The sequence below is a fragment of the Parafrankia sp. BMG5.11 genome (assembly GCF_004337455.1).
In genome coordinates this window covers 1-57,671 of the sequence record NZ_SJXI01000060.1, presented here as the reverse complement: position 1 = coordinate 57,671, position 57,671 = coordinate 1, and the positions used below count along the sequence as shown (strand labels likewise).

Sequence of the window (57,671 nt, the reverse complement as noted above, 5' to 3'; positions counted from 1 at the left end):
CCGTGCAGCGCCGGAGCCAGGCCGGTGTTCGGGCTCGCGCAGGAGATCACGGCGACCCGGTCGAGCCCGGGGATGGGCACCGTCGTCCGCATCACGAGGCGGATGGCCGCCGGCCCGCCGTCCATCGGTCGCTGCTGCTCGAACGCGCAGGTCCGCACAGCGCGGCCGGCGGCGGGAAGGTCGACGAATCCGACCCGCCGCCACCAGCGCCGGGACGGCAGGTAGGGCACCACGCGCCCATGCCGCAGCAGGTCACGCGCCGGACGGCCGAGGTCGCGTCCGTGCCGTGACGATCGCCGGAGGTCAGGATCGTCCTGGGCGGAGTGCAGGCACACCGTGAGACACGCGGAGAGGCCGGCCCCCCGGACTTCCTCGATCATGACCGCGCAGTAGACGGCGCCACGCCTGTCCGCGTACGCGGCGGCCTCGCGAAGGATGCGGGCGACAGACGAGCCCTGCCCCGCGAGCCGCGGATGATCTCGTACCCGTGCGGCGGCCATCCGGGAGATCGCCACCGAACTGCGCGCGGCCTGTGTGTCCAACGCGAACCAGTTGTCCGGCACCGTGATGGTGAAGCGATCGGGTTTCCACCGCTGCGCCTTCGTATGCCCCTGCACCCAGGTCGTCCTCTGCTCGGATGTGACCTCAGAACACTGCCATCTGTGTTGGAACTCCAACACGTCACGCTCACGCCCGTGCTTCAAACTCCCCAATTGGCAAAGGTATGCACGATCACCCCGAACCATGACAAGTCGGACGTCCCAGGCAAGACAAGGGAGTGCGGGACGTGAGGCGCGGGAGGGCGCCCGGGCGCGGAGGCAGCCGGCATCGCCCATGGGCGCAGGGACGCGCGGAGGCGATGGCACCTCCGACGACTCGTTACAGTCAGCAAGCCACGTGTCCTTTGTGTGAACGCTACGGCCGCTCGGCCGGAATATGACCTGTAGTGAGCCCAGACGTGGTGAACTGTCACATTGTGATCCAGGCGGGCAATTCACGACCGACCGCAGGCAACGGGGAGCGCCGGCGCGGCGGCTCCGGCGCCGCGCTCCTGCTGGGGCTCGGCGTGGGTGTTCCCGTTCTCCTGCTCGTCCTCACCGGCACACCGGTCGCCGCGGCGGTCGGCGACGAGGGCGCGTTCACCGGCGAGTTCGGCGCGGGCAAGGTGCTGCGTCTGATGGTCCTGGCCGCCTGGCTGGTCTGGATCCACTTCATGGTGTGCGTCATCGCCGAATGGCGCGCCGAGCGGCGGCAGACGGGGCTCGCCCCGCGGATCCCGTTCGGCGGTGGCAGCCAGGCGCTGGCACGGCGCCTCGTCGACGACACACTGCGGCTCACCTCGCCCCGGAACAGCTCGACGGGCCGCTCGGGCGCGCGGCACCCCGCCCATGCCCCGGCTCGCGGTGGGTCCGGCGGCCCGGCACGCGGTGGCTACCGGGCCGGCGGCACCAGCCGGACGAACACCGGCGGGCGCACGAACCCCGGCGGGCGGACGAGCACAGGTGCGCAGGCGAGCGCGGCTGGGCGGGCAGGCACCGGTGGACGGGCGACCGCCGGCAGCCGCGCGGGCGCCGGCAGCCGAGGCGGTCGACCGTCCACACGGCCGGCGAACGGCCCGGCGGACACCGGCGCCGCCGGGAGTGATGAAGCCACACCACACGGTGGTTCCGAGCCGGCTACCCGTGCCGGGAGCGCTGGGGCCCGGGCCGAACGCGGGTCCCGCACCGACCGGGCGACCCGCACCGAGCGGGCCGCCCCGACGGGGCCGCTACGCCGGTCGGATCCGGCCGCGATCTCACGGCTGGCCCGCGGGCTCACCGGGCAGCAGCCGATCCCCGCCGGGCCGGGCGGGGCCGCGCCGCCGGTGCCCGGTACCAGCCCTGGAACCCGCTCGGCAGCCGGCGGCCTTCTGCCGGCCGGCACCGGCGGTGGCGGGGCCGAGGCGCGTGGCGGGGCGGGCCGGGGCGTCCCGGCCGGTGCCCCGTCAGGCGTTCCGGGCCGAACCGCCGGCGCCAACACCGTTCCGGCCACCCGCGGCACCGCAGGTCAGGCCACCGGCACCAATGCTGGTCCGGCCGCCGGCGACAGGTCGGACCAGGGCGGCGCCTCGGGAGGCTCCGGTCCCGCGACCGACCGCTCCGGGGGCTACCGGTGGGATGAACGGGAAGCCGCGCCACGGGCGCTGACCGCCGGCGAGGAGGCCCCGGCGGACCTCTTCCCGGACGGCATGGACGTCAAGTTCTGCGAGGTCCGCCCGCCTGACGGGCGCCAGTACGACACGCTGTGGGCGATCGCCCGGCGGCTCCTCGGCAACAGCCTGCGTTACCACGAGATCTTCGCGCTCAACGAGGGCCGCGCGCAGCCCGACGGCCAGACCCTCACCAAGCCCTCCCTCATCGCCCCGGGATGGGTGCTCATGCTTCCCCCGGACGCCGAGGGCGAGGAGGTACGGACCCTGCGGGTCCCGCACCGCGAAGCCTCCTGGGTCGAGGAGGTCCACGCCCGCTTCGCCGCCCAGGGCTCCGCGGACGGTCGCGGCGGCACCGACGGTGCCCCGGGAGGCGACGACATCGGTGGCGGGCCGGCATCCACCGGGCCGCTGCGCAGCGGTGCGGGCGGCTGGTCCGACGGGCCGGAGGCGGGCCAGGAGCCGTCGCCCTACGGGCCGGGTATCGGGAACTCCGGCGAGCGTTCCGCGTGGGGCGGCGAGACGGGCACGCCCGGCGGGATGGGGCCCGGGCGGCTGGGAAGCGGGCGCGGCATCACCGGCGCGGCCCTGCTCGCGGCGGGCGTGCTCACCGCGCTGACCCGGCGCCGGCCGGGCGGCGCCGGCGCGGACCCGTTCTCCGCCGAGGTCGAACACGCCCTGCGGCTCGCCGCCGACCTGCCCTCGGCCCGTTTCGTCGACCGGTCCCTGCGGCTGATGTCCGCCGGGCTGACCTCGCGGGGCCGTCCCCTGCCGCCGGTGTACGCCGCGATCCTCACCGACGCCGCGCTCGTCCTGCACATGGCGCCGGCTGTGCCGGAACCGCCCCCCGCCCCCTGGCAGCAGGGCAACAACCCAGGCTCCTGGCGGATCGAACGCAACCCCGAGGCACCCGACGGGCTGCCCTTCGACGCGAGCGCCAGCCTGTCGGCGGACGTCCCGGCGCCCTACCCGGCGCTGGTCACCCTCGGCCGGGATGCCACCGGCTGCCGCATCCTCGTCGACCTCGAGGGCGCACCCGGGATGATCAGCCTCGTCGGCGACCCGGCCGTCGCCAGCGAGGTGGCCATCTCCGTCGCGGTGGAACTCGCCACCAACATGTGGTCCGACGACCTGCGGGTCTGTCTTGTGGGCTTCGCGGACGACCCCAGCCCGATCGCGCCAGGGCGGCTTCGGACGTCCTCGAGCCTCTCCGACGTCCTCGACGAGCTCGAGGCGCGCGGGCCGCGGGACACCGGATGGGGCAACGAACCGGGCGCCGCGCTGCGCGGGCGGCAGGCCGCCCACATCCAGTCGCTGTGGGCGCCGGATCTCCTGGTGCTGGCCGGGCCACCCGCCCCGCAGCACGCCGAACGGCTGGCCCGACTCTCCGGTGGGCGCGACGAGACGGTGGGCGTGCTCATGGTCGGCGACAGCCCCGCCGCCCGCTGGCGGTTCGCGGTCGGTCCCGACGCGCGGATGTCCCTCGGGGTGCTCGGCGTCGAGGTCAACGCCCAGACCCTCGCCGCGGCGGAGTACTCCGCCGTTCTGGCGATGTTCCGCATCGCGACCGGCGCGCGCCCGGCGGAGGCTCCGCGCCCGTCCTGGGCCAGCCGGCGCCTGCTGACCACGGGTGCGGACGCTCCCGTCCCCACCAGCCGGCCCTCCGAGCGAAGCGACGCCTGGGACGACAGCGAGGACCGGTACGGCGGCGGACACCAGGACGACGGCGAGGACCAGCACGGCAGCGAGAGCTGGCCCGACGGCACGGACCGGTACGACAGCGAGGAGTGGGACGGCAGCCCGGGCGGCCAGGCCACGGGCGGCTACCCGCCAGCCGGGGCTGCGGACGATGACCCTTACCGAACCGGGCCCTACCCGATCGCGGGCGGTTCCCTCCACCCGGCGGACCGTCCAGCCGGCCGTCCGGCGGACTACGCGGACGACTACTCGGCGGAGTACGCGGCGGAGTACGCGGCGGACGGGCCCGACGGACACGCACCGGAGCCGACCGCGCCGGCGGGCCACTACCCGCCGCCCTACCCCGAGGAGCACCGTCCTCCGGCCCCGGACGGCCCGGAGGGTACCCGTCCGCCCCGGGGCTCGGGTTCGATCCCCGGAGTCGTGCCCTGGCTGCCCGTCCCGCAGGCCGGGCCCTCCGTCATCCGGATGCCGGTCGACGGGCCGTCCGGGCTACCCCCGAGCAGCCTGCCTCAGCTCCCCCCGCCGACGGTCACTCCGCCGCCAGTCCCACCAGTCGCTCCGCCACCAGTCGCTCCGCCACCAGTCGCTCCGCCACCAGTCGCCCCGCCGCCAGTCGACGCGCCGCCGGGCTCCCGGCCGCAGGCCGCCACGCCGGACGTGCCGGGCCGCGCGGGGCAGCACCAGCCGTCCGACGCTCCCCCGCCCTACCTGATCGAATCCGATCGACCGGCCATACAGCCGACGGACGTGCCGCGAGTCCCCCGCACGCTGCTGGTCCGGCCGGCGCACGGGCACGACGAGGCACAGCAGCACAGCCCCGACCAGCCGCAGCCCGCGCACCGGGACGAACCCGCCACGCAGCAACGGCAAGAGCACCCAGGCGTCCCGGCAGCCGCCACCGGCGCCACCAGCGCCGACGTCGGCGACGTCGGCGACGTCGGATGGGACCGGCCCTACCCGCCACCCCCGCCCAACGAGCGCGAACCGTATCAAGCCCAGCCGCCGGCGCACCCGGCGCAGCCGTATCCGCAGGAGCCGCACCAGGCGCAGCTCCACCCCCCGGTGCCGCCCCCGGGATACCTGGCCCCGCCGGGGTCGTATCCGGCGGAGTCCTATCCGGCGCCGTCCCGTCCACAGGATCCGAACTCACCGTCGCCGCACTCGCAGGCACCGAGATCACCGCAGCCGCACTCGTACGAGCCGTACCCGCAGGCGCCGAACTCGCCGCAGCCGCATCCGTACGAGCCGTACCCGCAGGCGCCGAACTCGCCGCAGCCGCATCCGTACGAGCCGTACCCGCAGGCGCCGTCCTCGCAGGAGTCGTATCCGCCCGGCTCTCACCCGTCGTATCCGGAACCCCACTCGTCAGAGCAGGGCTATCCGGCGGCTTCGCACCAGGCGGCCGACGCCCTGCCGGCGCCCCTCCACGGGAACGACCCGCTCGAGACCCTGCCCCGCCTGGACCCGGACCCGGCCGGCGCCACCGAAGCCGAGGTGCACGTGCTCGGAACCCCGTCGGTCGACGCCCCCGGCAGACCCGACCGGAACCAGATCGACCTGCTCACCGAGATCGTCGTCTTCCTCGCGCTGCACCGCGACGGCGCGTACCCCGAGGACGTCAGCGACCTGCTCGACCTCCCCCTCGGCTCGGTCCCCGATCCGCGGTCGCCGGGGGGGTCAGGCACCGGCGTGCTCGCCGGGCTCATCGCGGCCCGCACCTGGCTGGGCGTCGACGCCGGCGGGCGGCCCCGGTTGCAGCCCACCTCGGACGGGCGCTGGGTCCTCAGCACGGACGTCCGCTGCGACTGGGAGCTCTTCGTCGCCTACACCCATCGTGCGGCGCGGCCCGACGACGCGAGCGATCCCGAATCCGACCTGCGGGCGGCGCTGAACCTGGTCAGCGGGCCGCTGTGGTCCGGCCTGCCCGAAGGCAGGTACGGGTGGGCCCGGTCGACGCCCGTCGAGAGCACGATGCGCTCCGCCGTCATCGACGCCGCGCACCGCCTCGCCATGCTGACCCTGGAAGCCGGCGACACCGCCACCGCGATGGCGGCGTGCCGGACCGGCCTGCGCGCCGCGCCGACCGCGGAAACGCTGTGGCGTGACCTGCTGCGCACCGTGGCCGCCCGGGGTGACCGCCGGACCCTCGAAGCCGTCGCCGGCGAGCTGTACCGGACCGTGTCGGCGCAGTCGACCCGGCGCGGCGGCGCGGCGGAACCGGAGACGGACGCGCTCGTCCAGCAACTCCTGCCGGGCTTTCGCCGCCGCCACCACTGACCGGAATCCCCCGCCGCCGCCAATCGGCCTCGGCACATACCGCCGGACGGGCAGGACCGACCGGACGAGCAGCGCCTGCCGGATGACCCGCGGTCACGACATGTCCGCCGAGCCCTGTGGTCTCGGTGGAACAGACCGCCTCGACGGGGCTGACGTTCCTCGTTCCCCGGAGGTCCACGACGGCCGCGCGGGACCGGCCAGCGTCCCGGCGAACAGCGCGATCGCGCAGGTGAACGCGACCACGCTCCACAGGGCCCCGCGCAGTCCGACGAGTTCGGCCAGGCCTCCGATCAACGGCGGCCCCGTCAGCCATCCCGCGTAGCCGACCGAGCTGACCACGGCGATCACCGCCCCGGCCGGCAGCCCCACCAGGTTCGCGGCGCGGGCCGCGGCGGAGAAGGCCGCCGGGATGACACACGCCAGCCCGGCGCCGAGCACCGCGAACCCGACGATCCCCAGCGCGGTTCCCGTCCGCGTCGCTCCGGACGCGAGTGCGACGGCGAACATCACCGCGGCGGTAAGAGCCAGCGGACGGACCACACGCCGGATCCCGAAGGTCTCCACCGCACGATCGCCGACCAGGCGCACCACCAGCATGCAGGCCATGAAGGCCACGTACCCGATCCCGGCGACGCCGGCCGACGCCCCGGTGACATCCGTCAGATAGACGGCGCTCCAGTCCGCCGCCGCGCCCTCCCCGAGGAAACTGGCAAACGCGATCACGCTGAGCGGGACGAAGGGCAGCAGCGCCCGCGGAGTCACAGCAGTCACCGGCCTCGCCGCGGGCGCTGGAGGCGGCGCAGGCACCGCAGACGCTGGGGACAGCCCAGTTGCCGGGGGCGGTGGAAGCATCGACGTGGCCGGCCGCGCGTGGGTCTCGGCGCCGGCCCCGACCACACCATCCCTGGCTCCGACCGCGCTGTCGCCGGTCTCGACCTCCCCGTCGGCGCCATCGAGCTCATCGGCGGCGGCGTCGGATACGACGAAGCCGGTGGACGCGGACTCCCGACTACCGTCCCCGCGAAGCATCCATCCGGTGGGAGGTAACGCTCCGGCCACGGTAAGCGCGCCGAGCACCGAGAACTGGATGCTCAGCGGCAGCTCGATCGCCGCGGCGGCGGCGCCCAGGCCCGCGCCCACGAGCGCACCGGCCGTCCAGGCGGCATGGACCATCATCATGATCCGACGTCCGAAGCGGTGTTCGACGGCCGCGGCCTGGGCATTGGCGGAAAGGTCCAGGGCACAGCTCGCACCGCTCAGCAGCGCGAGCGCGGCGAACAGCGACAGCGGGCCGGTCGCGGTAATGATCACCAGCCCGAGGGTCGCGTACGCGACCAGCGAGAACCGGATCACCGGCACGCTGCCCAGCCGGCTCACCAGAACACCGGCGCCCCACAGCGTCACGATCGCACCGACCGGCGCGCCGAGCAGCGCGAGCCCGAGCTCACCGTCGCCGAGCGCGAGCGCATCCTTGACCTGTGGGATCCGCGGAGCCCACGCGGCGAGTAACAGCGCCAGGAAGAAAAAGACCACCATGGTGGCCACACGAGCCCGTCGCAGTCGCCGCCACTGCGCGGCGGTCCATGCCATGTCGACCGCCGCCCATCCGCTCCCGTCGGCCACCGGCTCGGCCCCCATCCGCCGAGTCGACATCCGCCTACCGGCTCGGCATCGGCCCATCAGCTCGCGACCACCCCGGCCGCCCCGCTCGCCCCGACGCCGCCCGGCCAGGCGGCCGGCCGCTGCACGCTACCCCCGGGCGCACGCTCAGAACACCGAAAATCACGGACACTGGACCAATGCGCCTCGTCGTCCTGGCCGACACTCACGTCCCGGTGCGGGCCCGCGATCTGCCGTCGCGGGTGTGGGCCGCGGTCGACGAAGCCGACGCCGTCCTCCACGCGGGCGACTGGGTCGGCCCCGAGCTGCTGCGCCAGCTCACGGAACGATCACGGCGCCTCATCGCGTGCTTCGGCAACAACGACGGACCCGAGATCCGCGCCATCCTGCCCGAGATCGCCCGCGTGACGCTGGAAGGCCTGCGCTTCGTGATCGTCCACGAGACCGGGGCCGCCGCCGCCCGGGATCGCCGCCTGGCCGCCACCTACCCGGAAGCCGACGTCATCGTCTTCGGCCACTCCCACATCCCGTGGGACACGACGACGATCCGACCGCAGGACGGCCGCCCGCTGCGGCTGCTGAACCCCGGCTCACCCACGGACCGCCGGCGCCAGCCCCATCCGACCTATCTGACAGCGACGATCGAGGACCAGACACTGCTCGATGTCGAGCTGCACCGCCTACCGCAGCCGACCCCCGTCCGAGCGCGCTGACGGGCCATCCCGGGCGAAACGCGCCCCCGCGCGGAGCGTGCCCTGGGCGCCCCGGCCCGGGGCGCGGTTGGAGGGGAGGGGGTTCGAAGGCTGCCCTCCGGGTGCTGTAAGCTGGCGAAGCCGGCCGCGAGAGTGACCGGCAGGCGCTCGTAGCTCAACGGATAGAGCACTTGACTACGGATCAAGAGGTTGGGGGTTCGAGTCCCTCCGAGCGCACGCTGGTTGAGGCAGGTCAGAGCCCCGCAGCCGATAACACGGCGCGGGGCTCTGTTCTTTCCGGGGCTCAAGTACTGCAGTTCGTACTGCAGTTGGAAACGATCACGTTTTTCTCGTCCGCACCCCCTCACCCACTTTCGTTACTCTCCGTAGCCGATCGACTGAAGCGCCTACTGGCGCCGGGTACTCGCGGAGACTGATGGACACACCTCAGACGGCCCTCCGGTCCACCGACCATGCTTCGGTTCCGCACTGCCTGGCCACAGATCCTGACCGGTGTAATCTTGAAGTGACGTCACGACTGCGCGATGCCGAACGCCGAACCTTGCCTGCGGCACCAGCGCTCCTACTACAAGTCGACCAGGCAAGGACGGGGGACCCACCTTCATTGGCCGACGCCGATCCACGGCGTGGGTCTCGGGGTGAAGTTCTTCGCGTGACCGTCACGCGAAGGACCGGGCCAGCCCAGGCCCGAACCCGACGCTCACCTCGTAGGCGCACAGAAAGCAGAACGTTGTGGCAAGTCTGCTGGTTGTGCCCGCGATTACAGCAGCTGTCTGGTTGTTGTATCGTCTCGCGATCATGATCCTTGCATGGAGAATCTTCGCGAGGACGGGAGACGTCAAATCGTTGCGGGAAGTCGCCGAACTCGCCCAAGTCCTGAGCGTGGCGCCTCGGCTCCGCGGAGGGAGACGGCAAGTTAGATGACAATGTTGGTCTCGGAGTGGCCGTAAGCCGCTCCGAGACCAACATTCCCTGACCTGCCTGGAGCGAGCGTGCCGGAGCACGGAGAAGGCTTCAGAGGTCATCTGCCACAACCGGACCGGCCAAGCTATCTTCCATCCGTAGCTGACGGCCGGTGCAGCCTGGTGAGGATGTCGTCCATGCTCCGGGCGGTCGAGCGCCGGACTTCGTCGAGGATGTCCACGTAGATGTCCGCCGTGGTGGCGAGCCTCGTGTGCCGTAGCAGGGCGCGAATCTCGTTCAGATCGACGCCGGCCGAGAACAGCAGCGACGCCGCGGTGTGCCGCAGGTCGTGAACGCGGGTGTGCGGGATTTCCGCCCGCTCGCACACCTTGTCCCACCACCGGTTGACGTTGCGCGGATCGATCCGACTGCCGGTCGCGGTGGTGAACACGAGTCCGGGGTCGGCCCACTCGTAGGCTTCCGCTCTGGCCTTGTCCTGACGCCGCCGGTGCTCCCGAAGCACGGTCACGACCATCGTCGGCAGCGCCAGCCGCGCCTTCGAGCCCGCGGTCTTCAGTTCCTCGTCCTCGACGAGTTCCCACCGCTGCACGCCGGTCTCCGGGTCGACGTCCGCACGCCGCCGCCGTTGCTTGCGGACGATCGCGACCGTGCCCGCGTCAAGGTCGACGACGTCCCAGCGCAACGCGAGCGCCTCCCCCTTGCGCAGGCCGAGCGCCAGGATCACCAGCCACAGCGCCGCCAGCCGGTCGACGAGCGCCACCGCGACCACCTTCCGGGCCTCTTCGTCCGACAGCGACCGCGCCGGAGCCTTCGAGGACTTCGGCGGCTGTACCAGCTCCGCCACGTTCCGGGAGAGCAGTTCCTCGCGCATCGCGTCCGCGAGCGCCGTCCGCAGGATCGCGTGCAGGTAGCGGACGGACCGAGCCGACAGAGGGTTGATCGGCTTCGGTTCGACCGTGGGAGCCGGCTTGCTCGCCGAGGTCTTCCGACGACGCACCGGCTGACCGTCCGCCGCACGCTTCGCCGCCTCTTCGGCTTTCTGGCGTTCCTTCGCCGCGCGGGCGTCTTCCCGGGCCTTGCGCGCCGCGAGGCCGGCCGCGGACGGTTCGGTGAGCTTCGCCGTCATCCACTTCCGCACGTGCGCCGTGGACAGGTCTCGCAGCTTGTGACGCCCGAGCACCGGGACGATGTGCAGGCGGGCGAGCAGCGCGTAGGACTCCATCGTGGATTCCGCGAGCGTCCCCGCGACGACCCTGGCCGGGAGCACCACCGTGACCCACTGTTCGAGGTACTCGCCGACGGTGACCTGAGTCGTGATGACCGGCGTACCGTCCTGCGCGGCCCGCAGCGCGTCGGACATCTTCTCCCGGACCTGCTCACGGGTCGGGCCGTAGAAGATCGGACGCCGCCCGTCCGGAAGGCTGACCTGGCCTGCCCAGCCGTTGCGGTACCGGTAGATCGACCCTTCGTTGTTGCCGCGCCGGCCCTTCCGCGACTTGTCCCCCGCGGGCATCAGGCGACGTCCAGCGGGTTGCCGTCGGGCCATTCGATGTTGTCGCACCAGGCGCAGCCGTAACGGCTGTCGCCCATGTCGCAGGCGAACTTGGTCTCTCCCGCAGGCTGTGGGTAGAGGCGGCCCTCGCCGGCGCGGGCACGGCCGAGATGCTCGCGCAGCGCCTGCTGCAAGCTCATGGTCGGGTGCTTGTCGTTATCCGTGGGCATGGCGAACACGGCTCCTTGCCGAAGAACGGGTCAGGTACACGCGGGCCGCGGAGGCGTCGCCCGGTGCAGTTGGGTTTCCGTTCTCTGGCGCTGGGATGGTCTGCCGGGGTGTCGGCCGCGTCCAGGGCGCTGCGCGTCGCTGACGCGATCGGCCTTCGGCCGACCCTGGACCCGTCCGACACCCCGACAGCTTCAAGCGCCACCAGAGAACGGAAGAAAAATGGGGGTAGAGCAGGCAGAACAGCCGCTACGGGCGGATGGCCCTTGCCGCCGTCGGACCCGCCGAAGGCTCCTGACCAGCCGGGACCGCGACCGGGTCGCCGGGCACCTGGTGGAACACCAACGCCACGTCGACATCGCCGAAGTGCTCGGTGAAGAAGGCGTCCGGCGGAAGCGTCGCGAGGATCGCCAGCAGGTCGCCGATGTCCGCGCCGGGACGGATGGTCAGTTCGTGCTCGCCGGTGTCGAGGACGCGCGTACCGACGAGCGGCGAGTCCTCACCGGGGGTGCGCCAGGCGCCGGAATGGCCAGACGGGAAGATGGGCATGGGTCTCAACTCCTGTGCATGCAGGATTGGGATCAAGGTCCCGGCCGGGTGTTCACAGCACCCACCGGGACCGCCATCACTTAGCAATCGCTAAGTCGTGTCCGATGATGCGGTTCGGGCTTAGCACGTGTCAAGTACTCTTCCGCCGTGGGACGGACGCAGCTCATGGGCACGGCCGAGATCGCCGAGCGTCTCGGCGTGAGCAGGGTCCGCGTGCACCAGATCGCCACCACCGACCCGTCCTTCCCCGAGCCACTCGGCGAGATCAAGGCCGGGAAGGTCTGGCTCGCCACGGACATCGAGCGGTGGATCACGGAACACCGCCCGAGCAAACCCTGACGGGGTGGCGCACGACGACGGAGCCATCCGGTGATCACGCGGCCTCCACGCTGCCGCCCCGCAGGCGATCGACGTAGGCGCTCAGCTCATCGGCCGGAATCCGCCGGAGCCGGCCGATCGACACCGAGGCGATCGCCCCCGTCTTCATGAGTTGGTAGAGCTTCGCCCTACTCAGGCCGAGCAGTTGCGCGGCTTCGTCGACGGTCAGGAGGAGCTTGGTCACGGGTCCCTCTCCCGAAGGCCAGTTCCGGACTCAGGCAGCGCGAGCCGTCACCGGCGGGCCGGTCGCCGGGAGTCCGGTGCCGGTCGCGCGACGGGCCGCGTCGAGCTGAGCCCGCCAGGCGTGCCGTTGCGCAACCGCCTGCAACAGCAGGTGCTCGCGGCGCGGTGCGGCCGGGTCACCAGGCCGGAGCAGCGTCCACGCGATCCGGGCCGGGTCCGTCCCCGTCATGGCCGGGCCGGTGCCGGTCTGACCGAGGGCTTCGAGCTGCTCCCGGATGAACGCCACCCGATCGGCTTTGTGATCGGTCAGGGTCTTGCCGGACCAGCGGCGCGAGACGAGCACCCGCCGGCCGCCGAACCCGAGCGTCTCCCGCCGGTGCGCCTTCCCCCGGCACCTCCCCGGGACCAGGCCCGGCTTCGGGTTTCTCGGCTGGACGCCGTAACGCAGCCAGTTCGCGCAGATAGGCGAGCACGGCTCGTACCGCAACGCTTCCGCGAGCCGATCCACGTGCCGACGCTGCGCGTCCGTTCCGATGTCGTGGCAGGCGTCGAGGCTCTTCGTCAGGTACTTCGTCAGATAGCCGATCATCCGGCCGGTGTTCGCCGAGTTCGCCGTGACCCCGTCCGCGCGCAGTTGCGGGCCGAAGCGGACGACGTGCGCCGGTTCCTCATCGTCGCCGATCGCGTCCAACGCCTCGTCCCATGTGGGCAGCGGACGCCCGCTCTCCGGATCAAGGTAGGCCGCCGCATCCGCGTTCCAGGCCGGGAGCACCATGTCCGAGTAGACCGGTCGGTTGCACGACGGCCACCACACCTGGTGATACGTCGCCGCCGCCACCTGGCGGAGCAGCATCCGGGACACCGTGCCACGGATGGCCGCGTGCAGGTGGGGAGCGAGCCGCCGTTGCGGTTCGAGCGCCGCGAAGTACTGCACATCCCAGCCCACCGCGCGGCGCAGGTTCTGCCAGAACCTGTCGATCAGCTTCGGGAAGTGGATCGCGTCCCGCGCCGCCCGCCGATAGTCGTACGAGCCCGGATCCACCGGGGTGCCGTCCGAGGTCACCCGGCCGTAGGTGTCGCAGGTCAGCGTCAGGAACATCGACGGCCGCCAGGTCGTCCCGTCCGCGGCTTCGTAGGTACGGCCGACCGTGCGCTTCTCCACGGGAAGCCGAGGCAGGTCGGGAGCGTCCTGACGCCGGCGGGTCGACCGGGCCCGACGAGGCCGATCCCGACTGTCCGGCGCCGCGTTCCCCCGCACGCCCAGGGCGTTGAGTTCCTCGTCCACCTGGCCGATGAGTTCGTCGATCTCAGCGACGCCCGCCGGGTCACTGTCCCGTTCCGCGTCCCGCCGAGCGACCTCCAGATCCGCCCGGAAGCCGGCGAGAACCTTCGCATCCTCCGAAGGCGGGTCCGGGTCAGGAACCGGTTCGTCCTCCAGATGCCAGCCCGTCTTGCACTGCGCCATCCGCAGCCGCCGGGCCCGCTCCGCACACGGCGGACACTTGCTCGCCAGAGTGGCCCCACACGGCACGGGGATGATCTCGGTCTCGCCCGTGTCGAGGTTCGTCCGCCGCATCGCCATCGGGCGAACGCAGACCCCGTTCTCCATGGCGACCGCTTCGACCACCTGGCGAGCGAGCGGCATCCGCATCCGGGCCGCCCGGGACCCCGGCCGATCGTCACGGCCAGGGGAAGGAGCCGGGACACTCGGAACGGCTTCGGTCGGGGCAGCGCCGAGCGTGGTCGGGTCGATCAAGCAACCTCACCCCAGCCAGCCGAGCCGTCGAGGTCTTCGTGATCAGTGGAGTCGTCGAGGTACGGGCCGAGGTCCGGCGTCCAGCCGCCGCCCACCGCACGGACCGGCCGGTACGTCCACACGGTCCGGCCGATCTCGGCGTCGTCGACGAACGACGCCCGGACCCGCACCGGTTCGGGCTGTCCCTCATGCAGCACGTAACCCACCCCCGGCAAGGACACCGGGATCTCGTCCGCGCGGGCACCGCGATCCCGAGCGCCGGAGCCGAGCACGAGATCCGCCTGTTCCGTCTCGGTCATCCGCAGCGCGACCCGGACCGGGAACAGGTCCCGGAACGGAAGCACCTCCTTGCGCGGGTCCTGCACCGCCGCCAGGACCACGACCCCGGGCGCACGGCCCTGCGAGAGCAACAGCGGCAGCGCCGCCCCGATCCGCTTCTTCACATCGCGATCCGTGACGTACGCGGTCAAGGAGGCGATCTCATCGACGACCAGCACAATCAGCGGCTCGTCCGTGGTCGGAGTGTGCAGCCGGGTTCGGCCCCGCAGCCGGGCCGTGCGCTCCCGCATGACCGACACCGCGTCGTCGAGGAGATCCGCGATCGACTCCGTGTCGGTGGCGAACCGGGCGAACAGCGGCTCACCGAAGGCGAGTTCCATCCCGCCTTTAGGGTCGCTCACCCACAGCTCGACGAGGCCGGCGCGCACGGCCGGGCCGAGACCACGGATGATCGACCACAGCACCGAGCCCTTACCGGCGCCGGTGGCACCCGCGACGAGCAGATGCGTCCCGCGCACGGGCAGCGTCCATGGCTCGCCGTCTTCCTGCCGGCCGACCGGCACCGACGAGAGCCCCGCGACGAGCAGATCGGGCGCACCACCCGCCGCGGGGTCTCCGTCCGGATTGTCATCGATCACGTCGACGTCGTCGTGATCGACGACGGGGCCGGGTGCGTCGAGGCCCGTGGGCCGCACCGGTCGGGTCAGGGTGTCCCGGTGGTGGAAGTGCAGCCGGACGAACCGGTGCTCCTCCACCTGCACCTGGCAGCGCCGGGCCCGGAACACGTGCCGCAGTGCTTCGGCCTGCTCCGCCCACTGCTCCGGGGTCTGTCCGGGAAGCAGCTCCACCCGCAGCACGTCCACCGCCCGCGTCGAACGAATCGAGCGGATCCGCGGGAAGTACTCGTCGAACGTCACCTGATCGCCGTTCGACGCCGGCATGCGGATCGCCAGCCCGGTGTGCACCATCGCCGACCGCCACCGCCGCCGGTAGACGAACGTCAGCCGCGCCCTGCCCCACACCCACCGGGCCAGCCAGCCGAACGACCGGGAGTGCAGCCGCCGCCAGACCATGGCGACCAGGACCAGGCCGACGAGCAGCGCCACCAGGCCCAGCGCGCCGAACCGGTGCACGAACAGCACCAGGCCGCCCGCGACCGGGACGGCGACCCGGTGCCGCCAGCACCAGCGGACACCCAACACCAGCCCCTTACCGGCGACCGCCAGCAGCAGCATCCACAGCGGCACCCGCATGTGATCCGGCCGGGATGGAATACGCGGCATCCGCCGGTCGCCGTTGATTCCGAACATGACAAATACCACCTGTTTCAGAGCGCACGGAACCAGGAGTAGGAAGAACGGAAGAAGATGCGCGAGCCCGGAACCGCGATCCCGCGGAAGCACGGTTCCGGGCCGCCTATCTGAAGCCAGGAAGGGCTACTACTACGCGGCGAGATACCCCGACTTTTCGGCCGCGTCCTGCGCGGTGAAGCGCAGCCGCTCGCATTCGATGAGGTAATCGTTCACCGCGGCAAGCAGCGTGTACGCGAAGTCCACCTGATCGGAGGTCGCCGCGTTACCGGCCGCCGATAGCGACAGCGTCGTCCGACCCGTGGTGACCGCCAGGATCGGCGGCTTGTCCGGGTAGGTGTGGCACCTGGCCGACCAGTCCGCGCCCACGTGCAACCCCAGGTGGGTCGAGGAACGCAGCCCGTCCATCCCCGCCCCGCTCACGCCGCCACCGCCGGGTTGCTCCGCCGGGCCGGGCCGAGCGGACGCATGGCCACCGCCCGGAACGCGAAACCCTGCCGAGGCCGGGAACCGTTGGTGTCCACGTACGGCAGGACCGACAGGCCCTCGAACAGCACCGGCCGGAACGGGGTCCCCGGCATCGCATCCGGCGGAACCGGCGCCACCTCCCCGAGGATCTTCACCTTCAGTTCGGCCTGTCGCGCCACCGGGTCCGGGTCGAGGACCCGCACCGACCAGATCCGCTGGCCGGTGTCCTTGTCCCGCGCCTGCACGTCCGCCACTCCCGCCTTCACCTTCTCGAAGTCGTTCGCCGCCTCCACGCCCAGCACGTACGCGCCGTGCGGGAACATGTCCTCGAACCGCACCGGAATTCGCTTCGGAACCGCCACCACGCCACCTCCACACATCCGAGTCGCCTACGCCGGCCGTTCGCTTCGGCCGACGAGATACACGATCCACCGCTCGCCAACCGCGTTTCAACCGCTAGACGATCGACGTATGTACGCCTCGTATGCGCTCATGCCAGAGAGGTCTATTCATCGGAGCGCGCCGGGTGGAGTTCATGCAAGGTTGGTATGGGCACCGGATACCCGGAAGAGGGGCTGTTGCTGGGCAACTAATATGCGCGTCATGTCTGACCGGAAAGCGCCCCGGGTCTACACCGCGCGAGGTCCGGCCGAGGGGGAGGACTGGGCAGCCGTCGCCACAGCCCTGAACGAGCGGATGTCGAACCGGCGGATCGGCCAGCAGCAGTTGGCCGAGCTGTCGGGGGTGTCCGTGTCCACCGTGCGCCTGCTGCAGCACGGCGCCGGCCGCCGGGTGCAGAACAAGACCCTCGTGTCGATCGCCCGCGCCCTGGAGTGGCCGGACGACCACCTGATTCAGGTACTCCTGTCAGCCCCGCCGGTCGGTGATCACGAGGCGAGCGAGCTCACCGGCCGGGAGATCCTCACCATCCTGGCCCGCGTCGAGGACCGCCTCACCGAGATCGTGACCAGGCTCGCCGCGGTCGAGCAGGCTGTGACCAGCTCGGACGAGCGGACTTCGTTCTGACATGACGAAGGGCCGGATCCCCCCGACGAGATCCGGCCCATCCGTGAACGCGCGTGATGTCACCCCAGAGCAGAGGGGTTCCACGACCGCGGACGCCGACGGCGGATCACCTGACGGCGCAGCGCATCCGCCACATCCGCCTTCCCCGCGTCATACGCACCCCGCTCCCCCGCCGTCATCCACCGCCGGCCGTTGCCCTCCCCGACCTCCACCGGGTCGAGTTCGAGCATGGCCCGCAGGAACGAGCCCGGTACCTCCCGCCGGGACAGCCGCACGCCGTCCGCCGCGTAGACGAGCACCACATCCACGTCCCCGAACGCCTCGACGAACCGCAGGCCCGCCGGCATCCCCGCCATCGCCTCCGCCAGCGCCACCGCCGAGGAGCCCGAGGGAACGACCAGCGCCCAGCCCTCCGCGCCCCACGGCAACAAGCCCACGCCGGGTTCCTCGTCCGTCTGACACGACCCGCTCACCCACGTCATCGCGAACCCCCGCACTCGCCGTGCCCTGTCTCCGCGGCTGTCCTGCCCGTCGTCGGCCACACCGCCGCACCCCCTTCATCCGTTCCCGCGTCGCCTCACGGCCTGGACGCCACCCCGCCCCGCGGAGATCGCGGCTCGACGCGGGGCGGGGTGGCTTGCGGATCAGCCTCACCCGAACCGGGACAGTCACGAAACGTCGATCTCGCATACACGTCACGTATGGGTCGAGGAGCACCGAACAACGGCGCGCACGGCCGACGAGCGGTTGCCGCCCGGTTGCCGAACGGCCGGGAACCGGTTGGCGAATAAGGTCCATACCGGTTTGGCATGGGCGCGTTAGTCTGAGCGTGCTGTCCCGCTCACACCACCTGCCGTGAGCGCCGGCACCGGTGGGACGTGGAGGTCTTGACCCGTGACACAGCCACCCGACGTGCCCGCCGGGTCGTACCGGGTGTCGCCCGAGCTGTTGGCCCGGCCCGACTTCCGCTCCGCCTGCTCCGTCCGTGACTTCGGGACGATCTTTCGCCTGATGCGCAAGTACGACGGCGCCAGCCAGGACCGGATCTCCTCCCCGGTCGACGGCCTGTCGCAGTCACGGGTGAGCCGGATTGCGCGTGGCGAAGACCGCATCGCGTCCCTGGACCTCATCGAGCGCATCGCGGACGCCCTGCGCATCCCAGGTGGGTACTTCGGTCTGGCCCCGCGCCGGTGGGAAGCCACCGCACAGCCCGCCCGGCCGCAGCCCGTTCCGGCGCAGGCATCCCCGCCGATCGCGGCAGTCCCACCCGTGCAGCCGGCCGCGTCGCAGGGCGGCCTGATCGTCGAGGTCGACGAGGCGACGTTGCGGTACGACGACGCGACGTACTACGCGCACCAGTTGCGCCGAATCGTGAACACCGGCACCGAGCCGGTCACCCGCTACCTGATGCGGATCTCCGTCGACCGCTACCCGGGCGACCCGGAGCGGTCTGCCCGGCTGTACCGGGCGAAGCCGCTCCGGTGGGACTTCCTGCAACTCTCCGCCACGTGCAACGGCGAGCCGATGCATTGGAAGGTCAAGACCGACTGGGACGCGCTCAAGGAAGTGTGGCTCTGCTTCGAGAACTCCCAGGGGCATTTCCCGCTCTACCCCGGCGACACTGCCGTCATCGAGTACTCGTACCGGGTGTCCGATGACCGATGGGGGCCGTGGTTCCAGCGCGCCGTACGGGTCCCGACCCGATCCCTGTCGGTCCGGCTGGACTTCCCCGCCGAGGTCGATCCGGTGGTGTGGGGCATGGAAACATCGATGACGGCCGAAGCCCTGCCGTTCCGGACCGCGATCGCCCGCACCGAGACCGCCGGACGCCGGGTGTTCTCGTGGTCGACGGAGGAGCCGCCGTTGCACGCCAGGTACCGGCTGGAGTGGAACTTCCGCTCCCAGCCCGACCCCGCCGCCGAGGCCGCCCGACCGTCCGAGCAGATGACCGCGGTCGGCATCGTGCAGCAGGGCGCCGAGATCCTTAACAAGCCCGCCCGCCCGTTCGCCCTGCCCGCCGAGGCCGAGGACGCCCGCCGGGTCGTTGCCGAACTCTCCTCAGCGATCGAACGGGTATCCGCCCTGCACACCTTCGGGAAGGGCATGGGGATCGCCGCCCCGCAGGTCGGCATCAACCGTGCCGCCGCCATCGTCCGCACCATCGACGGCGACACGATCACCCTGCTCAACCCGACCGTAATCGAGGCCAGCCCCGAGACCGACGAGCAGTACGAAGGCTGCCTGAGCTTCTTCGACGTCCGCGGCCTGGTACCCCGACCGCTCACCCTGCACGTCGAACACGCCGACATCGACGGAACCCGGCACATCACCGTGTTCGAGAAGGGCCTCGCCCGCCTGGTCGCCCACGAGATCGACCACCTGGACGGCCACCTCTATACCGACAAGATGCGCCCCGGGGTGGCCCCGATCCCGGTCGAGCAGTACCGCGGAGTCGGCTCCGCCTGGACCTACACCAGCACATGACCGGCGCCCAGCCAGCGCGCCCCATCAGCGAGCTTCGGTTCTTCGTGGCCGGCGCCTACGTCCTCGACTGTCTGATCAGCACACCCCGCCTGCCGGTATGGGGCGACGACCTACGCGCCGAAGCAATGCGGACCGTCCCCGGCGGTAAAGCACTCAACCAGGCTGTCACGCTTGCCCGTCTTGGCGCCCAGGTTGCCGCCGTCGGATGCGTCGGGACCGATGTCGTGGGCGAGGCCATCCGGAGCGCGCTCACCGCCGAGGGCGTCGACGCCTCCACCATGACAGCCATCCCCGAAGCCCCCACACCGGTCTGCGTCGTCTACACCCGCCCCGACGGAGAGAACGCCATGATCTGGCGGGTCCCCGACGCGCTCAATGTGACCGCAGGCCATCTCATCACCGCCGTGGAAACCAGCGGACCCGGAGACACCCTCCTCGTCACCTTCGAGTCCCCTGGCCAGGCCGCCGGCATCATCACCGCAGCCAGCGACCAAGGCATGCACGTCGTCCTGAACCCCGCTCCGCTTCCCAGCGATCCAGCAGTCATCGAGAGCTTCCCGTGGGAACACGTCGACATCCTGGTTCCCAACGAAGCCGAGGCCCGTGCGCTCCTCAGCGGACTCCCCGCCGTACACGACCCCGCCGAGCATCTCGCCGACGCCGTAGCTGACGCACTCGGCGTGCGAACAGTCTGCGTGACCCTTGCCGAACGCGGATGCGTCCTCCGCTTGGACGGCGCTACCACCACCTACCCCGCACCACCCGCCGAGGTCATCGACGTCACCGGCGCCAGCGACGCCTTCACCGCCCTGCTCTGCGCCCACCTGATTGCCGGCACCGATCCCGCCGACGCGGTCCACCAGGCCCAAGCAGCCGCAGCCCTCACCATCAGCCGCCCCGGAGCCTACGAAGCGCTTCCCACCACGACGGAGCTGCATTACCAAGCCGCAGGACTGCCGAATTGCTCGATTTAGAGATCAAGGGTGTACGAGACGCGCCACGCGACGGCTGTGCGTGGCGCTGGCGCGCCATGCTCGCCGGCGTGTCGCCGTCTCGCGAGCAAGCGAGCGTGGGCCATAGCATGATGTTACGGGGGAAGGTTTAGGAAATGCCGGTGGATCGCGAGGAATTCATCTGGGATGATCTTGCTAAAAGGTATCCAGAGTCTCAGGTTGCAGAGAGTCATGCACGTCTCTATGGGTCGGAAGACGCACGACTTCGCCCAATTTTTGGACACTTCCATCAGCGCCTTGACGACCTACTTGGATACATGAACGAGAAAAAGAAAATAAATGGTCACTATAACGCAAATGCAAGTCGAGAACTCCTCGCCCTGATCGAGGAGATTTCGGGCACGCAGAAACTTCTTGAGAAGGTCGGTATCACCATCAAGTTGAGTGACCATTACCGGGAAACTCTCGACGAGTGCGGAAAATTTCTTGTACAGTCGGGCGGAAGTGCTATTCCGGAGGATTTTGGTCCTGTAATCCTCGAACGTTACGACACGATTTTCAGCAGCCCCGACACCGTAGTGCGCCTTAAGAGTGACGGTCGTAGCTACAATCTTCAGTTGGTGGGCGAGGGATCTTACGCCATCGTCCACAAATTTCGTGACGACAACCACGACATCTTTATTGCCCGGAAAAGCACCAAGAAAAATCTCGACGAGGCCGATCTCGAAAGATTTCGACGAGAATTTGTGCTACTCAAAGGCCTCAGCTTCCCGTACATCGTTCAGGCATATCGCTACGAAGCGGATGTCGATGCCTACACCATGGAGTATTGCGATACAACTCTAGCCAATTTCATTGCGAAGAACAATTCACAGCTTAGCTATAGCGTGCGCAAGAGGATAGCGCTCCAGTTTCTTTATGGCATTAACTATCTACATCTAAAAGGAATTCTACATCGCGACATTAGTCGCAAAAATGTCTTGATTAAAAAGTACGACCTTCAGGCCGTCGTCGTTAAGCTCTCCGATTTTGGCCTACATAAAGACCCTCGGACCGAGGTTACTACGACGGATGCATCCATGAAGGGCACAATCATCGATCCCACATTGCCAAGGTTTAAGGACTTTGACGCGCTCGCCGACATCTACGCCATAGGTCACATTATATCGTTCATTTTCTCTGGCAAAGAAAATATTGACGCATGTTCTGGAGCTATTCGGCCAATTATCGAGCGTTGCGTCAACCATGACAGAAGAATGCGATATCAAAACGTGCTCAACATCATCAATGATGTTGAGCGACTCTCGGTCTCCGGTGTTGGCGCCAGCGCATAGCCGTACCTCGCTCTCAACCAATCAGGTAGGCAACAGGCAAAACTTTTGGCTCCGGCCGTTACGCTCCCGGTGCCTGTGGGGCCCGGTGAGCCGTGTACCCACGGCTGTACCCGAGCCGGTGAACGTAGGTGGACACCGGTGGGCGCGGGTCGACGCCGAACCCCAAGTCGCGCCGACTCGGCGGACGCCTGCGGACATCCATGGATGGAGCGCCCGCTTCTCTTAACCCGCGGGTCGACGTGTAGGCGTCTGGCTGCGTCCGCCGGCTTCGGGTAAGAATGATCAGCATGGGTGCGTGGAGCCTGCTGACGGTGGACGAGTCGGAGCGTCAGTTTGGCGGCAATCTCGGGTACTCGGACCTGCTGGGTAGTACGTACGTCTGGGACAGCACCGTGGCCAATCACCGCTCGGTACAGGCCGGGGACCTCGCAGTTCTTCGCGATAGCCGTTTGGTGTTCGGTAGCGGGTGGATCGACGAGGTAAGCACAACGGAGAGCTCCAAGGTCCGCCGCCGCTGCCCATCCTGTGGGGCTACCTCCCTCAAGACCCGCCGAACGATCACGCCCAAGTACAGGTGCTCGCTGTGCGGCACCGAGTTCGACACCCCGACCGAGGAACACATCGACGTCACGGTCTACGTCGCGGACTACGGCCGCACGTGGCGGCCGATCGAGGGACTCACAGTCGCGCCCCTGGGGCCCGCCTACCTGAACCAGAGCAAGCAACAGTCGATCCGACCTCTCGACTTCGAGAAGCTCCGGCCGATCGTCTCCATGTCGGCTGGTGTCGGCCCTCATTGGTGGACGGACGCGACTCCGGCCGACGTCCCCGGTGGCCACAGCATGGCCATCGGCAAGGTGCGCATCGGCCAGGCGAGGTTCCGCGCCGAGCTGCGCCAGCGCTTCGGCGACGTCTGCGTGATCACTGGCCCTCAGCCGCCCGACGTGATCGAGGCTGCGCATCTTTACCGATACAGTGATTCTCCCGTCCACGACCTGGCCGGGGGGTTGCTGTTTCGGAGGGACCTGCACACCCTTTTCGACCGCTTCCAGTTGGCCATCGATGCGGACACCTGGACCGTGCGCGTAGCTCCCTCCCTGAAGCACTTCCCTGACTTGGCCAAGCTGGACGGCGTACCGCTCGCCATCCCGCCCCATGTCCGACCGCGGGGTGACCTTCTCCGAGCTCACATGGCCTGGGCAGTGGACCAGTGGGCGGCGCATCCAGGCTGAGGCCGCGGACGCCGATTCGGCCCTGGCGACGTTCTGTGACAGACGTCCGATCGGCCGCCGTACGGCAGTTGTACTGCAACCGGGGTGGACGCTGGTGGACAGCAGTGGACATCCCCGAGCCCGTGACCTGCACTGGCGGACGCCGGTAGACGTCCGTGGACGGCCCGCCGAGGGCTACGGATCAAGAGGTTGGGGGTTCGAGTCCCTCCGAGCGCACGTCTGGTTGAGACAGGTCAGAGCCCCGCAGCCGATAACACGGCGCGGGGCTCTGTTCTTTTGACAGCCAACAGCCCGTCAGGCCCCCTCCGCCTCGGTCGTCCCGTCCTCCGGGGCCTCGTTGTCCTCCACCGGGAACCAGCCGTCCAGCTTGGCCGCCGCGTCACCGTGCACGGTGTCGACCATGTCCACGTAGATGTCCATGGTCGTCGACAGCATCGTGTGGCCGAGCATCCCCTGTATCTGCTTCCAGTCGACACCGAGCGCGTAGGCCATCGTCGCCGCGGTGTGCCGCAGCGCGTGCGGCCCGAGGTGCGGCAGCCCGGCCCGCTTGCACAGCTTGGACAGGTGAGTGTTCAGCCCGCGCGGCTCCATGTGCGTACCGACGGTGCTCGGGAAGATCAGCCCGTTCTCCTTCCACCGCTTCCCCGCGGCCTGCCGGTGGGCGTGCTGGGCAGTGCGGTGCGCCCAGAGCACCCGGACACACCGGGTCGGCAGCGTGAGCGTGCGCGTTCCGGCCTGACTCTTCGTCGGGCCGACGACCAGCCCCTTCACGCCACTCACCCGGGTCACCTGGCGTTCCACCCGCAGCGTGCACGCCGATTCGTCGAAGTCGGACCAGCTCAACGCGAGCGCTTCCCCACGGCGTAGACCGACCAGCGCCAGCAGCACATACAGGGCGTAATGCCGGGTGGACTTCGCTTCGTCGAGCAGCCGCAGCCCGTCGTCCCTGCTCAGCGCGGCCACCTTCCGCTTCGGCTTCCGCGCTTTCGGGACCCGCAGCGTCTCGGCGACATTGCGACTGATCTTCTCGGTGATGACCGCTTCGTTGAGCGCCTGCCGCAGGACGGAACGCAGCGTGCGCATGGTCGACGTGCTGTACCCGTCCGCCGCCTTGCGGTTCAGAACCGCTGAAGATCCTCGTGCTTCAGCTCGACGAGCCGGCACGAGCCGAGAACCGGGCGGATGTGGTTGTTCACCATGACGCGGTAGTTCGACTTCGTGGACTCCGCCCGTTCCGACGGGTCGACGATCTCGTCAAGAGCGCGCGGTGCAGGCTGCGCCGCGCGACCGCCTGTGCGCGGCCGCAAGCGGCCGTGCTCGCCGGGGGCGTCGCACCCCGCACCGCGCCATGGCCGAAGGCGGAAAGCGCATCCAGGGGTGGCCCCTGACGTCGAGACACAGCGTTCCACGTCGGGTCGCTGTACCAGCGGCAGCAGGGAAAAGCAGAGCTGCCGCGCCGCTTCCGTTCCTCGGCGTCGGAGGCGCCTGCGGTACGGGTCGGCTTCCCAACGAAATCCGTGGAAGGCCGGACAGCCGAGCCTCTTTGACCATCAAGCGGCATGACCGGCCCGCCTACCAGCGCCCATCCGTCCCGGAGTCACCTTCAAACCCGAGGCAGCCAAAATTCCGATCTCTCCGGACACCACCAACGGGCGCCATGCTTCAATCCGATTCGGCGGCCGGTAGCCTGCGGAATCTCGTGTGAGCTGCGAGTTTCGATCGCAGCAGTCGGACCCCAGCCGTACGCCGCCGTCCGGCTTGCCCTGGTCAGACCCCACCTTTCAGCAGGCACGGGCATGTCGTGGATCACTAGTAGTGTCCTGATGTGATCGTGTGCGAGGGCGTTCTGCTTGCCGGTCGCTGTGGCACGTGAAGGGAGCTCGGGGCATGTTGCAGGTGTTCGAGGCGGCGGCCGGTTGGCCGTCCGTGCGTGAGCGATTGGCCAGGCGCATTGCGGAACAGGATCTAGCCTCGCTGGATGATGCGGTCGCCTTCGCTGTTCGGTGGCACGGGGACCAGACTCGGCCGGCGGGTGAGCCTTATGCCGAGCATCTGCTTGAGGTCGTGTGTGTGTTGGTGGAGGCGATCGGAACGACTGACATCGACGTGTTGCGCGCGGCCGTGCTCCACGATGTGGTCGAGGACACGGAGTGCTCGCTGGAGGATGTGCGCGAGCGCTTCGGTGACCGCGTCGCGGGCTTGGTCGACTGGGTGACCAAGCCCGCACCGTCGGAGGGCCAGACACGTGAGGAGGTGCGGGTGGCATATCTGACACGGTTGCTTAGCGCTCCGGATGATGCACTGTTGGTGAAGCTGGCGGACCGGCTGAGCAACGTGCAGCGGCTGGACGCACATCCTCGGCCGGAGAAACGTCGTTCGTACTACCAGGAGACGGTGCGCTCTGTCGTCCCGCTCGCGCAGTCCCATCCATGGTTCCGCCAGTGGTATGCGGCCTGGAGCGACGCTTTCGGTCATTTGGCTGTCGACAGCCCGGACACGCGTTCCCAGTGACACGTGCGGTGGGAGTTTCTGAACACGGCTCTTGCCTCATGACCTGACCACCTGGGCTTCACCACAGAGTTGGCGAACGGTCGAGTCTTGGCGAAGGGCGGACCGCAGGCGGGTGATCATCAGTGGGAGCCCGCATAGGGCTGGCCCGCGATGGAGGTGGCGTCGCATTACGAGTGAGGCGACTGCTGGTCCCGATATGCTTTTCCGTCGGCTAGCGGCGGTCTGGGGTGCCAGCACTCCCGGAAACGTGCGGCCTGCACCCTGCCCCTCGGCGGGATCGGCCGATAGTTTTCCCAGTAGGAACGATGGGCGGGCGCGAACCGTCTACTAGAGGCGGGTGCGCCGATCCTGGCCGGCTGGTCGGAGGTATGCGTGGACAAGATGTTTCGGGAACTCTCCCATGGTGAGCACGGGTGATCGCGGTGTCGCGCAGTCACTCCGTGCCCGACCGGGACGGCGCCGAGGGCGATATCCGCGGTACCGCCCGGTACGTTCAGGTCCTCCAGACGGGGAAAGGTGCCGTTCTGTCGTTCCGCATCGAGCGATATGACGCCATGGGCAACCGGCTGCGCCCGGTCGGTGCGGAGTTCACCCACTACCAGAGCGGTCAGCTCGACGACGGCGACGAAGTCTCCGGCCGCTGGTCTCGTGGAACGCTGCTGGCGAAGAATACCACCAACCTTTCCACCGGAGCGCGGATCCACGGTTCTGCCGCCTCGGAAAAGGTGGTGACCGCGGCCGGCCTGACGTTCTTCGCCCTGTTCATGCTCTTCGTCCTGGCGGGGATCTTCGCCGGCGCTGTCGTCGGCTGACCGCGACGGTCGCCCGGCGCCGCCCAGCCGCCCGAACCGGTTTTCCGTCGCTGTCGTCCAGTCGACATTTACAGCGTCGCCGGAAATTCATGGATGGCTGCCGAACCGTCCACTACGGTGTCGAATTTGGATCGGCGAGCAGGTAGTAGCTGACCCGGTGGGCCGATCTTGGCCAATTGTCGGAGGTAACCGTGAACAAGGTGTTCCTGGAGTTGTCCCAGGGGGGCCAACTCCTGGCGATCGCGGTGTCGCGCAGTCCCTTCACGCTCGGCCGGGACCACGGCAACGACCTGGCGTTCCCCGGCGACGGGACCGTCTCCGGTCGACACGCGGAGATTGAGCGGCGTGCTGAGGGCTGGCTGATCCGCGACCTGGATCCCGCCCGCGGCGTACGTGTCAACAGGCGGACGATCAGCGCGCCGCAGCTGCTCGTGTCGGGTGATTCGATCCGGGTCGGCCGGGCGCGGCTGACGTTCCGCGCCGACGGTAGTACCGACAGCCAGGACGTCGGCCCGCAGCCGGGCAAATACCTCGACGTCACCGAAGACATGGACGCCGAATTCGTGCCGACAGTCTCCTCCCAGGCGGCACCTTCCACGTCGAAGCGGGCCCAGCCGCTGCCGTGGCGGCCGCCGCCTCAGGTTCCCGGGCAGGCGGCACCCGAAAGCACGGCGGGACCGGCGAGCGCGTTCGACGCAGCGTCCGACTGGCTGCAGCGCCTGCTGCAGCCAGGTGAGCGTGCACAGCCCGTCGACCAGCAGGCCAGGCGTGGCAACGACAAGGTCCGCGGGGTCGCCCGGGGCGTGTCCGAGACCGATGGCGTCCTGAGATTTCGTGTCGAACGATACGACGCCATGGGTAACCGGATGCCCCCGGTCGAGGTCAATGTCGACTACTACCGGCACCGGACCGGGCGGCTCAGCGACGGCGACGAGGTCGAGGTCTCCGGGCGCTGGAAGCACGGGGCCTTGATAGCGAAGAAAGTCATTAACGCTTCGACCGGCGCCGAGGTCCAGTAGTCGGCGTGAACAGCTGGCGCGGTCGGCTGCCGAAAACGTGGAAGAGGACGGTGGAACGATGTCCACAGCATCCGTCACCACGGTGCGAATGGACTACTTGCAGCGTTGCGGTCCCGGGCCGACGTTCCTCGGAGCGCCGTGGACGGAGGCTGTGCCCGGTGCGCGTCGACTGCTTCGGGTGCGAGGCGTGGGCAGGACGGAGAAGCTCCGCCGCGCGACGGTGGCAGCGGACGGCGAACGGTGGCGGTCCCCTACCACGGAGCTGATCACCGGCCTCTACGGATACCGCATCCCGTTCGCCCTGCAGGTGCTCGGCGCGCCTGACGGGGTGTCCGTCCAGATGGGGACCTGGTCGACGAAGGCCGGCTCGGGCGCCATCCAGGATCGTCGGATCGGCGTGGTCGAGTCCGTCCTGAGGGGCCTGTATCCCATCGTCGACGTGGAGAGCGCCGCCGTTCTGCCACCTCGTTGGCCGCTGTCCGGCATGGCACTCGGAGTCCCCGCGCCGGCGGGAGTCGACCAGCACGACGGGGCCGCGCCGATGGACCGGGTGATCCGTTCGATGAGTGGCGCTCACTGGGGCGCTCTCGTGCTCGCGTATCCCCTCGGCGAGGAGACGGTCGGCAACATCCGGAACATGGTCCTCAACGAGATGCGCGCGGTCGAGTCGGCAGCCCAGGACGCGCGCGCGCCCAGCCCGCTGACCGCGCAGTACGTGGAGTTCCTGAGGGCGGTGCTCCGTTCCGCGGGAGAAGGTCTTGCCGTCGGGGCGTGGCGCACCGCCGTATACCTCGGTGGCGATCACGAGAGCTATCCGCGGCTGGCTGCGGCATGGCGCAGCGTCATGTGTGGCGAGCGCTCGTTGCCCGAACCGGTCCGGGTGTTCGACCGTGACCAGGTCGGCGAGCTGGTCACGGCCTGGGCGATGCCGAACCAGCCGGGCGACAACCCGCCTGGACTCTACCGACGTCCGTTCGAATGCCAGACCTTTCTCTCGACAGCCCAGCTCGCGGCGTGCGCACACCTTCCAGAGATCGAGACGCCCGGTTTCTCGGTCGACGTTGCCGCTCGGTTCGACGTGGTGGCGCGACCGGCGGTCGAAGGCGACGAGGGTCTGCTGGTCGGTCGCGTACTGCAACACCGTCGTCCGACGGCCGGGACGTACAAGGTGTCCCGTCGCTCCCTGACGCGCCACGCCTTCGTCGCTGGTCTGACCGGATCCGGCAAGACCAACACGATCATGTCGCTGCTGCTGGCGGCCACGGCGCACGACGTCCCGTTCCTGCTGATCGAGCCGGCGAAGGCCGAGTATCGGGCACTCATCGACCATCCGGCACTGGGCCCGCGGATGCGTGTGTTCACCGCGGGCGACCCGACTGTTGGACCGTTCGTGCTCAACCCGTTCGAGGTGCCCGTGGGAACGTCGGTGAGCGAGCACCTCAACCTGCTGCGGGCGGTCTTCACCGCGGCGTTCGGCATGTGGACGCCCCTGCCGCAGATTCTGGAACGTTGCCTCCACGACGTCTATGTCGACCGGGGGTGGGACCTGCGGACGAACACCAACGCGCGGCTCGGCGCGCCCGACGGCCGCCAGGCGGCGGATCTGGACAGGGCCGCCGCCTTCCCCACGCTGTCCGACCTGATCGCGAAGAGCGAATACGTGATCAGGACGCTCGGCTACGACCAGAAGGTCACCGGAGATCTGACGGCCGCTCTCGTCACCCGGCTCGACTCGCTGCGCCAAGGTGCCAAGGGCGCGATGCTGGACGTCGTCCGGTCGCTGCCGGCGCGGGAACTGTTCGGCATGCCGACCGTCGTCGAGCTCGAGGCGCTCGGTGACGAGGGGGACCGGGCCTTCCTCATCGGACTGCTGCTCATCCGGCTCGCCGAGCACCGGCGGGCACAGGGGCAGTCGGCGGACCTCGTGCACCTGCTCGTCATCGAGGAAGCCCATCGGCTGCTGGCCAACGTGGCGACGCCGGCCTCCGAGGAGACGGCGAACCCGCGGGGCAGGGCCGTCCAGACGTTCTCCCATCTGTTGTCGGAGATCCGCGCCTATGGCCAGGGTGTCGTGATCGTCGACCAGGCGCCGGTCCGGCTCGCCCCCGACGTCATCAAGAACACGAATCTCAAGATCGCGCATCGGACCGTCGCGGCGGACGACCGGGCGGCGCTGTCCGGCGCCATGGCGATGGACGAGCGGCAGTCGTCCGCCCTGACCTCGCTCGACGTGGGAGAGGCGGTGGTCTTCAGCGGCGGCGACGACGCACCTCTGCTGGTGCGGGTTCCCCTCGTCAAGGACGCGATCTCCGCCGCTCCACCGTCCGACACCCGGGTGGCCGAGCACATGCGACGGTGGCGGGCCGCGGGCTCGTTCGACGACCTCTTCCTCCCACAGCCCTTCTGCGCGTCGACCTGCGCGACCCCGGCGGCGTGCGAGGCGGCGCGGCGGATCTCGGACGACGAATCCGCGCGGCGGACCCTGAGCAGGCTGGTGCTCTCTCTCACCACCCGGCCGGATGCGCTCGAACGGCTCTGGGACGACCTGCTTCTCGTGCTGCGGGCGCAGCGACCGGTCACCGTCCAGCCGGACGACCTGTCCCGGGCCTATCTCGGGCACGGATCGGACTGGCTCGCCACCCGCCGTGGCATCCAGGGCGGGTGGTCGTACGCCGACACGGCCGAGTTCCGTGACCGCCTCCGCGAGCTGCTGCTCGCCAGACTGGCCGGGAACCCGCACGCCAGCGAGCTGGCGGCGGCATTTCGCGGGACGGTGCACCGGCTGGACGCCCGCGAGTTCTCCCCATACCCCGTCTGCGAGCTGGTCTGTGCCCAGGAGCCGCCGCTGTGCCTCTACCGTTCGGCCGTCGCGGACCTGGTGGCCAGTGGGCGGTACCAGGCCCCGTGGCGCACGGCCGACGAGAACGACACGGCCTCCGGCGACAGCCGCGCCCAGCAGACCTGGGAGGTCTGCCAGGACGCCGCGTACGAGCTGGTCGAGTTCCCCGATTCGGAGACGCCCGCGGAGGTGGCCCGCGACGTCGAACTCGCGGTCCGCCGCGTGTGCGTCTGCTTCGAGCAACAGATGCTCGCCGGCGACCGCCGGAAACTGCCGAGAACGAGCCGCCGGATTCTCGCCCGCGTGATGGCTGAGGCCGGTCTGTGATGCGGGCTGCTCGACGCGACATCAGTACGGAGACGAGTTCCAGGTCCGACGACCGCGCTCCGTACAGCGGATAGGGGTATCCGGTGGACGGACTCGAAATGGAGCATTCCTCCGCGGCCAGCCAGGCCGCGAGCCACAGTGCCGAGAGCCGCATTGAGAGTCGCGACAATGCGCATGGGCCCGACCGGAGCGGCGTCACCCAGCGAGACGAGCACCTGCCGAAGGTCGAGCAGAGTCTCTCGGCGGACTTCGCTCGCCCTGAGCCCGGCCAGACTGACGCGCGGCCCGAGGCCGGCCGCGCCCCGGCCCCGGACGGCGGCAGCCAGCGAAGCGGTTCCTTGGAGGCAAAGGGCGATGACTCTTTGGCCCGGGCGGCGACCGCGCCGATTTCACAGCTCGACATGGCGAAGGAGCTCGGGAGAGCTCTCGACAGCGCGGCAGCGGCAAAGATTCGGGAGGCCGAAGCCTTCGCCGAAAAGATGACGCACGAGGCGGTCAGTGCCGTCGAGAAGAAGGCCTTGGCGGTCATGGACACGGTCGAGAAAAAGGCGGCGGAGATTGGGGAGGCCGCGCGGCAGGCCGATCGGAAGATCGGGTCAAATCCAACAGTCGAGACCCTCAACGAGGTTCTCGAGAAGGCGATACCCGCGATCGCCTACCCTGGACTGAAGGAGACCGTGGAGATCGTCAAGCATTCGGCATCCATCATGAATGCCGAGTGGGACGTGGTGTTCGGGGACCCGGCACAGCAATCTGACGGCAAGAAGGAGCTGTACAACGAGCTGCGCGAAGTGTATGCGCAACTCTATCCGGTAGGTATCGAGGCGGTGAGCACCTTCGTGGCGGAGAAGAGCCAGGGCGTCGGCACCGACGAGGCGCTCAGGGACGCCGCGGAACAAGGTGTGAAGTACGCCCCCTTCGCGCAGGCCGAGAAGCACCTCGAAAATGCCTACGAGGCCCATGAGCGGGGCGACAGTCATACCGCGGCGGTTGAAGCGGCGAAGTTCGTTCGGGATTTTGTCGAAGAGGTTGTCAATATCGTCGAAATTATCGATGGTATTCGCGATCTGGCCGGGCTGCGGAAGCGTTCCCCGACGGTCGAGAAGCCCGGGACTGGGGCGCCCAGGGGCGAGGTACCCAAGGGCGAGGTGCGAGGGAACGAAGCACCCAAGGCCGGAGCCAACGGCGCCAAGGCGCCGAAGACCGCTGCCGGCGGCTTGGCCGGCGGCGCGGCGCCCGCCGTGGACGCGGCCCGGCCACGCGCTCCGATGATCGATGTCGCCGAGATCAAGCCGGTGGGTGGTGAGTCCGGCGGCTGGCGGCAGCTCGGTGAGCCGAACCGAACGGGCTACGCGGCGATTGGCTCAGCGGCCGAGAAACAGGGGCTCATGGGCGTCGCCACCTACGACCGCGGCACGGGCGAGGTCCGGCTGACCGTCCGGGAGGTCAACAGCTACCAGCGGGAGGTGTACTCCCAACCCATCGGCCGGCTGTCCCAGGCCGAGCTCGACGCGATGCGCCAGCAAAGCGGCGGGAACCCCACCCGGTTCGGGAACCTCGTCGAGAACCGGGTGCGCGAGATGATCAGCGAGGCCACCGGGCAGCAGATGTATGACCCGATGAAGAACCCGAGCAAGACGGGGCCCGACTGGCTGCCCCAGCAGCTACCGCTGCCCCACCCGTCCGTGCCGCCTCCTGAAACGCGGATGCGTGTCGATTCGTCCACGGTCGAACCGTCGACACAGCCGCAGCATGAGTATCTGGACGAGAAGACGACCTCATCCGAAAGGCCCCGCCTGAAGCGAGCCGTCCGGCCTCCCCGATAGCCTCCGGATGGGGTCGACCGCATCCAACCCGGTGACGTGGTCGGCGGTCCACCACTGTCGGAGTCGACCGACCAGGGCCAGCTCGCGATCGAGCCAGGCGGGCTCACCGCGCCCGCCCCCGACCAGACCTGGCGCCGTCGGAAACCGCAGCCGCCAACGTCCCACCCGCGAACCGCGCATCGGCGCGTCCGGGGGAACCAGTTGAGGCAGGTCAAGCGTGAACGTTCCAAGCGCGCCCTCGAATCGCTGCGCCAGGTGGACGATCACGAAATTTGGTGCCTCGGTCGCACCGAAGGTGAAACCGGCGTTCGAGAAAGCGCCGGAATCGGCGAAGGCGCCGGACGTCGAGAATGTTCCAGGTGTGGGATCTCTCCCACTGGCAACGACGGGTGCACCGCGGCGACGATGCCGGTGGGTCCAGGTCGGTCGTTCCGATCTTGATGCCGGCGGCGGTTGCGGTCGCCCCGTCTTTGACCTTGCCGAAAAGCAGGACGAAGCCGGCCTTGACTGGGCCGCCGGTGTCGCGAACGTGATGGCAACCGGTCCGGCGGGGACCAACAGCCCCCGCTCGGGCATGTTCCGTGGTGTGCCTGCCCGGCCCGAGCCGGCTGCCTGGGCATGCCTACCAGGTTCGATGGTTGCGGTTCGAGCGGGCCGGGCGCCGGGCGGCGTAGCTGCACCGAGCGTGTCACGATCAGGCCGAAGATGCTCAGATTGATGAGCAGCATGTAGAGCGGGAAAGCGTAGTCAAAGTATTCCCAGCCATCGAGCGTCAGTAGTGTAACCACCATGCCCAGCAGGCTCATCAGGTAGGGTGATGCTTTTTCTGAGTGGGGCTCGTAATACACTTTCGCAAGCGTCGGGATGCTGCCGAGAATATCGGCCAGGATGCTCAGGGTGAGCGCCGGGCCGGGGTTGTCGGCGACCTGCCAGAGAACAATTCCCAACGCCGCGCATCCACCGCACATCATATCGGTCCGACCTGCCCGCCAGGCGGTGTTTCTCCCGACCGAGACCGCGAAGACCAGCAGCGGGCCGACGCCGAGTGACAGCGTAACCCAGGACGCCGAGGTCACCCCGTCCTGAATTTGCGCAGCAAACGCGACGAGCGGCGTCGCGCCCCAGCACAGCCAGCTGACCGGATTCGGCCGGGCCGTTCCCCGCCAGGTCATCGCCAGATAACTCACACCCGCCGCAAGCCGCAGGACGACCGCTACCACAATGTACTCGGTACCCAGCATCGGGCTTCCCCGCTCATTCCCTGACTGCACATCGGCGACTGCTGGAGCAGCGAGTGACGTTACGGAACGCGACAGGCACCGCCCAGGGGTGCCTGTCGGTCAAACGGTCCGGGTGCTACCACCCGGATTTCTGGCTTCCACCACCTCGCCGGGGATGGCGCATAAGCGCGGTTTCGTGGAGGACCGCCGACGCGGTGGCGGCTCGTCGCGCCGGCGGCGCATGGCACGCAGACGTTCCCAGCCGCTGAGGGTGGGTGGCCGGATGACCAGGCATCGGGGGGGTCGCATCACTAAGCTGGTGGGGTGGCGTTACGTGTTGTCCTGGCCGACGACTCCCTGCTGATGCGTGAGGGTGTGCGCCGACTTCTGGATCTTCAGGCCGACATTACCGTCGTCGGGTCCTGTGGCGATCTGGAGGGGCTTCTCGCCACGGTGGAGGCTGAGCGGCCGGACGCCGTGGTGACAGATGTGCGAATGCCACCGACCGGCACGGACGAAGGCATCCGTGCGGCTTCCCTCCTGAGATCCAGCCACCCCCGGGTCGGGGTGGTGGTGCTCTCCCAGTACACGAGCCCGGAGTATGCGTTGAGCCTGTTCGAACGGGGCAGCGCGGGCCGGGCGTACCTGCTGAAGGACAGGGTCGGCGAGCCGCAGCACCTGGCCGATGCGGTGCGCGCGGTCGCCGCCGGTCGCTCGGTGGTGGACCCGGTGGTGGTGGAGGCGCTGGTCACGGCCCGGACGTCCACCCGCGCATCGGTGCTGGCCTCGCTCAGCCCGCGGGAACGGGAGGTCCTGTCCCGGATCGCGCAGGGAAAGAACAACGCCGCGGTCGGCGCCGCGATCTTTCTTAGTGAAAGGGCTGTGGAGAAACACATCAACGCCCTCTTCGCGAAGCTCGGGCTGACCACCGAGCCGGATATCAACCGGCGGGTCAAGGCTGTCCTCATCTACCTTGCGGAGCAGCAGGACGCCGGGCCCTGAAACGGCGTCCTGAATCGGTACCTGGGCTATGGCTCTATCCTGGCCCTCCGCCGGAGTCGTGCCAGCACCCTTGTTCCGGGGCGGACCCGACCGGCACCATCGGACGCATGGCAGTGAACGGCGAGGGCGGCGCGGTCGCGGTGCTCGTCGTCGACGACCAGGAGCTGTTCCGGGGAATTACGTGCGCCCTGGTTGGGGTGGTACCCGGCTGGCGGGTGGTGGCCGAGGCGGCGTCTGGCGAGGAAGGCGTCATCCTCGCCCGGCAGATCCGGCCGGCTGTCGTGCTGATGGACGTCTATCTGCCCGGTATCAACGGGATCGAGGCGACCAGGCGGATCATCGCAGGCGATCCGACGGTGAATGTGCTGCTCATGTCGAGCTATGCCGTCGAGGACTTGCCGCCGGGGGCTGACGACTGCGGTGCCGCCGGCTACATCCGCAAGGATGATCTCACGCCCGCGATCCTGCTGGAGCTCAGTCGCCGGAGCTGAGGCGGCCGGACCCCTACCCGCCTGGACGTTCGCCTTCTGCCCGGGCAACGCGGGTCATACCTTCGGGGTTCGCCCGGGGGATGAGGCCGCGCACGGTGGTCCCGGCGCCGGGTGTGGAGACCACCTCCACCGTGCCACCGATCGCCCCCAGTCGGTCCTGCATGTTGACGAAGCCGTGGCCGCTGACGGCTGTCTGGTCGAAACCTGCGCCGTCGTCGGATACCGAGAACCGGAGATCCTCGCCGTCGGCATCCACCCGCACCTGGACCCGCGCGTCCGGCCCGGCATGCTTGCCGGCATTCTGCAACGCTTCGACACAGCAGAAGTAGAGGGCGGCCTCCACGGCGGACGGATACCGCGCGGTGGTCACCTCCACCGAGCATTCCAGGGGGCAGCGGGCCGCGGCCGCACGCAACGCCGGCGCGAGGCCGTGGTCGCGTAGTAGCGGTGGGTAGATGCCGTGTGCCAGTTCACGCAGCGCCGCGGTCGCCGCCTGCACGTCACTGCGCAGCTCCGCCAGAAGCGGTCCGGTCGCGGCCGGGTCGGCGGCGATGATCTGCTCGGCCATGCCGAGCTTCACCGAGATGCCGAAGAGATGCTGCTGGGCACCGTCGTGCAGGTCCCGCTCGATCTGCCGGCGGGAGGCGTCGGCGGCGCCGATGATTCGCGCTCGGGATGCCTGCAGCTCGGCGTTACGCTCCTGCAACTGCGCCAGGGACGTCTGCAGGGCCGTGTCCAGGCTGATGTTGTGCAGGGCCAGGCCCACCGGACGGGCGAGTTCGGCGAGGATGCGGTCGTCCTGGGCGGTGAACGGGGGTCCGGTCGGCGGCCGCCGGACCACCAGCAGGCCCAGCAGCTCCCCGAAGTGTGTGACGGGCGCCGCTCGCACCAGCTCGACGCCGGCGCCCGCGCTGTCGGCCGGCGCGGTGACGCCGGACTGCCTCGGGGCGGGCTCGGCCGTACCAGTGGCACCGGCCGCACCGGCACTGGTGGAACCGGCCGTGCTGGCCGGACCGGTGAGCAGGCCGGGAATCCAGATCGCGAGCCATCTGGTACCCGCGGCCCGGGCCTGGGCCACCACGGTCCGCTGCTGTTCGCTGAGCTCGATGGCTGCCGGCGGCCGTTCTGGCACCGAGACCGTCCTGGCCAGGATTCCCTCCGTCCCGGTCCACACCTCGGCTCCTGCCGGCCCCAGCGTGGCCCGTAACAGCTCGGCGAGCTGGAGCAGCAGCTCGTCCATGGGGACCGCTCTGGTCATCCGGGCGCTGAAGGTGGTGAGCAGTTCCTGTGGGGACGGTCTCGCGCTGTGCAGGGCCCGTTCGGCGGCGTCGACCAGGCGGGCCCGGGCCGGCCAGGCGAGTGCCGCTGTCACCAGGGCCGCTAGCAGGGACAGCCCGAGAACGGTCCGCTCGCCGCCGACCGGCCGGTGGCCCATACCGATCACGGTGACCAGGTAGACGATGTCGGCAAGTACGGTCAGCCCGGCGACGACGAGTGCCCCGGTCAGCGCCCGGGGGGCCAGCTCTGCCGTTCGCGGCCAGATACCTGCGGCGAGACCGAGCGGAAGCGCCAGCATGCCGGCCAGGGCCGGCAACATCGGCTGTGTTGGGGTGCCGACCAGGAGGAGAAGGGCACCGGCGACGCCGGCGCAGGCGACCGCGATCAGCCCCCCGGCGGCTGCCCACAGCAGCGTCCAGCGCGCCTGCTGGTCCGCGCGGGCCGCGCCGACGAAGCCGGTCAGCGCCGCGCAGCCGGCCATCGCCCCGGTAAGGGCACCAGCGGGAGCGGCTGTGTCGAGGCCGGCGGTGGCCAGCGCGGCCGACCAACTGAGCGCGCCGGCGACGAGGAGAGCACCGATCGCCCGCCGGCTGGTGCTCGCCAGCCTTCCGTGTGGGACGGCCAGCAGGACCCAGGTCCAGGCGACGACGACCAGTGGGCCGAAGGCAGGCATCGCGACGACCGCCGTCTGGAGCGCGGTGACCACGGCGGCACCCCGGGCGAGGCCGGGACGACCCGCGCGCGCCGCGGCCACGGTCACCGCCAGCCAGCCGGTGCTCAGCAGCGCGGCGATCACGCCCGGCGGTTCGGGCCCCCGGACGGCGGCGAGGACGACTGCCGCGACGACGGCCACGGCCGCGACCACGCTCGGCACGACCTGATCGGCCCACCGCCTCCACCGCCTCGGCCCGGCCGTCCCGCCCTCACTCGGCACGCAGGGCCTCGCCGACGCTGATCCGGGCGGCGCGGCGGGCCGGCAGGGCGGCCAGCAGGCTGCCGATCAGCAGCGTCGCCGGGACGACGAGAGCGAGGGCGAGCTGCGCGACCGGCCGCACGTAGAGGACCGGGATGCTCGACGCCACCGCCCGCCACATCGTCCAGCCCAGCGCGAGTCCCAGCGGCACGCCGAACAGCAGCCCGGTGAGGGTGAGTGTGATCGCCTGGGCGAGAGGGATCAGTCGGCTCTGCCGCCGGGTGAGCCCGAGCGCGCGCAGCACAGCCACCTCGTGCCGGCGCCGCCGCACCGCAGCCGTCAGCGTGTGTCCGGTGGTGGCGACGGCGAGCAGGGCGAGGAAAACGCCGAGCGCCAGCGGCAGCCCGCGCACGTTACGAAGCTGTTGGGCCTCCCGGGGAAGGCCGGCCGGACCGAACTTTGCGGCGTTCTGCCCGCCGAGCACCGTCGAGATCCGCTGGGAGACCACCTTGGCGTTCGCGCCGGATCGCAGCGATGCGTGGATCTGGTGGTAGGTGAAGGAGCCGCCGGGGAACAGCGCCCGGTAACCGTCCCCCGTGGTCCACGCGCCCTTCGCGTAGCTGACTCCTCCCTCGGGCACGAGCGCGACGCCGGTGAGCCGCATCGGCGCCCGTGCCGTTCCGGCGAAGGTGAGCGTGTCACCCACCTTCGCGCCGGTCTCCCGGACGGTCTGCGGAGCCAGCGCGATCTCATCCGGCGCCACCGGCATCCGCCCGGACAGCGTCACGGTCGGTAACGGCCGGCCTGCCACCGCCGGCTGGTGGGTGAAGACGTGGACTGGCAGCCCGCTCACCGTGGCCACACCGACCCGGGTGTCGTTGACCGCGACAACGTCCGGATCAGCCGTGAACGCGTCCAGGACCTGCCGCGTCGGCGCGAAGTCCGCGCCGTTGAAGCCGACCCAGCCTTCGATCTGGTACGTGTGACCGAACCGCTGGGGGTTGCCCGCGGCATCTGCGACGCCGGTGTGGAACGTGAGCGCGGCAAGCACTCCGAGCACGCCGAGCACGGCGCCGATCAGGGCCGACCGGACCGGCGCCGCGGCGCGTCCCCGACCGGGCTCGAGGGCGAACTGGGCACCGATGAGGACCGGTACCGGCAGACCCAGCCGGTATGCGGCGTCGACGACCATCGACCGGGGGGGTGCGGCGGCGACTCGTTTCCTGACGAAAGCGGACCAGGCGCCGAGTGCCGCCGCGGCCGTGACGAGGGCCACCGCCATGACTGCGGTCCCGGCCAGCACAGCCAGATCCGCATGCCTTCCCGGGGCGGGCTCGTAGTCGGCTGCGGTGCCGATCGGGAACGCTCCCGAAGCAGCCACCGCGGCCGCGGACGCCACGACGGCTCCCACCGTCGCGGCGAGTGCCGGTCCGCCCGCCGCGGCCGCCGTCGCCTGCCCCCGGGTCATTCCCAGCGCCAGCAGGACCCGCAGCTGGGCAGCGGCCGCCGTCGCGTATCGGGCGGCGGCCTGACCGAGCACGACGGCCGAGGCGACCAGGGCTGTGAGTGCGAACATCAGTAGGGCGTTCCGCTCGAACCCGGTGATCCCCTTCGCGTCGCGTGCCTCCTCGACCAGGTTCTGGAACTGGATGTCGTCCTGCCCGGTGAGCTGGGCGAGCCGACGCTGGAAGTCGCGGAGACCGGCCTCTCCGTGGGTGAGGCGAACCGCGGCGAAGTCGACCCGGTGCCCACTCGCACCGAGCAGGTTCGCGCGGTAGGCGTCGGTGAACGCCACCGTCGTCATGATCACGCTGTGGTGGGTGAAGTTGTTCATCGCCGGCGAGCGCACCACGCCGACGATCCACAGCGGCTGGCGCGGGCCGCTGGCGGCGTGGAGTACGTTGCCCGAGAGGAACGCGTCGGTCTCCCCGGGTGTGAACAGCCGGGCGGTGACCGTGTCGCCCACCCCGACGTGATGGCGTTCGGCGAACGACTCGGTGACCATCGCCTCGCCCACCTGCGTCGGGTCGGCGAGCCGGCCCGCGAGTACCACCGCCCTCTCGACAGTCCGGGTCAGCTCGGCGTCGCCAACCGGATACCAGTAGTCCTCGCCGTCAAGCGTCCCGACCCCCTCGATGTTGAGGTGGAAGTCGACGGTAAGCAGCATGGTGCCGGCCGCCTCCACCCCCGGCAGACGACGCACCCGGTCCCAGTCGAACCCTGGCGTCCTGGGCGCGACCAGGACGGTGGCGGCGAGGTTGGAGTCGCGCAGCCGGTCCACCGCCGATCCGCCGCGCCGCGCCCCGGCGGTGGCGGCCATCACCACGCCGCAGGACAGCGCCACCAGCAGCGAGAGCACGGCCAGCGACCGCCAACGGCACCGCAGATCGAGCCGCAGGAACGCCCACACCGGCAACAGCCCAACCGCTGCCGACCGGACCATCCTCCTGCTCGCGGTCATCGCCCTGTACTGCGAGCAGAGCGAGGAATCATCGCACCAGCGCGGCGGTCATGACGTTCGCCCGCCAACCCGGGCCGGTTGCGCCGCACCCCCCGCCAGCCCATCGATGATCACACCGTCGCGCATATGGACCAGCCGCCCGGCACCAGCCGCCACCTCGGCCGAATGTGTGATCATCATGATGGTCTGTCCGTCCATGTGTAACCGGCGGAACAGCTCGAGGATCTCCAGCCCGCCGTCACTGTCGAGCGCGCCCGTGGGCTCGTCGGCGAGCAGCAAGGTGGGTTCGTTCACCAACGCGCGCGCGATCGCCAGCCGCTGGCGCTGCCCCCCGGACAGCACCGACGGCAGCTGGTCTGCTCGGTCACCCAGACCGAGCAGGTCCAACAGATCGCGCGCGCGAGCCTCGGCGTCGCGGCGACGCATCCCCCCGATGGCCGCCGGCAACGCGATGTTGCGCATCGCCGACACCCCGTCGATCAGGTTGAAGAACTGGAACACCACGCCGATGTGGTGCCGGCGGAACCGGGCGACCCAGTCCGGATCCCGCCCGCTGATCGTCTTCCCGGCAACCTCAACGGTTCCCTCGTCCACCGTCTCCAGGCCCGCGATGACGTTGAGCAGCGTGGACTTACCGCAGCCCGACGGACCAATGATCGCGACGAACTCGCCGGCGCGGATCTCCAGGTTCACCCCACGCAGCGCACGGACCGGCGCCAGTTCGGCGTCGAAGGTCCGCCGCACCCCCCGCAGCCTCAGCGCCACAGGGGCGGTAGGCGCGGCCGTGGACACGTCCTCGGTGCCGGTGACTGGTGTGGGCCTCATGCCGCACTGCCAGAGACCGTGTCCCCGACCAGGGTGTATTCGAGCTGTTCCGCACTGCCCAGTGCAGCCATGACGGCGTCCCGCACGTGCTTCAGGGCGGTTCCCCCCTCGCTGACGATCGCCGCGTTCATCTCCTGGAGATGGTCGCTCAGCCGGCCGGCAAGGACCGCCGGGTCGGTGCGCGGGGCGATCGCGGAATAGTCTCGGACGTCCGACACGAGGTCCGTGATGGTAAGCGGTCCGGTCCAGGTCTGCTCCGCCGCCCCGGGCGTCGCCCCGCAGCCTCTCGGCGAGACTGCCTGGCAGCAGCCGGGAGTGAGTCTCACTCGGCTCCTCCCGGCGTAGAATTGCAGCATGCAACATACGCGGCCGGTCCGGCGCGCTCTGCCGGCCCGGGCTCGCACCCTGCGTCAGCTGTAGGCACAAGTCACCGACCCTGACGTTCGTCCCCGCCAGGGTGGCGCCTTGGGCTGCTTGCCCTGGGCAACCTCTGGCGCAGTTCCTAGTGGTCCGCAGTCAGCGCACCGTCGAGCTTCACCGGCGACAGCATCGCGGCGACGATCTCCTGGTCGAGTATCGATCCGTCCATCGCGACCTTCCGAATCATGCGACCGAGCTACCCGGGTCGGCCACCCTCTCCTCGCGCAGACAGGCAAAGCCGACGACGCCGTCCTCACGCCGTCCGTCGCGATAACGACTGCGGTTACGTCCAGATCGGCGCGCAGCACCGCCCCGCGCCTTCGAGGCGATCCGGTTATCGCCCGCGAGCAACACCGTTATCCACCCACGGCGACCATTAAGCTGCATCGCGGCCTTTCCGACAAGGGTGGTTAGGACCCCGGCATTCCGGGTGCCAGCACCCCGTGGGGAGGCCTACAGGCACCCCGGTCCACCGCGCACGGGGACCTTGATACGAAAATCATCGGGCTGCGACCTGAGCTAATGGCGTGAAAGCGGCCGGATGACCGGTAGGAGGTCGACTCAGGTAGCCCCCTCGGCCACGTTGCCTCATTCCTGTCCGGTGCGTGGCGTCTAAGGTTCCGTCTCGCGCTGGCTAGACGGCTGGAGACATAGATCCATGTCTGCGGCATGCCGATAGTTCTCGCGTGGATCGTCCACCGCGTCGATCACCGCGCTGAGCCGCTGGGTGGTGCCTTCGTGGCGCGATTCGAGATAGGCGCGGACGAGCGCCTCCTTGCTGCCGAACGTGTTGTAGAGGGAGCCTTTCGCGACGCCCGCGTACTCGATGATCCGGTCGATCCCCACCGACTGGACGCCCTCGGTGTAGAACAGCTCGTTCGCAGCGTCCAGCAGTCGCTGTCGGGCTGGGCGCGGGTCACTGATCTCGGCGTTGGGCTTGCGGCCACGCCGTGCCGAAGTGGGCCGGGTCAGGCCGGTCTGGTCGGCACAGCAGAGACGCGACCTGGTCGCCGTTCCGGAGACAGCGATCAGGTCCGTGTGGGTCGTCATGGCCGTGTGCACGTCAGGTCGAGACGTGTCAGCGACAACCAAGGTGACAGCCGAGCGCGCGGTCCAGCGTGGACCTCCACGGACGACGATGGACGGAGCGCACCAGGTCAGCGGACGATATGGATGTCCGCGGGGGCGGGATTGCGATGGTTCGCGAGCCCACCGGCCGCCTCCCGTAGCCGGGCCCGTGACCACTGCCCGGTCCGTCCGCGTCAGCGGCACCCGAAAGGCAATCCGCAGGTATCAGGAAACCCTGAAGAACGTCTCGGAGTCGTCGGGACCGTCGACCGCGAACACGATCCACGTGCCGCCCGCGACCTGGTCCGACGGCACTGACTTGCATATGTTTCCCTGTGCCGAGGCACCGGCGTACACATTCCCGGCATCGATGAGCGGTTGTGGGAGCGCCCCGCAGTTGTCGTCGACGTTGAGGTAAAAAATGTTGCCCTTCGAACCGACGAACTTGAATCCCAGTTCCGCCCATGCCGTGCCCTCGTCGGGTCCTCGGTAGGTTGCCTCCAGGGGCACCATCACGTACTGCCGGCCGGCGACCGGGGGCTTGTTGAAGGTGTTGGCGGCCAGGACCTGGTCGGTGGCGTTCTGGATGGTGCGGCCGAGCTTGACGTCCCAGTCGCCGATCCTGGCGGAGGTGCCGACGGGGAGGGGATCCTGGCGGGTACCGGGCTTGCCGGCGACCGCTGGGCTGCCGCTCACGGCCGGGGTGTCGCGGTCGGCGGGGGTGCCGCTGCCCGCTGGGGTGTTCTGCTGGGCACCGTTGTTGCCGGCCGCCGCACGGCCAGCAGACGGGTTGACGTTGACGTCGACAGTGCCGCCTTCCTCGGCTGGGTCGCTGCTCGCGCAGGCAGTCACCAGGAGCAGGGCGGCGGTGGCAAGAAGTGCGAACAGGACGATCCCGGCCGACCTTGCAGACCTGTCATAACCTTTGACATTGATCGTTTCCTGTGGACTTCGGGGTTCGATGTCGGGTATCAGACCGAATCAGTCATATCCGGAGAATCACCATATCGACTGACCGGCTCTGACACAGAGCAGCGTCACAACCCTACGATCGCGCAGGCACCCTCACCGGCCGGTAGCGCCAGCCTCGGGGAACGTCTGGGAGGTAACGGAGGGAACGTCGAATCCGAGTTCGACCATGCGCGCGACGATCCGCGATGGTGTCCAGCGGAACCGGAACGACGCGGCGAGCATCTCGGCCCGCGAGACCGGCCGTTCCACGTATGCGTCGGACGTGTCGGTGAGCAGATCCGCGAGCTGCCGGTCCACACCGTCGACGACGATGTCGAGCGCGGAGTCGGCCGCTGTGGGCACGGCACAGCCGAGTTCAGCGAGCCGGCTGACGACGCGCCGCGGCGACCACCGCAGATAGCCGGCCGCGCCGATGACGTGGGCGAGCGGTGCGGGGCGCCAGCCCAGCCAGGGGCCCCGCCCGTCCAGACATGAGCTCAGCAGGATGGCGTCCTGGGCGGTCAGCGCGGCCGCCGCCATGTCGGGCAGTGTTCCTGCCTCCGGCACAGGCAGGCCAAGGCCCGTGAACGAGTCGCGGACGCTCGCCGGATCACGCCCGGTGAACTGGGCGACGGCCAAGATCTGCGCCGGCGACAACAGATCGGCTTCCGACGCGGCAGTATCCATGCAGTAAAACGCGACGGTAGCGTGGCCGCGAGTCACCCGGTCGAGCTCTCTCGGCTCTCCGAGTATCTCCAGGCCCAGCCGGTCGTACCGCTCTCGGATCTCGACCACATCACAGGAGAGGACACAGGCCGCGTTATAGACGTGCGCCAGCGGTACCTGGCGCTCTGTCAGCCGAGGCGCCTTCCCGTCCAGGAACTTACTGAGCAGGACGACGTCGACGGCGTCCACGTCGTCCGGCGCCCGGTCCGGGAGGTCGGCGATGGTGAACCCGAGATGTCTCAGGCGGCTGGCGATCTCGTGTGTCGGCCGGCCGGTAATCCCAGCCGCGGCCAGAACGTGACCCGGGCTGATCTCGTCGCCTGCCAGCCACGGCGGCTCCCCGTCCAGAGCCCAGCTGAGCAGGTCGACATCGTTGAAACACAAGTCGTCGGGGAAGCGTGCCCCGGCATACGTGTCGAGGCCCGCACCGAGTCCGCCAATCCAGGCGGCCAGCTCCGCCGGGCCGCGCGAATGGCCGCGGGTGGAATCACGGTATGCGGTGGCGAGGATGCTCGCTCGGCTCAGCCCCGCCCAGCCATGGTCGAGCGACGGGTCATCGGAGACGTCGAGCAGGTCGACGACCGTGCGTTCCTCCGCCGCGGTCAGCTCGACGTCCGCCACCGGGTCGACGTCGAAACCGAGCTCGCCGAGCCGGTCGGCGAGAGCCCGCGGTGTCTCCCCGGTGTGTGCCGCGGCGCGCAGTACGTGAGCCGCGGAGACGTTCCCATCCTGGAGAAACGCGTCATGGTCGTCGAAGTCCCGTGCCAGCAGGGCGATGTCGGATGAACGGACGGGCGATGCCGCCCATCCTCCTGGATCGGCGGTCGCCAGCCCGAGCTGGCGCAGGCGCAGGGCAACGTCCTCGGGTTCACGGCGCAGACGGGTGGCTGCCGCCCGCACCTGTGCGGCAGGGACGAAGTCCATGCTCACGAGATTTGCATTGCCGTCGAAGAACGAGCTCAGGATTATGCAGTCATCGTTCGTTATTTCCAGGTCTCCGACATCCGGAGTCGCGACGCCGACCTCCGCAAGCAGGTCGAGGGATACATCGATCGGAAGCCCTGCGTCTCCAGCCATGTTGAGGAGATGGCGAATCTCAAATCGCCCAATTCTAGACGCATTGACCAGGACAAAATCATTTATCTCTGCGATCCGCGCAATTCGGTTAGATCTTGGTTCAGATACCTGCGCCACCGTGTAATGATTCGAGTCGAGTAACGCAACCAGGACCGGATATCTCATCTTCGCGGCGTTCGCGAGCAGGAGCAGATGAACTCGATCTATGGGCGCACCCACGGTCCACAGTGGATGATACTCGTCCACGACCGGGAAACGGTCGGCTATATTCGGCCGCGACCCGGCCGGCAAACGAAGCGTCCGTGCCACGGGGAAGCCGAGTTCCCGCAGGCGCCCGACATTGTTGTCCCTGCTACCGGTCAAATCCGATCTCAGTCCACTCAGATAGCTGGTGGGAACCGGGACGGAGCTCAGCGCGCCCTCCGTGTCACGGCTCACGATGAATGCATCGCGCTCCCCAGCACCCAAGCAGGCCGCCGTGTTGATCTGGGGCGTCCGGTAACCGAAACGGCGCAGCCGGGCGCAGACCTCGACGAAAGTCGACTCAGTGTGCAATGCGGACCGGAAGACGTGGGCGCGGCCTACCCGTCCCGCCGGCAGCCACGGATATCGCCCATCGAGCTGTGCGCTCTGCAGGACCAGGTCCATGGGAGCCGCGTCCGCGGGATCGCCAGGTGGCGGCCACACCGCGAGGCCCAGTACCCGCAGGCGGTCGACGATCTTGTCAGGGTGCATCAACAGGCGACTGGCCGCGGCCAGGACATGACCAGGAGCGACGGTGTGGTCTCGGCCATCCCACGCCCAGATCGGCATCTCCCCGTCGAGCCCTGAACTCAACAGTGCCTGATCAAGGTCCGTGATTTCGACGACCTCGACGCTCTTCAGACTGGGGACCTGATAGCCAAGACGGCGCATCCTGCTGTCCAGCGTCCTCGGCGGGCAGCGCAACCTGCCAGCAACGAAACCAACAACTGCACGGTAACGCGCGGGGATGCGCCGTGAATACTCGAGCCTGACGACCATGATCGCTAGGTCGCTGGGAACCACCATTTCGCAATCGCCGCGGACGTCCCGAGCGGGCGGGAAGCCATCCTCCGCGCGCGCCCAGTCAGCCATTCGAGCAAAGAAGGTGGTGTCGGGAACGAGGTAGCTACGGAGAAAGTTCGTTCCTGATCGAGCGACGGGGCGGTCGGTCTGCCCCGCGACCGGCCCGAGGCCGCTGTCGACGGCGAGAAGACCGGTCCGCGCGACCGGCACTCGGACGCCGCCCGTGCCGACCCAGAATTCGCCGTCGGCGGCCATCGCCTCGAGCACGGCGTCGGCGACCAGGGGAAACGAGTAGGCGAAGGCGATGAGCCAGTCGACGGTCACCTCCAACACGTCGGACGCGCGCAGGACCGGTATCGCGGCCGACAGCAGCGCGTCGACCGCCGGCTCGTCCATCAGTTTCCTGATCTTGTTACGGTCGACCGACAGCTCGGGTACGAGGCGCCCGGTCAGGTCGAGCACCACACCGAGCACGGCCTCGCCGACCCACAGCCCGTCGGCGAGAATCGCGCCGACGCCGTTGCACCACCACACGCCACGACCGGCATTGACAATCTGCGTCGTCAACCGGCGAAGTTCGTACTGCAGCGGGTCTGTCTGCCCGACAGGCGCCGACGGGGCAAGTTGGCCGGCAGGCCAGTGCTCCAGCGCGGCGCCCTCGGTGGCGTGGGTGTCGAACTCGGCGACCCACAGGATCCGGCGCAGGATGTCCACACAGGAGATCGGCGGGCGCTTCGGATCCCGGCTCAGGTACAGCCGCACGCTGGTACCGCTCTCCCCGCCCGGTCCCAGTGGCTCGATGCGGAACAGGTTGCCGGGGCCGGCGATCGTGACCCGCAGCAGCTCGCCGGGCCGGCCGTCGGGCCCGAGGCGGCACGTCTCGACCCGGATCTCGTCCGCGATCATGAAGTAGCTCAGGACGCCCACCCCGAACCGGCTGTTCGGGTGGAACTCGACCGGTGGGTCACAGGCCGCCCAGCGGCCCATCTCCTCGACGACCTCGGGAAGGTCGACCGTCCGGGTGCCGGCCTCGGCGAAGACGTCGGAGATCTCCCGGTAGCCCATGCCGATGCCGTTGTCGCGGCATTCGATGTAGGGCGTCCCGTCCGGCTCGAATCCCTGCCGGAAGTCGATCCGGCCGGTCCAGGTCGACGGGCGGCCTGTGGTCCGTCCCAGGTATTCGGTGCGGGCGCGGCGGTAGCGGCAGGCGTCCAGCGCGTTCTGGTAGAGCTCGCGCACGGCCAGCGCGCGGTTCTCGTAGAGCTGCTCGCCCATGAGCAGCTCCTGCACCCTGTCCTCGGCGAGGCGGAACTGGGCACCCGCGGAGGTGTAGCCCGGGTGGCCGTCGATCTCGGCCGCGCGGACATCGTCCGCGGTGGCGTGGGTGGGCATTCCGGCCAGGGCGGGTATCTCGGCGGTCGCCCGGTGGGCCTCCGCGAGCAGAGCGTCGAGGCTGGCGGTGTGACGTTCCAGGGCGACCTGAAGCGCCGGGTGCCGGCACTCCACCGACAGGGCGCGGGTGGAGCGGCCCCGGCCCTGCCATTCGGCGCGACGCAGGGCCGTGCGGACCTCGCCCAGGTCGACCGCGTCCGCGACACCGAGATGCTCGACGAGGACGACCGGCAGTGCCGCGAGCTCCAGTGCCATCCTCTGACCGATGGCGAGCAGGTAGGCGACGAGCCGTTCCCGCAGCGGCATCTCCTCGCTCGTCGCCGGGGCGACCGTCACCAGGTCGCACAGCGCCCGGACCCGCCCGGACTGGTTCAGGAAGGTGGGTGTCGCGCGTAGCGCGGTGAGGATCTCCGCCACCCGTTCAGTGCGGAACACCTCGGCGGCGAGAGTCTCCTGGACGCCGTCGCCGCCCAGGCCGGCGAACAGCTCCCGCAGCACGGCCTCCCACCGGGCCGTCACGTTGGACTCGCACCACTTGTGGGCCAGCCACCAGGCGACGAACGCGGCAGACGTCTGGTCACCGGAGAGCTGTGCCCGCTCGATGCGGCGGACGAGCCGGGGATGGGTGCGGGTGAAGGCGTCGAACTCGACGCGGTCGACCCGGCCGGTCGGAACGTCGGCCGAGCTCGGGTGGGCGACCGTGGCTCGGGCGACGAGGATCGTCCACACGGTCTGGTGCAGGTAAGGCCCGGCGACGAGCAGCGCCGCATCGGCCGCGGACAGCTCCTCCGGCCCGGGCGGGAGCTTGCCGACGAGGAACTCGACCCGGCGGGCCATCCGGCGGGCGAGATCCGGGTCGTGCCAGGGATCGTCCGCCAGGACCGCGACCGCCTCGTCGTATGCCCGGCCAAGGCGGTCGACCAGCGCGCCGGTGGCGGCCCGGAGAGCGGCGGTGACAGGGTTGTCAGCCGTCCGCTCCCAGGCTCGGTGATGGTCGGCGGCGGCCGTCCAGGCATGTGGAGGGGTGTCAGCGGCGTCCCCGCCGGGCCGCGGGGGGAAGGGACGGAATCGGTGCGGATCGCAGGAGGACAGCGGGCGCAGGAGGCAGCGGGGGCCCTCGTACTCGGAGCCGTCACCGCGGCCCGCGTTCGCGGCGCGCTGTCCTGGAAGAATCCGCGGGTCGGGCGTGCCGGGTCGCTCGCCTGACCCGTGGGCGGCGGAATCGCCCACGAGGGGTGACATCGCGCGTTCAAGCGCGGCGTGCAACTCCCCGAGAGTGCCCGGCAGCGGGCGTGTGGAGAGCACGTCCACAAGCGCCCGGGTGAGCGACGGGCAAGCGGTGGGATCGCGGGGCTCGTCGTCGGGCCCCGTGCCGGCCGCGGCCTGCCCACGGTAAAGGTAGGCGACGTCGACAGCCGATGCGGCGTCGAGACGACCGGCGCCCCATCCCTCATCCGTGACCAGGGCACGGACACCGTCCTCGAACCAGGTGCTGCCGTCGACCAGGATCAGCACACGTGCGGCGGCGGTGCGGGCGAGCGGCCTGGACCAGTCGACTGGAACGCACAGATCCCAGAAAGGCTGGTACCCCACGGTGGCATCCGCGGGAACGAGGAAATCCCGGCCGGCGTCCGCACCTCGGCCAGCGCGGTGGACGCCGTTCCCCGCGAGGAGGAGAAGCAGGGTGGCGCCGGGCGCGGCGCTGCTGAGGAAGCCGTGGACAGCCGCCTTCACCGCACTCGTACCCGACCGGGAGCGGTCGTGGATCTCCGTGCGGTAACCGACGGACTCCAGCTGCTCCGCCGCGGTGTCGAGCATGCCCGACAGCCAGGGCAGCGCGGGAAGCCGCTCATCCTCATACGAGGCAACGCCGATGAGGAGGGCATGGAATTCGGCCGGTCGGTCTGGCATCGGGACCGCGCGCTCATCGCTGGCCCCCGGGAAGGCCGGTGAGGCCGCGGCGTTCGGGAGCACCCGCGGTCCGGGTACAGCAGGCAGGCCGGGGAAGAGGGGTTCACGCGCCGGTTTGGCCCGGCCCGCGATCACCTCCCGGACTCTCGCCATCAGCGCACCGCGGGCGCGATGCTCCGCCATTCCGAACAGATCGAACGAGACGACCTGACCGAGCAGGCCAGGACGGGCGCAGTCCTCGATCCGGACCGGGATCAGCCGTCGGCGCGCGCTGTCCGGATCCGCCGCCACCGCGGCCTGCCATTCCCGCGTGCCGTAGGCCGAGTCCAGGTAGGCGGCTGAGAGCACAGCCAGGGTTCGGGTCGCGTCCCGGATGCCGCTCTGCATTGCGTGCGTCCAGTTGGTGCCGGCGACCATGTCCCATGCCTGGAGCAGGACCCGGAAGCCGTCCGCTTCGAGCTGCCAGGCGATCCACTCCGCCCAGGGGCGGTCGGCCTGGGTGTAGGAGACGAAGAAGTCCCAGCGATCGGTGGAACCTGCGGTGTCGTGACCCCCGTCGAACACCCGCAAAGTATGGCAGCACGTCACCGGGGGAGCCCTACCGCCATGAGTAACCAGATGAACTCGAGCGTGCCGGCGTCGGTGCGGTAACGATAGATCAGCGCTTCGAGCTCGTCGGCGGTCGCGCCGCTCAGGCCGATGCGTTCGGCACCGGTCAGTCGCAGAATGGCTCTGCGGGGGTGAGTCGAACGCTGACACAGTCCGGCGGGCTGTTGCGGAGCGCGCGCCGCGCACCGACGCCGCCGAAATTTGCGTTCACGGCTTCGGGTGTAGCCCAGGTCTTCCGATCTTGCTTCGCGTCTTCCTTGCAGAACCCCACCGCCAGGATTCCTGTTCGATGGCGGTATTCAGGCCGGGCACGTTGGTGGATGGGGTGGCTGGCGCGACGCCGTTGCAGATGGCGGCGTAGGCGCGTTCGTAAGCGGTAGGCCCAGGTGAGGTGTCCGCCGTTTCGGGATTGCTCTCACAGGCAGTGAGTGCGGTAATGGCCGCGAGCGCAACCAGGGCGGATGCCGCCCGGCGTATTCCCACGTGTACCCCTTTCGGAAGGGCGTCAGGCTAGCGGACGGTCCCAACTCCGTTCCGGAGGGGTGGACGAGTGGCTCAACGACGGCCGCCAGGACTACGAGTCCGGCCACGCACCGCGCGGCCACCGTGCCAGGAGCTGACCGGGACGAGGTCTGCGCCGGACGCCAGGAATTACCGTGTCCAGCTCCGGTCACACGACCTTGTGGACCCCCGCGACCATGCCGCTACCGCTGTACAACCCACTTGCAACCACCATCCGGATACTTCTGGTCGCAGCTGAAAGCACGGCACTCGGCAATCATCGTGGAGTCACCCACCTTTACTGGAGTTTTTTGTGACCACTCACCGGATCAAAACACTGCTCTCCCTGCTCTTCACGCTCGTTCTGGCCGCACTCGGCGCACCGTCTGCGGCATACGCCGAAGGCGCGAACTCTACTGCGATACGTAGCTCCGCGGCCGACGCGAAATGCGTAGGACTGGCCGACCGGGGCAGTACCGCCGACAACACCCACCTCATACTGTGGGACTGCCATTACCATATCGACCAGCTCTGGCACGGCGCCGGTACCACCGGTCTGATAGTCAGCACAGCCGCAGGAAACAAATGCGTGGGACTGGGTGTCGGGGGTAGTACAACCAACGGCACCCCGCTGGTACTGGAGCGCTGCAACGGAGACCCCGACCAGCAGTGGGAATTCTATCCTCTCGGTGAGAACACCTACATGATTCGCAACTATCCGTCCCGCAGGTGTGTGGGGCTGGCGAACCGCGGCAGCACCCTAAATGGCACGGATCTAGTACTGTGGGACTGCCATCTGCATCCGGACCAGCGGTGGGTTTTCACGGTGCCACCACGAGAGTACGGATTCAGGGTGCCGATCGTGGGGAGAATATGAGAACAGGAAGGGCTTCTACCCTCTCAGTCGTCACCGAACCCACCATAACGCAACGACAGGCAGCGTGAACGTAGGCACGATGCGTAGCGACCACGCTAGGGCTTGCCGGCCTCCACGAAGCCGGACTCGTAGGCGATGATGACCGCCTGGGTGCGGTCACGTGCGCCGAGCTTGGCCAGCACGCTGCTCACGTGGGTCTTGACGGTCTGGGCACCGAGGTACAGCCGGTTGGCGATCTCGTTGTTGGACAGTCCCTCGCTGATCAGCCGGAGTACGTCGGCCTCCCGGTCGGTGAGCACGGCCCGTCGCATCGTCTCGTGGGCCTCCCGGTTCGGTCGCCTGCCTGCCATGTACCGGATCGCTTCGGGAAACAGCAGGCTCTCGCTGGAGACAATCGTGCGGACGGCCTGGACGATCTCCGCGGGCCGGGCTCGTTTGAGCAGGAACCCGTTGGCCCCGCTGCGGAGCGCTTCGTAGACGTAGTCGTCCAGTTCGAAGGTGGTGAGCACGAGGATCTTCGGGGGCTCGGCAACGTCTGCGAGGATCTCCCGGATGGCCGCCAGCCCGTCGACCCTCGGCATCCGAATGTCCATGATCACGACGTCCGGGCTCTTCTCCCGGATCAGTGGCACGACCTGTGAGCCGTCAGAGGCCTCTCCGACAACGTCGATCTCGCCACCTGACTCCAGGATGACCCGCAGCCCCACACGCACCAGTTCTTCGTCGTCGACGAGAAGGACTGAAACCGGCGCCGGGCCAGCCTGGGCGCGTTTCATGTTCAGGGTGTCGCGGACACAACCGGGATCTTCCCAGCGGCCGTCCGCTGTCACGACCGACCGTCCGCTGGGGCGGTGCCATTGTCGTAACTGGAACCGATCAGGTCGCGACGCACGGCCTGAACACCGGATCCCATGCCGAGGGGAAGCCGGGCTTCGACGATCCATCGGTCGTCCTGGGGCTTCGCGCTGAACTCGCCGCCGAGGAGGACGGCACGTTCCCTCGCTCCTCGCAGGCCTTTGCCGTCCTGCCGCGGTGGGCTGGCGGACCTGGCGGGCAGTGGGTTGGCGACACGCAGCTCCAGGCAGGCGTCGTCCACAGCGACGTCGATCGCCACCGTGCGGCCCGGCGCGTGCCGCAGTGCGTTGGTCACCGCCTCCTGCAGGATCCGGTAGGCCTCCCGCGACACGACCCCGGGGATGTCGTCGGTCCGTGGACTGACGTCGGCGAGGATCGGGGTTCCTGCGGTCCGTGCGCTGTCCAGCAGGGTGTCGAGCTCGGCCAGCGTGGGACGGGCCCGCGGTCCCACGGGGGCGTCGCGGAGGAGCCCCAGGGTCCGTTCGAGATCGTCCATGGCGCGCCGCCCGGTCTCCTCGATGACCGTCAGGGCACGGTGGACGAACGCGGGATCGGTGGTCGCGAGCTCTCTTGCCGCGCCTGCCTGCAGGATGGTCAGGGTGAGTGCATGGCCAATGGAGTCGTGCAGCTCCGCGGCGAGTCGGTTGCGTTCCAGGAGCTGCTCAGCCCGGTGCTCGACCTCCGCCAGCCGCTCGGCCGGAGACGGGCCGAGGAGGGCCCGGGCCGCTCGCACCTGAAGCGCGCCGGCCGCGACGATCGTCCACATCAGGGCAAGGATCAGGGGCGGCGCCAGAAGTGGCCCCAGGAGAAGGCGATCACTGTCCAGTACCCGGATTCCGGCGACCTGCAGTGGCCCCTGCCGGAAAGGGGCAAAACCGATCTGGACGGCGAGGGTGAACCCGTTGGCCGTCAGTGCCAGGACGGCAACTCCGAGCCAGACGCGGAAGGCCAGCCAAAGCCCGGTCCGCCGCCGATCGTACAGTGTACGCGAGGGCGCGAGGCTGATCTCGGCGCCATCCCGCGGTTTCAGGAGCCATCGCGCCTGGACACCCTCCGCGTGGCGGGTCCCGGGCACGATCGCGGCGAGCGCCAGCAACGGCAATGGGGAGATCAGGCAGAAAAGCAGGGTGCGTGGCAGGGATTCGTCGAAACCGGGTACCACCATGACACAGGTGCCAGCGAAGACCCCGCCCATGGCCAGATGCAGCCAACGCGTGTAGACAGCGGGCCGGAGCAGGGCAGCGACAAAGAGCGGCACTGCTCCATGATGCTCACCGCCGCCACCGGGCACCTCCCCCATGAGAGGGAGCGAAGTCAAGACCGCCAGGGGATCCGCTCGTAGCGTGCCATGGCGCTTACTACGACCATGACGACCAAGAAGGAACGACCGCCCCGGGTTCTCATCGACGTCCGGGATCTCACCAAACGCTACGGGCCGACCGTCGCCGTGGACCGGCTCAGATTTCGGGTCGAACCGGGTCGCGTGACCGGTTTCCTCGGTCCCAACGGGGCGGGCAAGCCCGCAACCGAAGTACCTACCTCCTCAGCAGCAACGCGCTGACCTGCGCTTGCAACAGCAAGCACAGGTCGGTCACGCTCGATTCCGACCGAGCCTTGGGCCCCCGATGCCGCCGGTCGTCACGTGACGACTGAGGATCGCCCGGACGGGGTAGGGGGTGCGCCCGTGCACAGCGCGGCAACACACATGATCATCTCTGCACCCCGAGCCCGTCGCGCAGTGCTGCTACAACGCTCTTTGCGCGGGCCGGAGCCATCTCGGCAGATGCCAGCACATCGTCAAAAATCTCAGACACCAACCCGGATTTGATCACACCCGTAAACTCAGTGATCTCGCGCGCGGTCAGTTCTGCATCTGAGTACGCTCCGAATTCCACCTGAGCCCGCATGAGATCGGCAAGATGATAATACCTGGACCGAGTTTGGTCCACTGGCGTATACCGAACCGCGTCGGCTAGCTTCTCAATAGAACGTCCAGCATTCTTTAGGTCACGCTCGACTCTGCCCTGAAACCATGACACCTGGCGATCATCCACCCACCATGCCCATGGCGGGTCAGAATCGTCGGTGCCGTCCGAATGAAGCGACACCGCTTTCTCTAGCGCCCGTCGAGATTCCGATTCGTTCCCCAATTGCGCATGGGTCAACGCCTCCCGGAATCGGAAAAGCGCCTCGACAGTAGGCGACGGCGAGGAATCAAGGATGCTTCGGGTGATATTCATGGCCTCCATGGGTCGACCGACATGACCAGCACTCATCGCCATGTTCTGCAAAATCAGAAGTTCGATCGTTCGGTTCCCTGCTAGCCGGGTCAAAGCCAGTGCCTCATGGTTCATCCTGCGACTCGCAGCGTGGTCCGCTGCCTCGTAGAGAAACCATCCCGCTACTTCGGCTAGCTCACCCGCGGCGGCATATGCGTCTATACGGTCACGCTCGCCGAGCGGTGAAACACCCATCCTCTGGTGAACCTCATCGAATGCTCGGACAGCCAATGGTGCAGATTGTCGACCGCCCATCATGTGATCCAGACCGAGAAGCGATTCAATCCGCCGATGAATTGATCGAACGTACGCGCCCGTAATGGGTTCACGGAGGACCACGACTTCGCCGGATGCGAAAGTGTCGTGGTCGTCGATCAGATTACCGTGACCGCCATCCGGCTTCGAGCCCAGGGCCAGCGATCCAGTCAGTAGATCATCTAGCTTCTCTGGAGATACCTCAAGAGTTTCGCTGAGCCGCTTTCGGCTGTCCGGGGAAGGCTCGCTTTCGCCACGCTCCCACCGTCCAATTGTGGTCCGATCGACGCCCAGTTGGTCCGCAAATGCCTCTTGGGTGTAGCCCATGGCGCGGCGCCTACGGGCCAGACTGCTTTGCTTTCGAGCCATCGGCCAACTCCCCTCGTGCCTCACGGATGCATCAATTTTGCATCATCGGTGCCGTGGCACTGATGTGGTCGGTCCGCCACTGTACGTATGGGCGCTCCGAAACCACCCAGTCGGACCGCACACGATCGGGGCGCCCACCTTGACGCCCCCGGGTGGGCTGCTGCACCCGATGCCGGTACACCCGGGGGCACCCGCACGACCGCCACTAGGGGGACACCGGTGCCATACGTGAAGTGCACCCGAGAGGGGGCGCCACCAACCGTCACCTACCTTGAGTGGCCTTACGTGGTGGCCGCCGGTCTGGAGTCACTCGCCAGTGAGGCACTGTCGGAGCCTGACGTCCTGTCTGTCGAGCTGCTCGACGATGCCCGTTCGCGCATCCTCTTCACCGAGAAGCCGCGCGCAACGCTGACCCCCGAGCGGCGCGCGACGCGGGACACGGTCGTGACCTCGGACCTACCCCCATGCTGACCGTCGTCGTCCACTACGTGGACAGCCGCTCACCCGCGATGACAATGACCAACTCCGAACTGCTCGGAGATGCCGATCTTCCGGAGCTTGCCTCTCGTCTGGCACGTCTCTTGCCTGCCGCTAAGCGGGTGCAGATCTTCGACGATGACCGTCCCGTGGCGGACACGGATGCTGCGGGCCCGGCATCTGACGACGGTCTGATGCCCCTGCCGGTGGTGCCGGAACCATGGCGTACCTGAACCTGTTTGCGGACACGGTCGGGACACTCTGGTACGTCCCGGAGTGGAAGGTCCGACGTGGGGTTGATCTCCCCGAGTTGGCTCGACGCGCCATCTCCGATGACCCGAACCTATCCAGAGTTGAAATCCTCTCGGATACACGCGAGGTCGTGCGGGTTATTGCCCGCTTTGACGAACGGTAGGCGACAGATGGGGCAGAAGATCGTGACCGAAGTCGATAGGGCGACAGTTCCCCGCACGGCCAGCGATCTTCCGGCCCGCACTCCGACAGCGATTCCCCCTCCCGAGACAGAAGTATTCGACATCAACCGGGTTAATCTCGCCGCGTTGCGGCGAGTTGTCGACCGCCTTCAGGTCATGGATTGATCAGGAAAAAATGCCTTACGTTGTAGTCGAATGGGACAACCATCGACCAATGGAGCATTACTTACCGCCGAACTCCGTTGAGGGTCTGGCCTTGAAAGATATTGCCGAGGTGGCGCTAGCCCAGCATGCCGCCTGTTGCGTGACGATCCTCAACGAGGGTCGGGACTCCATTTACGAGATCAAGCGGCATGAACCGAAAGCCACGGCAAGCATTTCTCCGTCAATATTCCGTTCCCCAAAATAGGCTCCATACTACGGCAAAGATCTTGCCGTAGCTCAAATTGTAGGAGGTAGATATGGAACCCACTGACGATCTCGTGGTGGCCGTCGAAACCCTGACCGTGATTCAGGACCGGTTCGACGTCGAGCATTCGGACGGCGGAAGCACCGGCCGCAGCGACGGTGGGAGCGGCGACGGTCTGAACTTCCCGGAGGACTGACCGAGTAGAGACTCCGTCCGGCCCGACGCCCCGCGAATTATGTAGATCAGGAGGTCAAATTGACTCTCGTAGACCACCTTTTGGTCCAAGGAATTCAGACGGCGTTGGGCTGGTCGGATGTCTCGCCCCTTGGTACCTCCTTCGCCCGAGGAAGCTTGAAAGACCCTTCTATTTGTCGGCAGTTGATGACCTCGACTCGGCTCCTCGACATCGTGATGCGCCGTAGCCTGGAACCACCGCAACTCCGATGCTTCCAAAATGGAGCCGAGTTGCACCCGAGTGACTATCTCCGATCACAGCCGAACAGACGACGACAGAATATCCGAGTCGTCGATCCGGGCGCACTCGCTAGGCTTCTCGACTCCGGAGCAACCCTCGTACTCGACGCCCTAGACACGTTCGATCCAACAATGGAGGTTGCAACCCGAGCCCTCCAGTGGTGGTCACACGAACTCGTTCAGGTGAACGCATATCTCACGACCCGTTCGAGTTCCGGATTTCCGATTCATTGGGACGATCACGACGTCATCGTTGTTCAACTCGCCGGTGAGAAGACGTGGGATGTCCGGAGCTATTCGCGTCGGGTCCCGATGTACCGTGACGCGGGTCCGAACTCCGTTGTCTCCGAAGAAACGGTCTGGCAGGGGACGATGGGGCCGGGCGACGTAATGCACATTCCACGCGGATACTGGCATCAGGCGGCCCGTGATGGAAATCAGGACCCGCTGAGCCTTCATCTGACTTTCGGTTTCGTCAAGCGCACCGGGGTTGACTGGTTCTCGTGGCTCGCCGATCGCGCCCGAGAGACTGAGCTATTCCGGCAGGATCTGACCCGCTCCGGCTCTCCGGAGGAACGGGAGTCCGAAAGGCAGAGACTCGAAGCCGCCGTGATCGACCTTGTCAGGGGGAGCCCACCGGAATCCTATTTGAGATCTCGGGAGAGATCGCAGCCACCGGCCCGTCAGGCACCCTGTTTCCCGCCCGGAGAACTTCCGACGTCGGTTGTGTGTGTGACGGAGTTTGCCCCTGAAATAGAACGCGGAGATGAGATGGTCACGGTCTACGCCGGGGGTAAACAGACCACCGTCAAGAGTAAGGCCGAAGCCGAACTCTCCGTCCTTCTAAGTGGCTGCCCGGTTGACGTCCTCACTCTGCATGACGAAAGCGGCCTCGATATCCGGCTCTTCCCAGTTCGCCGG

44 protein-coding genes, 1 tRNA gene, 2 pseudogenes and 1 riboswitch (1 of these 48 running past the window's edge) are annotated in these 57,671 nt (G+C 68.7%); of the genes and pseudogenes, 23 read left to right on the top strand and 24 right to left on the bottom strand.

The window, feature by feature from the left end; genetic code table 11:
* Window positions 1–617, bottom strand: the 5' portion of a protein-coding gene (locus E0504_RS34835; RefSeq protein ID WP_112104953.1) for a hypothetical protein. 70 nt of this gene lie to the left of the window's left edge; the window shows 617 of its 687 coding nt (coding positions 1–617); the start codon lies at window positions 615–617; its stop codon lies off the left edge, out of view.
* Window positions 618–946: 329 nt separating this feature from the next.
* Here E0504_RS34835 and E0504_RS53625 point away from each other — a divergent pair, with 329 nt between their 5' ends.
* Entirely contained in the window at window positions 947–6,166 is a 5,220-nt protein-coding gene (locus E0504_RS53625; RefSeq protein WP_131626650.1) for a BTAD domain-containing putative transcriptional regulator, read from the top strand.
* 93 nt (window positions 6,167–6,259) lie between these two features.
* Here the strand turns inward: E0504_RS53625 and E0504_RS34825 are convergent, their stop codons facing one another.
* The gene (locus E0504_RS34825; protein WP_112109243.1) at window positions 6,260–7,819 is read right to left on the bottom strand and encodes an MFS transporter; all 1,560 of its coding nucleotides are present in this window, start codon (window positions 7,817–7,819) and stop codon (window positions 6,260–6,262) included.
* Between the two features lie 146 nt (window positions 7,820–7,965).
* Between E0504_RS34825 and E0504_RS34820 the strand changes: the two genes are divergently transcribed.
* Together E0504_RS34820 and E0504_RS34815 are read left to right on the top strand one after the other, a co-directional pair.
* Window positions 7,966–8,499 carry a metallophosphoesterase gene (locus E0504_RS34820; protein WP_112109242.1) on the top strand — a complete coding sequence of 178 codons (534 nt, stop codon included), beginning with the start codon at window positions 7,966–7,968 and terminating at the stop codon, window positions 8,497–8,499.
* A 143-nt stretch (window positions 8,500–8,642) separates the two neighbouring features.
* Window positions 8,643–8,715 (top strand) — tRNA-Arg (locus E0504_RS34815).
* A 306-nt stretch (window positions 8,716–9,021) separates the two neighbouring features.
* A riboswitch (cyclic di-AMP (ydaO/yuaA leader) is annotated at window positions 9,022–9,227 on the top strand.
* Window positions 9,228–9,547: 320 nt separating this feature from the next.
* Here the strand turns inward: E0504_RS34815 and E0504_RS34810 are convergent.
* The 3 genes from E0504_RS34810 to E0504_RS34800 all read right to left on the bottom strand — a co-directional run bounded on the left by E0504_RS34810 (window position 9,548) and on the right by E0504_RS34800 (window position 11,692).
* Window positions 9,548–10,936 carry a site-specific integrase gene (locus E0504_RS34810; RefSeq protein ID WP_131626649.1) on the bottom strand — a complete coding sequence of 463 codons (1,389 nt, stop codon included), beginning with the start codon at window positions 10,934–10,936 and terminating at the stop codon, window positions 9,548–9,550.
* Window positions 10,936–11,145 carry a hypothetical protein gene (locus E0504_RS34805; protein WP_112109247.1) on the bottom strand — a complete coding sequence of 70 codons (210 nt, stop codon included), beginning with the start codon at window positions 11,143–11,145 and terminating at the stop codon, window positions 10,936–10,938. The genes E0504_RS34810 and E0504_RS34805 overlap by 1 nt, the downstream gene beginning before the upstream one ends.
* A 247-nt stretch (window positions 11,146–11,392) precedes the next feature.
* Window positions 11,393–11,692, bottom strand: a complete 300-nt coding sequence (locus E0504_RS34800) for a hypothetical protein (protein ID WP_112109240.1) — start codon at window positions 11,690–11,692, stop codon at window positions 11,393–11,395.
* A 165-nt stretch (window positions 11,693–11,857) separates the two neighbouring features.
* On the opposite strand from E0504_RS34800, the gene E0504_RS34795 reads away from it, so the two are divergent.
* Window positions 11,858–12,031: a DNA-binding protein gene (locus E0504_RS34795; RefSeq protein ID WP_112109239.1), complete on the top strand. Its 174-nt coding sequence runs from the start codon at window positions 11,858–11,860 to the stop codon at window positions 12,029–12,031.
* Between the two features lie 34 nt (window positions 12,032–12,065).
* On the opposite strand, the gene E0504_RS34790 is transcribed toward E0504_RS34795, so the two are convergent.
* From E0504_RS34790 to E0504_RS34770, 5 genes are all read right to left on the bottom strand, one after another.
* Window positions 12,066–12,254, bottom strand: a complete 189-nt coding sequence (locus tag E0504_RS34790; RefSeq protein WP_112109238.1) for a helix-turn-helix domain-containing protein — start codon at window positions 12,252–12,254, stop codon at window positions 12,066–12,068.
* 30 nt (window positions 12,255–12,284) lie between these two features.
* A complete protein-coding gene (locus E0504_RS34785) occupies window positions 12,285–13,904 on the bottom strand; it encodes a replication initiator (RefSeq protein ID WP_131626648.1) in 1,620 nt (539 codons plus the stop codon).
* Window positions 13,905–14,005: 101 nt separating this feature from the next.
* Window positions 14,006–15,598 (bottom strand): FtsK/SpoIIIE domain-containing protein, encoded by a 1,593-nt coding sequence (locus tag E0504_RS34780; RefSeq protein WP_131626647.1) that lies wholly within the window; start codon window positions 15,596–15,598, stop codon window positions 14,006–14,008.
* 132 nt (window positions 15,599–15,730) lie between these two features.
* Window positions 15,731–16,021 (bottom strand): hypothetical protein, encoded by a 291-nt coding sequence (locus E0504_RS34775; RefSeq protein WP_243657757.1) that lies wholly within the window; start codon window positions 16,019–16,021, stop codon window positions 15,731–15,733.
* Entirely contained in the window at window positions 16,018–16,428 is a 411-nt protein-coding gene (locus tag E0504_RS34770) for a plasmid replication, integration and excision activator (protein ID WP_131626646.1), read from the bottom strand. Before E0504_RS34770 ends, E0504_RS34775 begins: the two co-directional genes overlap by 4 nt.
* Window positions 16,429–16,669: 241 nt before the next feature.
* Between E0504_RS34770 and E0504_RS34765 the strand changes: the two genes are divergently transcribed.
* Window positions 16,670–17,092, top strand: coding sequence for a helix-turn-helix transcriptional regulator (locus E0504_RS34765; protein ID WP_131626645.1), 423 nt, complete (start codon window positions 16,670–16,672; stop codon window positions 17,090–17,092).
* 59 nt (window positions 17,093–17,151) lie between these two features.
* Here E0504_RS34765 and E0504_RS34760 read toward each other — a convergent pair whose 3' ends face one another.
* Entirely contained in the window at window positions 17,152–17,529 is a 378-nt protein-coding gene (locus tag E0504_RS34760; protein WP_306769290.1) for a hypothetical protein, read from the bottom strand.
* Window positions 17,530–17,986: 457 nt separating this feature from the next.
* Here E0504_RS34760 and E0504_RS34755 point away from each other — a divergent pair, with 457 nt between their 5' ends.
* From E0504_RS34755 to E0504_RS34740, 4 genes are all read left to right on the top strand, one after another.
* Window positions 17,987–19,576: a peptide deformylase gene (locus E0504_RS34755; protein WP_131626643.1), complete on the top strand. Its 1,590-nt coding sequence runs from the start codon at window positions 17,987–17,989 to the stop codon at window positions 19,574–19,576.
* Window positions 19,573–20,550: a PfkB family carbohydrate kinase gene (locus E0504_RS34750; protein WP_131626642.1), complete on the top strand. Its 978-nt coding sequence runs from the start codon at window positions 19,573–19,575 to the stop codon at window positions 20,548–20,550. The genes E0504_RS34755 and E0504_RS34750 overlap by 4 nt, the downstream gene beginning before the upstream one ends.
* A gap of 140 nt (window positions 20,551–20,690) precedes the next feature.
* Window positions 20,691–21,863 carry a protein kinase family protein gene (locus tag E0504_RS34745; RefSeq protein ID WP_165938704.1) on the top strand — a complete coding sequence of 391 codons (1,173 nt, stop codon included), beginning with the start codon at window positions 20,691–20,693 and terminating at the stop codon, window positions 21,861–21,863.
* A 311-nt stretch (window positions 21,864–22,174) separates the two neighbouring features.
* Window positions 22,175–23,095 (top strand): HNH endonuclease signature motif containing protein, encoded by a 921-nt coding sequence (locus E0504_RS34740; protein ID WP_165938703.1) that lies wholly within the window; start codon window positions 22,175–22,177, stop codon window positions 23,093–23,095.
* A 294-nt stretch (window positions 23,096–23,389) separates the two neighbouring features.
* On the opposite strand, the gene E0504_RS34735 is transcribed toward E0504_RS34740, so the two are convergent.
* The gene (locus tag E0504_RS34735) at window positions 23,390–24,178 is read right to left on the bottom strand and encodes a site-specific integrase (protein WP_235014257.1); all 789 of its coding nucleotides are present in this window, start codon (window positions 24,176–24,178) and stop codon (window positions 23,390–23,392) included.
* Window positions 24,179–24,213: 35 nt separating this feature from the next.
* Window positions 24,214–24,402, bottom strand: a complete 189-nt coding sequence (locus E0504_RS52505; RefSeq protein ID WP_235014255.1) for an N-terminal phage integrase SAM-like domain-containing protein — start codon at window positions 24,400–24,402, stop codon at window positions 24,214–24,216.
* Window positions 24,403–24,982: 580 nt separating this feature from the next.
* Here E0504_RS52505 and E0504_RS34730 point away from each other — a divergent pair.
* The 5 genes from E0504_RS34730 (at window position 24,983) to E0504_RS34705 (ending at window position 32,429) form a co-directional block, all read left to right on the top strand.
* On the top strand, window positions 24,983–25,606 hold the full coding sequence (locus E0504_RS34730) for an HD domain-containing protein (RefSeq protein ID WP_112107552.1): 624 nt from the start codon (window positions 24,983–24,985) through the stop codon (window positions 25,604–25,606).
* A 413-nt stretch (window positions 25,607–26,019) separates the two neighbouring features.
* Window positions 26,020–26,418 carry a hypothetical protein gene (locus E0504_RS50690; protein WP_165938702.1) on the top strand — a complete coding sequence of 133 codons (399 nt, stop codon included), beginning with the start codon at window positions 26,020–26,022 and terminating at the stop codon, window positions 26,416–26,418.
* 191 nt (window positions 26,419–26,609) lie between these two features.
* Window positions 26,610–27,437, top strand: coding sequence for an FHA domain-containing protein (locus E0504_RS34715; protein WP_131626639.1), 828 nt, complete (start codon window positions 26,610–26,612; stop codon window positions 27,435–27,437).
* Between the two features lie 187 nt (window positions 27,438–27,624).
* Window positions 27,625–30,603 (top strand): ATP-binding protein, encoded by a 2,979-nt coding sequence (locus tag E0504_RS34710; protein ID WP_243657756.1) that lies wholly within the window; start codon window positions 27,625–27,627, stop codon window positions 30,601–30,603.
* Window positions 30,604–30,686: 83 nt separating this feature from the next.
* Window positions 30,687–32,429 (top strand): hypothetical protein, encoded by a 1,743-nt coding sequence (locus E0504_RS34705; protein WP_112107547.1) that lies wholly within the window; start codon window positions 30,687–30,689, stop codon window positions 32,427–32,429.
* A gap of 263 nt (window positions 32,430–32,692) precedes the next feature.
* Here the strand turns inward: E0504_RS34705 and E0504_RS34700 are convergent, their stop codons facing one another.
* On the bottom strand, window positions 32,693–33,670 hold the full coding sequence (locus E0504_RS34700; RefSeq protein ID WP_131626638.1) for a hypothetical protein: 978 nt from the start codon (window positions 33,668–33,670) through the stop codon (window positions 32,693–32,695).
* Between the two features lie 303 nt (window positions 33,671–33,973).
* Here E0504_RS34700 and E0504_RS34695 point away from each other — a divergent pair, with 303 nt between their 5' ends.
* Window positions 33,974–34,651, top strand: a complete 678-nt coding sequence (locus E0504_RS34695) for a response regulator transcription factor (RefSeq protein ID WP_112107546.1) — start codon at window positions 33,974–33,976, stop codon at window positions 34,649–34,651.
* A 107-nt stretch (window positions 34,652–34,758) separates the two neighbouring features.
* Window positions 34,759–35,142, top strand: coding sequence for a response regulator transcription factor (locus tag E0504_RS34690; RefSeq protein ID WP_112107545.1), 384 nt, complete (start codon window positions 34,759–34,761; stop codon window positions 35,140–35,142).
* A gap of 13 nt (window positions 35,143–35,155) precedes the next feature.
* On the opposite strand, the gene E0504_RS34685 is transcribed toward E0504_RS34690, so the two are convergent.
* From E0504_RS34685 to E0504_RS34655, 7 genes and pseudogenes are all read right to left on the bottom strand, one after another.
* Window positions 35,156–37,294 carry a GAF domain-containing sensor histidine kinase gene (locus E0504_RS34685; protein WP_112107544.1) on the bottom strand — a complete coding sequence of 713 codons (2,139 nt, stop codon included), beginning with the start codon at window positions 37,292–37,294 and terminating at the stop codon, window positions 35,156–35,158.
* Between the two features lie 49 nt (window positions 37,295–37,343).
* The gene (locus E0504_RS34680) at window positions 37,344–39,776 is read right to left on the bottom strand and encodes an FtsX-like permease family protein (RefSeq protein WP_243657755.1); all 2,433 of its coding nucleotides are present in this window, start codon (window positions 39,774–39,776) and stop codon (window positions 37,344–37,346) included.
* Between the two features lie 66 nt (window positions 39,777–39,842).
* Complete coding sequence (locus E0504_RS34675; protein ID WP_112107542.1) at window positions 39,843–40,619, bottom strand: ABC transporter ATP-binding protein; 777 nt, start codon at window positions 40,617–40,619, stop codon at window positions 39,843–39,845.
* Window positions 40,616–40,945, bottom strand: coding sequence for a hypothetical protein (locus E0504_RS34670; protein WP_131626636.1), 330 nt, complete (start codon window positions 40,943–40,945; stop codon window positions 40,616–40,618). Before E0504_RS34670 ends, E0504_RS34675 begins: the two co-directional genes overlap by 4 nt.
* Before the next feature lie 775 nt (window positions 40,946–41,720).
* Window positions 41,721–41,963 (bottom strand): annotated as a pseudogene (locus tag E0504_RS54490) (TetR/AcrR family transcriptional regulator); the annotation flags it as partial.
* A gap of 369 nt (window positions 41,964–42,332) precedes the next feature.
* Window positions 42,333–42,959: a hypothetical protein gene (locus E0504_RS34660; RefSeq protein ID WP_112107540.1), complete on the bottom strand. Its 627-nt coding sequence runs from the start codon at window positions 42,957–42,959 to the stop codon at window positions 42,333–42,335.
* 213 nt (window positions 42,960–43,172) lie between these two features.
* A complete protein-coding gene (locus E0504_RS34655) occupies window positions 43,173–49,799 on the bottom strand; it encodes a TIR domain-containing protein (protein ID WP_243657754.1) in 6,627 nt (2,208 codons plus the stop codon).
* Between the two features lie 835 nt (window positions 49,800–50,634).
* On the opposite strand from E0504_RS34655, the gene E0504_RS34650 reads away from it, so the two are divergent.
* The gene (locus E0504_RS34650; RefSeq protein WP_160144304.1) at window positions 50,635–51,198 is read left to right on the top strand and encodes an RICIN domain-containing protein; all 564 of its coding nucleotides are present in this window, start codon (window positions 50,635–50,637) and stop codon (window positions 51,196–51,198) included.
* Window positions 51,199–51,293: 95 nt separating this feature from the next.
* Here the strand turns inward: E0504_RS34650 and E0504_RS34645 are convergent, their stop codons facing one another.
* Together E0504_RS34645 and E0504_RS34640 are read right to left on the bottom strand one after the other, a co-directional pair.
* Window positions 51,294–51,974, bottom strand: a complete 681-nt coding sequence (locus E0504_RS34645; protein WP_165938705.1) for a response regulator transcription factor — start codon at window positions 51,972–51,974, stop codon at window positions 51,294–51,296.
* A 50-nt stretch (window positions 51,975–52,024) separates the two neighbouring features.
* Complete coding sequence (locus E0504_RS34640; RefSeq protein ID WP_112106241.1) at window positions 52,025–53,311, bottom strand: sensor histidine kinase; 1,287 nt, start codon at window positions 53,309–53,311, stop codon at window positions 52,025–52,027.
* Window positions 53,312–53,419: 108 nt separating this feature from the next.
* Here E0504_RS34640 and E0504_RS52500 point away from each other — a divergent pair.
* Window positions 53,420–53,581, top strand: a pseudogene (locus E0504_RS52500) (ABC transporter ATP-binding protein); the annotation flags it as partial.
* 181 nt (window positions 53,582–53,762) lie between these two features.
* On the opposite strand, the gene E0504_RS54485 reads toward E0504_RS52500, so the two are convergent.
* Window positions 53,763–54,956, bottom strand: a complete 1,194-nt coding sequence (locus E0504_RS54485) for a helix-turn-helix domain-containing protein (RefSeq protein ID WP_131626634.1) — start codon at window positions 54,954–54,956, stop codon at window positions 53,763–53,765.
* Between the two features lie 228 nt (window positions 54,957–55,184).
* Between E0504_RS54485 and E0504_RS34625 the strand changes: the two genes are divergently transcribed.
* The 5 genes from E0504_RS34625 to E0504_RS34615 form a co-directional block, all read left to right on the top strand.
* Window positions 55,185–55,427 (top strand): hypothetical protein, encoded by a 243-nt coding sequence (locus E0504_RS34625; protein ID WP_207974635.1) that lies wholly within the window; start codon window positions 55,185–55,187, stop codon window positions 55,425–55,427.
* Window positions 55,421–55,666 (top strand): hypothetical protein, encoded by a 246-nt coding sequence (locus E0504_RS34620; protein WP_131626632.1) that lies wholly within the window; start codon window positions 55,421–55,423, stop codon window positions 55,664–55,666. The genes E0504_RS34625 and E0504_RS34620 overlap by 7 nt, the downstream gene beginning before the upstream one ends.
* Window positions 55,667–55,855: 189 nt before the next feature.
* Window positions 55,856–56,032, top strand: a complete 177-nt coding sequence (locus tag E0504_RS50685; protein WP_165938700.1) for a hypothetical protein — start codon at window positions 55,856–55,858, stop codon at window positions 56,030–56,032.
* Between the two features lie 296 nt (window positions 56,033–56,328).
* Window positions 56,329–56,472: a hypothetical protein gene (locus E0504_RS50680; RefSeq protein WP_165938699.1), complete on the top strand. Its 144-nt coding sequence runs from the start codon at window positions 56,329–56,331 to the stop codon at window positions 56,470–56,472.
* A 269-nt stretch (window positions 56,473–56,741) separates the two neighbouring features.
* The coding region (locus tag E0504_RS34615) for a cupin domain-containing protein (RefSeq protein ID WP_243657753.1) at window positions 56,742–57,671 on the top strand (930 nt) is incomplete at its 3' end.

Coding starts and splice junctions, on each gene's coding strand:
- E0504_RS34730 (WP_112107552.1), top strand. CDS start 24,983: ATGTTGCAGGTGTTCGAGGCGGCGGCCGGTTGGCCGTCCGTGCGTGAG.
- E0504_RS34765 (WP_131626645.1), top strand. CDS start 16,670: ATGTCTGACCGGAAAGCGCCCCGGGTCTACACCGCGCGAGGTCCGGCC.
- E0504_RS34795 (WP_112109239.1), top strand. CDS start 11,858: ATGGGCACGGCCGAGATCGCCGAGCGTCTCGGCGTGAGCAGGGTCCGC.
- E0504_RS34620 (WP_131626632.1), top strand. CDS start 55,421: ATGCTGACCGTCGTCGTCCACTACGTGGACAGCCGCTCACCCGCGATG.
- E0504_RS50685 (WP_165938700.1), top strand. CDS start 55,856: ATGGGGCAGAAGATCGTGACCGAAGTCGATAGGGCGACAGTTCCCCGC.
- E0504_RS34645 (WP_165938705.1), bottom strand. CDS start 51,974: ATGAAACGCGCCCAGGCTGGCCCGGCGCCGGTTTCAGTCCTTCTCGTC.
- E0504_RS34675 (WP_112107542.1), bottom strand. CDS start 40,619: ATGAGGCCCACACCAGTCACCGGCACCGAGGACGTGTCCACGGCCGCG.
- E0504_RS34825 (WP_112109243.1), bottom strand. CDS start 7,819: ATGTCGACTCGGCGGATGGGGGCCGAGCCGGTGGCCGACGGGAGCGGA.
- E0504_RS34820 (WP_112109242.1), top strand. CDS start 7,966: ATGCGCCTCGTCGTCCTGGCCGACACTCACGTCCCGGTGCGGGCCCGC.
- E0504_RS50680 (WP_165938699.1), top strand. CDS start 56,329: ATGGAACCCACTGACGATCTCGTGGTGGCCGTCGAAACCCTGACCGTG.
- E0504_RS34805 (WP_112109247.1), bottom strand. CDS start 11,145: ATGCCCACGGATAACGACAAGCACCCGACCATGAGCTTGCAGCAGGCG.
- E0504_RS34700 (WP_131626638.1), bottom strand. CDS start 33,670: ATGCTGGGTACCGAGTACATTGTGGTAGCGGTCGTCCTGCGGCTTGCG.
- E0504_RS34810 (WP_131626649.1), bottom strand. CDS start 10,936: ATGCCCGCGGGGGACAAGTCGCGGAAGGGCCGGCGCGGCAACAACGAA.
- E0504_RS34735 (WP_235014257.1), bottom strand. CDS start 24,178: ATGCGCACGCTGCGTTCCGTCCTGCGGCAGGCGCTCAACGAAGCGGTC.
- E0504_RS34800 (WP_112109240.1), bottom strand. CDS start 11,692: ATGCCCATCTTCCCGTCTGGCCATTCCGGCGCCTGGCGCACCCCCGGT.
- E0504_RS34680 (WP_243657755.1), bottom strand. CDS start 39,776: ATGGTCCGGTCGGCAGCGGTTGGGCTGTTGCCGGTGTGGGCGTTCCTG.
- E0504_RS34785 (WP_131626648.1), bottom strand. CDS start 13,904: ATGCGGATGCCGCTCGCTCGCCAGGTGGTCGAAGCGGTCGCCATGGAG.
- E0504_RS54485 (WP_131626634.1), bottom strand. CDS start 54,956: ATGGCTCGAAAGCAAAGCAGTCTGGCCCGTAGGCGCCGCGCCATGGGC.
- E0504_RS34750 (WP_131626642.1), top strand. CDS start 19,573: ATGACCGGCGCCCAGCCAGCGCGCCCCATCAGCGAGCTTCGGTTCTTC.
- E0504_RS34780 (WP_131626647.1), bottom strand. CDS start 15,598: ATGTTCGGAATCAACGGCGACCGGCGGATGCCGCGTATTCCATCCCGG.
- E0504_RS34690 (WP_112107545.1), top strand. CDS start 34,759: ATGGCAGTGAACGGCGAGGGCGGCGCGGTCGCGGTGCTCGTCGTCGAC.